Below are 57,671 nucleotides of genomic sequence, written 5' to 3'. Positions count from 1 at the left end.
CTCATACGCAAGTGTTTTATTGAAGGGCGGCTGCAAGGCATGGCGCTGCGGTGCAATAAACGAGACCGGGAATGAGAGCTCAACGGTCCGCGCAACCCACGCACATCGCCGAGAAATGCAGAACGATACGAACGAAATAAATGAAGTCCGAGGGTTCAAATGAAAAAATTCGCACAACGCTTCCTGACCGATAACAAGGGCGTGACGGCTATCGAATATGGCCTCATCGCAGGCCTCGTCGTGCTCGTGATCGCTACCGCGGTGACGAATGTCGGCACCAACGTCTCGAGTGTTTTGCAGCAAGTCGCGGACAAGATAGCACCCGCCGCTCCGGCCGCATCGTAAAAGGCAAACCGTAAGCGTTGCGCGAAGCAGCTGGCGTTTCGACGTCCGCCTGCTTCGTCGGCGTAATAACGCATCGCTGAATCGTTAATGTGGATTGCATTGCAATCCGCATGGCGCAGCTTCGCCTGTCGAGTGCGAAATGAATGTTTCCGTGGGCATTTTGTTATTTATCGCGTGGGCAGCGGTAGTCGCAATTAGCGATTGCCGTTGGCGGCGTATATCCAATTCAGTCATTGTCGCCGGTCTGGCGGCGGCATTTTGCTGCGCGTTTTTTCAATGCGGGCCTTTCGGCATTTCGCTGACTCAGTCAGGAATGGGCGCATTAATCGGTCTTGTTGCATTGCTGCCGTTTTTCGCGCTCGGCGTGATGGGCGCCGCGGATGTCAAAGTCTTCGCCGTCCTCGGCGCATGGTGCGGCATGCACGTGTTGCCCGGTCTATGGATGGCCGCGAGCCTCGCGGCCGGCGTGCACGCATTGTGGCTTCTGATCACCACGCGCACGCGGCTCGCGGGCCTGGCCCGTCAACCCGGCGCCACGTTCGAACTCGCCGGCAAAGCATCCACGCCTTATGCGGCGTGTCTCGCCGTGGCCGCGAGCGGCTGGCTCGTTCTTCACGGCATGGCGGGAAGCGTGCGATGAAAAGCGCCAAGACGCAACGCGCGCGCTCGCCGCATCGGCGCATCGAGGCGCGCCGCGCGCATGCGCAACGCGGCGCCACGGCCGTCGAATTCGCGCTGGTGTTCCCGCTTTTCTTCACGATCCTGTACGCGATCGTCACCTTCAGTCTGATTCTCGTCGCACAGCAGAATCTGACGCTGGCCGCGGAAGAGGGCGCGCGCGCCGCGCTGAACTGGCAGAGCAACACGTCGATGCAAACCGCGTTGACCAATCGCGGCAACGCTGCCTGCGCGGCGGCGAAGCTGGTCGCCGCGACGCTCGTGCAGTCGATGCAATGCACGCCGTCTTCCGCGGCATGCGGGCCGAGCGGCGCGATGCAATGCGTGAATGTCCTGGTGAGCTACGACTATCAGGCCAATCCGCTGGTGCCGAGCTTGCCGTTGCTGGGATTCGCGCTGCCGAACACGCTCACGAGCAGCGCCACGGTCCAACTCAATCCGGAGAACATTCAGTGACGCACGCGCCGGCACCCAGCTCCTTCGACCTCCTGGCCCGTCAACGTGTGATCGAACGCGCGCACGGCACGGCATCGTTTAACCGAAGCAGTCAATCTTCATGCCGAATCTGACCAAAATTCTTGCGGGCGTTCTGATCGCGGTCGCGCTCGTGCTCGGCCTGTTCGCGTGGTCGCTGTCGCGCCGCCCGGCGCCGGTCGCGGTCACGCCCGCCACGCAAGCGAGCTTCCGGGTGGTGGTGGCGACTCACACGTTGGCGGCGGGCAAAGCCATCACCGTCGACGACGTGCGCGTGCAGTCGCTGCCCATCAATCCGAACGGCGCCTTCACGGACCCCGCGCAACTGGCCGGGCGCGTGCCGAACGCGGAGATCGGCGCGCAATCGCCGGTGCTGGAAAGCCAGTTGTCCTCGGGACTCGCCGAGCGCGTCGAACCGGGCGAGCGCGCGCTTGCTGTGCGGGTCGACGAAGGCAACGCGGTCGGCAACCGGTTGCGGCCCGGCAATTTCGTCGACGTATTTTTCACGCTCAAGCGCGACGCCAGCATCGGCAACGGCGGTGAAATCGACCGCACGCAGGCGCGTTTGCTGATGTCAAAAGTGCGTGTGCTCGCGTTCGGCAATGCGACCGTGAGCGGCGACAGCGCAGGCGATCCGAACGGCATGGTCCGTACCGCGGTGCTGGCGGTGCCGGTCGCCGATATCGACCGCTTGACGCTCGCCGAGAGCGCCGGCCGTCTGATCTTCGCGTTGCGCAATCCCAAGGATCCCGAAGTAATCGACCAAAGCGTATTGCCGGTCTATCCGAGCGTGCTGAAGACGGCGGCGCACGCGGGCGCCGCCGAGCCGCTGCGGGACTCGACGCGCGCCGCAGCCGGCGTGGCGCTCGATACGTTGTCGGGCACCGCCAATACGAGTGGCGCGGGCGCCGCCGCGAGGCCGCCGTTGCCGCATATACCGCTGCCGCCGACGCGCGTGGCGGGCAATACCAACAGTACAAAGAGCGGTATCGAAGTGATACGGGGTGGGCGCGCCGAAACGGTCGCCTGGTAAGTGGTTTCAGGGAGCGGACGGCCAGTCGCGTCCAATAACTACATGACAGAACGGATTTTTGTTTTCGGGAAGGCGGCGTGCCTAGGTCTGGCTTTGCTGGCCGTATCGGCGGCGACGGATGCGGCCGGTCCGGCGCAGCGGGCGCAAGCCGCGCCGGCGGCCCAGCCGTCGCAGGCCGCGTTTGCCGCGCCCGCGCAAGGCATCGACCTGACGGTCGGCGCGCAGCGGCAGATCGCTGTCGGCCACACGCTGCAGCGTGTCGCGATCGGCGATCCGTCGGTGGCCGACGTGCTGATCATCAAGGGCGACAAGCGCGGCGGCGTGCTGCTGGTCGGCAAGGCCGCCGGCACCACCAACCTGATGCTATGGGCGCGCGATCGTGACGCGCCGCTGCAATACACCGTCAACGTGACCACGCCGGCGGCCGCCTCGCTGCTCGGCGCCGATACGCCGGCCGTCAAGGTGCTCGGCGGCACCGCGATCGTGTCCGGCACGTCGGCGACCATGGAGGCGCACCAGCGCGCCGTGGTCGCGGCAGAGGGCTCGCTCGGCAAGGACGGTGCGGTATTCGACACGTCGACGGTCGCAAGCCGCGCGGTCGTGCAGGTGGATGTGCGGGTCGTCGAGTTCAGCCGTTCGGTGCTCAAGGAAGTGGGCTTCAACTTCTTCAAGCAGAACAACGGCTTCACGTTCGGCTCGTTCGCGCCCTCGGCGTTGACCTCGGTATCGGCGACGCCGGGGCAGGCGCCGAGCATGACGGGTGTGACGCCGATCTCGTCGGCGTTCAACCTGATCTTCAACTCCGCGACGCACGGCCTGTTCGCCAACCTGAGCCTGCTGGAAAGCAACAACCTCGCGCGCGTGCTGGCCGAGCCGACGCTCGTGGCCTTGTCCGGCCAGAGCGCCAGTTTCCTTGCCGGCGGCGAGGTGCCGATTCCGGTGCCGCAGGCGCTCGGCTCGACGTCGATCGAATTCAAGCCGTATGGCGTGGGGCTCACGCTCACGCCGACCGTGCTGAGCCCGCAGCGCATTGCGCTGAAAGTCGCGCCGGAGGCGAGCCAACTGGACTTTGCCAACGCGGTGACGATCAGCGGCGTGTCGGTGCCCGCGTTCACCACGCGGCGTGCCGATACCACCGTCGAACTCGGCGATGGCGAGAGCTTCGTGATCGGCGGGCTGATCGATCGCGAGACGGCGTCGAATGTGTCGAAGGTGCCGTTGCTCGGCGATCTGCCGGTGATCGGCACGTTCTTCAAGCAATTGAACTATCAGCAGAACGAGAAGGAGCTGGTGATCATCGTGACGCCGCATCTGGTCTCGCCGCTCGCCAGGGGCGCGACCTTGCCGTCGACGCCGGGCGAGCAGTCCGAGCAGCGCAACGGGCCGGTGTGGCGTTCGCTGATCGGCGGCGTGGCGGCGCGCGATGCGTCGCCGGGATTTTCGAAATGAAGCCGGCAGCCGCTCGCGGAGCGCGCCGGATGAACACGGGTGTGATCCGGCGCGCGCGCGAACCGCGTGCGTGCGCCGGCAAGCGGTACGACGTGGGGGCTTTGCCGCCTGTGCGGCACGAGGATGTGCAACATGAACGCGAGAACGCATTCATTGACTGAACGGGCGGTCACCGATTATTTCGTGTTTGCGTCGCTGGCCGACGAGCACGTGCATTGGCTCGCCGATACGCTGGTGGGCGCCGGCGTGGTCGAAGCGGTCACGCTCGATCCGTCGATGCTGATGCAGCGCATCGCGGCGCTCAATCCGTCGCTGGTGTTCGTCGATTTTTCCGGCGGCCGAGCCGCGGCGGCGAGCGCTGCCGCGAACGCGGTGCGCACCGCTTATCCAGGCATGCAGATCGTCGCGCTGGGCTCGCTCGCCGAACCCGAAAGCGCGTTGGCGGCATTGCGCGCCGGCGTGCGCGATTTCATCGATCTGTCGGCGCCGGCCGAAGACGCGTTGCGTATCACACGCCAGGTGCTCGACAACCTCGTCGAGCCGGTCAGCCGCCATGGCCATGTCACCGCGCTGCTTGGCGCGCGCATCGGCATGGGCGTGAGCACGCTGGCGGCGAATCTCGCGGTGCTGCTGCAACGGCGCGACTCCGCGCAGGGCCGGCAAGCCGCCTTGCTCGATCTCGGCCTGCCGGCCGCCGACGGCTCGCTGCTGCTGAACACGCGCAGCGAATTCAATTTTGTCGAAGCCGTGCGCAATCTGCGCCGCTTCGATCAGACCTTCGTGCATACCGCGCTGTCGCATCACACGAGCGGCCTCGCGCTCACCACGCTGCCGCCGAATCTCGCCGACATGCGCGAGGTGTCCTATTCGTCGTCGATCGGCTTGCTGAACCGTCTGCGCGCGTTCTTCGACCAGCAGATCGTCGACCTCGGCGGCTTCACCAACAGCGAGTTCATCGCTCACGTCGTGCAGGCGGCCGACGAAACCTGGCTGCTGTGCGACCAGGGCGTGGCCTCGATCGTGTCGGCCGTCGGCGTGCTCGACGCATTGCGCGAAGAGGGCGTGGATACCGCGAACGTGCGTCTGATCGTCAACAAGTTCGACGCCGAGCTCGGCCTCGCCGCCGCGCAGATCGCGCAGCGTCTGGACATTGCGCTGCTCACCACCTTGCCGGAGCGGCGCATCGCGCTCGGCCAGGCGGCCAATCAGGGACATCTGCTGGTCGATACCGCCGCGCGCGATCCCTATGTGCGCGCGCTCGAGCCGTTGATCGAGCGGCTCGGCGGCGGCGAGCGCGCGGCGGCACAGGTGCGCGGCAAATCGGCACTCGGCGCGCTCAAGCGCTTCATTCCAACCACTCACAAGCGGTCATAGACGATGGCAAAAGAGATCGAATTTGCCGACGACGCGCCTTCGTTCGCGCATAGCCAGCAGTTCCAGGACATCAAGAACGCGGCGCACGAACATCTGCTCACGCGCATCGAAGAACTCGGCTCCGAGTTCGGCCGCTGGTCGCGTAACGCGATCAACCAGTTCGTCGATCTGGAGATGGACAGCTTCGTCAGGCTGCGCCGGATACCGATCAACGAAAGCGAGGTGCGCCTGATCGCCGAGGCGCTGACCAAGGAACTCGCGGGCTTCGGTCCGATCGAGGATCTGCTCGCCGATCCGGCCGTCGAAGACATTCTGATCAACGGCTATAACGACGTGTACGTGTCGCGCCACGGCATTCTCACGCGCATCCAGGTGCGCTTTGCGGATAACGCGCATCTGCTGCGGATCGTGCGGCGCATTCTCGCGCCGATCGGCCGCCGTCTGGATGAATCGAATCCGATGGTCGATGCGCGTTTGCCGAACGGCGGCCGCGTGAACGTGGTGATCGAGCCGCTTTCGATCGACGGTCCGATCGTCTCGATCCGCAAGTTCCGCAAGGATCCGATGCGGCCCGACGATCTGCTCGGCAACGGCACCTACAGCCCGGAAATCGGCGCACTGCTCGAAGCCGCGGTGGCGGCGCGCTGCAACGTGCTGGTGTCGGGCGGCACGAGTTCGGGCAAGACCTCGCTGCTCAACGCGCTGGCCTTTCATATTCCCGAGCCGGAACGGGTCGTGACGATCGAGGACACCGCCGAACTGTCGCTGAACCATCCGCACGTGGTGCGGCTCGAAAGCCGGCCGGGCGGTTTCGACGGCTCGGGCATCGTGACGATTCGCGACCTGCTGCGCAATACGTTGCGGATGCGGCCGGACCGCATCATCGTCGGCGAAGTGCGCGGCGGCGAAGTGCTCGAAATGCTGCAGGCGATGAACACCGGCCACGACGGCTCGATGGGCACCGTGCACGCCAGCTCGCCGCGCGAATGTCTGTACCGGCTCGAAATGCTGGCCGGTTTCGCGGGCTTCCAGGGTACCGAGTCGAGTCTGCGCCGCCAGATCGCCAACGCGATCGACTTCATCGTGCAGATCGGGCGGCTCTCCAACGGGCGCCGGCGGATTCTGTCGGTCACGGAAGTGACGGGCCTGTCGGACAACATCATTGCGACTCAGGAGCTGTATCGCTATGAGCCGATCCTGACGGCCGAAGGCGACGAACTCGACAACTGGGTTTCGCTGGGCATTCATCCGCACTCGCCGAAGCTGGCGCGTTTCCGTCAGGCGCTGGGAGGCGGTGAAGCAGGCAGTGCGTTCGGCAATGCGGGCTTCGGCGGATCGGGCGGCGGCGGTTTCGGTGGCGGTGGCTTCGGCGGCGGCAGTGGCGGCTTTGGCGGCGGCGGGTTCGGCGGAGGCTTCAATGTCTAGCGCGGTTCTGGTCTTCGCGGCGCTCGCGCTGCTGTGCGCGGCGCTTGCCTTGCTGCTCTGGCAGCGCGGCGCGCAACGCAAAGGCCAGGCAAGTGCGGAGCGTTATATCGATAGCCGCATGGCGATGCCGGCCGGCGCAGCCATGGGCGGCATGGGCGGCGGTGCGGCAAGCACGGCGCGCGCCGCCCCCGCGCGCGTCACGGCCCAGCACGCCGTGATCGCGCCGCAGGCGCCGCCGGCCGATGCGGGCTGGCTCGCGCGCTGGCGCTACGGCCAGGCGCGCGTGCGCTTCATGGTGCAACACGCGATGGCGCGTGCCGGCATTGCCAATGCCAAAGCGCCTGCCGCGATCGCCGGCACGATCGTGGTGCTGCTGTGCGGCTGGGCCGCCATGGTGGGCGGCGCGCTCGCGGCCTGCGTCGCGTTGATCGCCTGCGTGATGTTCTTCTATTTTCTGCTGACGATGCGCGTGAACAAACGCCGTCAGCAGATCGTGCGGCAGTTGCCGCTCTTTCTCGACGGCATCGTGCGTCTGATTACGCTCGGCAACAGTGTGCCGGCAGCCTTCCAGGCCGCGCTGCAAACCACCGAGGCGCCGTTGCGCGAATGCCTCGACTACGTGTCGCGGATGTTGCGCACCGGCGTCGAAATCGACCGCGCGCTGTCGCAGGTGGCCGCGATCTATAGCGTGCGCGAACTCGAACTGGTCGGCGCCGTGCTGCGGCTGTCGGTCAAATACGGCGGCCGCGCCGACGTGATGCTCGAGCGGATGGCCTCGTTCATGCGCGATCTCGAACACGCCGAGCGCGAGCTGGTGGCGATGTCGGCGGAAACGCGGCTGTCGTCGTGGGTGCTGGCCATGTTGCCGATCGGCATCGGCGGTTTTCTGATTCTCTCCAATCCTAAGTATTTCGCCTCGATGTGGTTCGATCCGACTGGCCGGCAGCTGGTCTATCTGGCGTTCGTGCTGCAGGTGCTAGGGGCGTACCTGCTGTACCGCCTCGCGAATCTGAGGAATTGACGATGCAGACTCAACAACTCCTCGCACTCGCACTGGCTCTCGCCGCGCTCGGTTTGCTGCTGATCGCCGGCCTGATGCTGGCGCGCGTCGCGGCCGCGCGACGCAGCGAACGCACGCTGCGGCATGCGCTCGACGAGCGCGCGTTGCAAAGCGCGGCGCTCGCGGCCGCGGCGGCGCGTGGCGCGGAGGGCGCGCAGGCTGGCGCGAAGGCAGCCGTGCGCAGCGTGCCGCCCACGGGTTTCAAGGGCCTGCTCGAACGCTTCGCGCATACGGGGATTCGCTGGCTCGACACGCCGTTCGGCCGCCAGGTCGTTGCTGAAGAAGATCGCCGGCTGCTGGAGCAATGCGGCTTCGTGGATACGCGCACGCGCGGCCTGTTTCTGCTTGCGCGGCTCGTGGGCGCGCTGGTGCTGCCGGTGCTCGCCGGTACGCTGGCGAGCGCCCATCTGGACGGGTCCCGCTATGCGGCGCTGGTGATCGTCGCCGTGATGACGGGCTTCATGTTGCCGAAGTTCGTGTTGCGGCGGCGTGCCGGCAAGCGCCGTCGCGCGGTGGCCGACGAATTGCCGCTGCTGGTCGATTTGCTGCGTCTTCTGCAAGGCGTGGGTTTGTCGCTCGATCAGAGCTTGCAGGTGGTGGTCAACGATTTTCGCGGCATGCTGCCAGTGCTCGCCGGCGAACTGGAAATCGCGCAGCGTCAGTTTGCCGCCGGCCGCACGCGTGAGCAGTCGCTGAACCGGCTCGCGTCGAGTTACGACAACGAGGATCTGCGCGCGGTGGTGCGTTTGCTGGTGCAGGTCGACCGGCACGGCGGCGCGGTGCAGGAACCGCTCAAGCAGTTCGGCGACCGGCTGCGCGAGGCGCGCCGCGCGATGCTGCGCGAACGCATCGGCCGGCTCGCCGTGAAGATGACGGGCGTGATGATCGTCACGCTGTTGCCCGCGTTGATGATCGTCACAGCCGGCCCCGGTGTGCTGGCCGTCCAGCATTCGTTGGGCAAAATGAAGCACTAAGGATTTGCCATGACTCACAGTTTCTCATTCGATTCCGTCAAACAGGGCGCCCGCTTTGCGGCGGCGCTGGCCGCGTTGTCGCTGCTCGGCGCGTGTGCGTCCAGAGACGTCACGGGCTATGGCGTCGGGCCGCAGGCGGAACGCGCCGTGATGGCGCAGCAGGCCAATAAGGATCCCGCGCCGGACACGCCCGGCATGTACCTCGGCCTGATCGATCAGATGCAATCGCAAGGGCTGTACTTCGCTTCGCTCGCACATATCGACGCATACGACAAACAGTACGGCGCGAGCCCCGATTCGATTCTTCTGCGCGCCGACGCGCTGCGCATGACCGATCAGCCGGCCGCCGCCGCGAACGCATACGGACAACTGCTGAAGACGCCGCTCGCCACGCGCGGTTATCGCGGCCTCGGTCTGATCGCGGGCGCGGCGGGCGACTTCGCGCGCGCCGCGCAGGAATTGCAGCAGGCCGTCCAGCTCGCGCCGACCGATGCGACGACGCTGTCGGACCTCGGCTATGCACGCTTGCGCGACGGCGATGTAGACGGCGCGCGCGTGCCGCTCATGAAGGCGGCGGAACTCGACCAGGCCAATCCGAAGATCGTCAGCAACGTTGCGCTTTATCTGCTTGCCAATGGCAACCAGGCGCAGGCGCTGGCGATCATGAACCAGCAGAAGCTCGCACCGGACGTGCGCGCCGCGATCCGCAGCGATGCGGCGAAAGTGGCCGCGGCTGGGCGCGCGCAAACACGCGGTGCGCCGGCGCAACAAGACTCGGGCGCGCTCGGCACGGGTGCGCGCACGGTGGCGAGCGCGCAGGGCATCGAGCCCGCGCCGCGTCTGTTGCAGCGTTTCGCGCAATGAGCGCGCAGCGACTTCGTGGTGATGCATCGGGCAATCAGGGAGCAACAATGAGAAACACGACAACGAAGCGGGCCTGGCGGGCGGCGATGCCGTGCCGGTGGCTGGCGACGGCCGTGACGGCCGGGTCGCTGCTGGGCGCTTCCGTCTCGGCGATGGCGCAAACGAGCGACATGACCCCGGCGGATCAGAGCGCGCCGCCGGCAGTGCGAGCCAGTGAAGTGGGTCACGCGACGCGCGCATGGCTCGATCTGCAAAGCAGCAACAAGCAAGCCGCGCCCGCGCTGCCGATGCTCGGCGCCGAAGCCGGGCTGGCCTATCGCCGCTACATGGAATCGTTCAAGAGCAAGATTCCCGATCTGTACGGCTCGGCGCTGAACACGGGCAGTGGCGGCAACGGTGCGATGGCCGTCAACGGCGGGCTCGGCGGAAGCGGCGGCGGATCGAACTGACATGCGTCGATTGTCTTTCGCCATGAGCCGTGCCGCGCGCCGTGCGCATCCCCTGAGGATGCGGCGTGCGGGTGCGCGCCGCCAGCATGGCGCGGTCGCGGTGGTCGCGGTGATCTGGCTGAGCGTGGCGATCGCCGCGCTCGGCGCGCTCGACGTCGGCAATGTGTTTTTCGCGCGCCGCCAATTGCAGCGCACGGCCGATCTGGCGGCGCTGGCGGCGGTCCAGATGATCGGCTCCACGGGCGGCTGCGCGAGCGCCACCACGGCCGCGCAGCAGAACGCGGCGGCCAATGGTTTCACGGCCGGCGGCACGACGACCATCGATACGACATGCGGCCGCTGGGACACCAGCAAGAGCACCTATTTCGGCACGAACGGCAATCCGCTGAATGCGGTGCAGGTGACGACGACGCAGGTTGTGCCGTACTTCTTCGTCGGACCGAGCCGCAACGTTTCGGCGACGGCTACTGCGTTTGCTTCCAACATCGACGCGTTCTCGCTTGGCACCGGCATCGCGTCGATCAATACGCAGCAGTCGGCGTTGCTGAATGCGATTCTTGGCGGTTTACTGAATGCGAGCGTGTCACTGAGCGTGGGCGATGTGCAGAGCCTCGCGAGCGCGCACATCAAACTCGACGATCTACGTGTGGCGCTGGGTGCGGCGACGATGAAGCAGTTGCTCGGCACCTCGGTGAGCGTTCATGACCTGATGATCGCGATGGCCACCGCCTTGACGGCGGGCGGCAACACAGTCAGCGCCGGTATTTTGAATACGTTGGCGTTCGCCGTTCCCGGTGGCCAGAACATCGCGTTGGGCAACGGCGTTTCGTCCGCGCCGGGGCTGCTTGCTCTTGAAGTGGCCAATCCGGAGTCCGCGGCAAGCGCGAGCATCAATGCCCTTGATGCATTGCTGGTGGCCGCGCAGATCGCGCAGAGCCCGCATGTCAATTCGGACGGTTCCACCACGCAACCACCGGCGATCAACGTCGCCGCAGCGTTGCCTGCTGTGGCGGCCCTGTCGCTACAGGTCGTCAATCCGCCGGTGCTCGCAATGGGCGAGGGCGGCACGGACGCCAGTGGCCAGCCGCGCACCGGCGCACAAGCGGCGTCCATCAAGCTCAACATGACACTGCCGCCATTGCTGGCGCAGCCGCTGAACCTCGGCATTGCGACGATCTCGGCGCTCAGTACGCCAATCGTGTTGACCCTCGCGATCGCACCGGCTACTGCGACGTTGAGCTCGGTCGACTGTGAAAGCTCCAAAGCAGCGACCCGCGCCACGATGCAGGTGACGCCGGGTATCGCGTTGCTTTGTCTCGGAGCGGACTCGAACTGCAGCCCGACCACGAAGCCGGCTCGCATGAAGGTGGCTTCTATTTCCATGGCGCTTCTGGGACAGGTCGCTGACGTGCAGTTGGCCGGCATCAAGGCGCAAGCTACGCCCGGACAAACGTCATTGGTTTTCGATGGTTCGTCGGGTAGCTTCGACGTCACCCAAAGCACTAACTCCAACGCCGTCGGCAGCGACCTGTCCTCGTTGACGACTGGACTGCTGGCGAACCTGGGAGCTCCCGGTGCGGTGTCCATCAAGCTGCTGGGTACTGCCGACCTGGGTGCGCTTCTGCAGCCGATTCTTAGCGCAGTAAGCATCGCTTTGTCGGGGTTGCTGCAGCCGGTGTTCGACCTGCTGAACACCCTGATCGTCCCGACACTTTCCCTATTGGGTGTGCAGGTCGGCACCGCCACGGTCCACAACATGTCGCTGACGTGCGGCGTTTCGCAACTGGTCAACTAGCCAATCCAAGATGAGAACCACCACCAAAATCGAGGAACTCGATATCTACGTCTGGGAAGGCAAGGCCGACATCGTCGACCGGGTCGCGCGCTGCATGGCGAGCTTCGATGTCGAAGTGATCCGTGCGGACGATATCGCGATCTCGCCCGAGCGGACCGCGCTGCGGCCGTCGCTCGCGATCATCAGCGTGTCGGTGATCGACAGCGGCGCGCTGATCCTGCGCGACTGGCAGGCCGCGCACGGCATTCCGGTGGTCTGGGTCGGCGCCGCGCCGCGCGAGCACGATCCGGCCACCTATCCGTCCGAGTACTCGCATATTCTGCCGCTCGACTTCACCTGCGCCGAACTGCGCGGCATGGTCATGAAGCTCGTGCTGCAAATGCGCGCGCACAGCGCGAAGACGCACGAGTCCGACGCGATGATCGCCAACTCGGAGTGCATGCAGGCGCTGCTGCACGAAGTCGACACCTTCGCCGATTGCGACACGAGCGTGCTGGTGCACGGCGAAACCGGCGTCGGCAAGGAGCGCATCGCGCAGCTGCTGCACGAAAAACATAGCCGCTATGGGCAAGGCCCTTTTGTCGCGGTGAACTGCGGCGCGATTCCGGACGGCCTGTTCGAGTCGCTCTTCTTCGGTCACTCGAAAGGCTCGTTCACCGGCGCGGTGGTCGCGCACAAAGGCTACTTCGAGCAGGCCGACGGCGGCACGCTGTTTCTCGACGAGATCGGCGATCTGCCGCTCTATCAGCAGGTCAAGCTGCTGCGCGTGCTCGAAGACAGCGCGGTCACGCGCATCGGTTCGGCGACGCCGGTCAAGCTCGACTTCCGGCTGGTGGCGGCGACCAACAAACTGCTGCCGCAACTGGTGAAGGACGGCACGTTTCGCGCCGACCTTTACTACCGGCTCGCCGTGATCGAGTTGAAGATTCCGTCGCTGGAAGAACGGGGCGCGGTCGACAAGATTGCGATCTTCAAGGCGTTCATCGCGCAGATCGTCGGCGCGGAGCGTCTCGCCGCGTTGTCCGATCTGCCGTACTGGCTCGCCGACGCCGTCGCCGACACGTATTTCCCCGGCAATGTGCGCGAGCTGCGCAATCTGGCGGAGCGTATCGGCGTGACTGTGCGGCAGATTGGCGCGTGGGATGCGGCGCGCCTGCAACGGCTTCTCGCACTCGCGCGCACCACTCAGCCGGTGCCGGCGGAGAGCGTCGCCGAGGTGCTGGTGGACCGCAGCAAATGGGACATGGCCGAGCGCAATCGCGTGCTGGCCGCGCTCGACGCAAACGGTTGGCGCCGCCAGGATACGGCGCTCTATCTGGGCATTAGCCGCAAGGTCTTATGGGAGAAAATGCGCAAGTATCAAATTTTCGACGAGGAGCCCGAAACGCGGGAAAGTGAGTAATAATGGGCCGGTTGTACTAAAACAAAAACTGTTCGAGCATAAATTACATGGACCGAAAGTCGAAACTGCGACAGATTGCGCTCGCCGCATTGATCGCGATGGGGGCGGCGCAAGGCGTCAATGCGCAGGCTCTGCAGAACAGCAGCGCGAGCGCTGGCGGCATCGGCGGCGTTGTTTCCCAGCCAGCCACGACGGCCGCATTGCCGGCTACCTCACAGGCAGGACAGGCGCAGACCTCAGCCCTCACGTCGGATGAAGCGAAGCAGTCCGCGGCAGGCAATGTGGCGGAATTGCAGCAGATGATCCGCGGCTCGGATCTGAGCGAATTGCGCACCACGTATAACGGCAGTTACGGCGCGAGCTTGCTGTTTTACGGCAAGGAAATGACGTACTACGTGGCGCTGTTCCAGCAGAAAAATTTCTGGCGCGTCATCAAGACGCAGGACGCGACGCGTGCCGACATGATCTACAAGGATTTCGTGCGTCAGACGCTGCAACTGTCCGACGTCGAGATTCGCCGCACGCAACTCGGAGCGCAAAAAGCATTCACCGAACGGATGATCGCGTTGCAGCAGGACAATGCGAACCGCCTGCAGGCGGACCTGGATGTGGCGCGTCAGCAGCAGAGCATCGTGGCGACCCAGCAGCAGCAAACTCGCGCCGAAGCGACATCGCTGGCTCAACAGAAGGCTTCCGCGCAGGATCAGTTGCGCGCCGCGCAGCGCCAGGTGCGCGATCTGCAGCGTCAATTGGAAAGCGGTTTGCCCTTGCATTGAGCGTGATGGTTTGAAGAGCATCCGGTGGGAAGGGCGGCGCGGTATTGAACGTGTTGTCCGGCTCATCGGAACGATGGCTCGGTGTTCAGCTGTATTCGTGCAATGGGTGTAGTTCGTCAGGTCCACGCGAACGGCGTTGCCGTTTCTCGCACCCGTTCGATTTTCCATTCATACAGCAGCAATAGCGATCCACGTTTATCTCAAGCGTGTTCGCGTGACGTCTCACGCGGCCGGCGAGTGGCTCGCAGCAAATCTTCCAGATTGTCTGGCACCCGCACGAACGACCGCGCTTGACGCACCGCCCGCGAGATAGCGATGGCGATGCGGATGCCATTAGACGCGGCCAGGCTTTGGCTGCCGCTTCGCTTTCCCTATGCTCCTCAAGCCGAGCACGCGGCCAGCTCTAATGCCGCTTCTTTCCCTCCGAAGACTCCTTTTTTTCCGGCGCGTGATGCGGGTCCGCCATGTCGACGGCAATCGGATCGCTGGCGGGGAAGCTTTCCTCGAGCGCCTCGTCGAGACGGTCGTCGGCGGATTCGGCGGGCGTTTGCGTTGCCGCGGGAGGGGATTCGTGTTGCTTCTTGCTGGTCATGACGTGCTCCGTGAGAAGAGAGTCTGCAAATCAGCATAGCGCAAAGCAGGCTTCGGCGAACATCGGCCGAACGGCCTAAGATCGCGCGCCGTAAGTGCCCGCTGCAAAACCGCCAGCCAAACAATGCACGAACCAATGCACGAACCGATGCGGGTTCATCAGCCGAACTTAAAACCATTGCGCATCAACTCGTTTTCCGTGTGTCGACACAGTGCGGCGCGGAAAAGAAAAGCAGGCGCCGGCCGCGTGGGCCGGCAGACCGCAACGCATGCCGCGAACCGGCCGTGTCGCGCTCGGGAGGGGCGCAACCAGAACCCGTGAACAACAAGGCAGCGAATAACATGAACCGGAAAAAAAGCGCGTGCGCGTCGCAGCGCCTCAACGCGTCGCACGTCGTGGAAGCTGAGCTGGAACACCTGGATTGGGCAACGAAGCAACCGGCGCAGCGTTTGCTGGACGCCGTATATTGGCGGCGCCGCGTGCTGGCGGTTAAATGCGGATTCGAATTGACGGAACTGCAGGTGATGCGTCTGGAGAAGATATTGCAGCGGCTCGACCATTCACCGGAGTAGCCGAGCGCTGCCGCGGCCGCTTATTCGCTGCCGCCATTACCGCCGTGATTACCGCCGCCATGGTTGTCGCCGCCGCGGTTACCACCACCGTGATTGCCGCCGTCGCCGCCCGTGCCGAACAGACGCCGGCGCCGCGTAACGACCACCGGGCCGTCCGACGTGCCGCCGCTACGATCCGACGCAGGCCGGTCCGAAGACGGCGCGCCATACGACTCGCGCGGTTCACGCGGTTCGCGCGGCTCACGGTGATCGCGTGGTTCACGCGACCCGTGCGGGCCGCGCGTGGTGTGCTCACCGTGCGAGGGGCGCCCCGCGCGCGGAGCCGGACGCGTGCCGGTGTCGAGCTGGATCGTCGAGATCGCGCGCTTGTAGATGCCTTGCAGGCCGACAGGCGTGCGCAGCATCACCAGATACTGATCGAACGACTCGATGCACCCGGTCAGACGGATGCCGTTGACAAGGTAAATCTCGACGCGCTTTCGTTCTTTGCGCGCAGCGTTCATGAAGTCGTTTTGCGGATGCGATTCTGCGGAAGCCATGGACAATTCAGGTTAGAAAGACGGTTGTTCGCCGCGATTCTACCCTGTGTGGGGGCGGAACGCGTCGGCGGGCGAACTGCGTCCACTATAACGGCTTGTGGGCACATAAGCATCTGATAACTATTGACTGTAACGTTGAGTTACGAATCTGCGGACCAATGCCGCGTTCTTCCGCCACACGCGGCCCTGCGCCGCGCGGGTGGCGGAAAAAGATGGCGCGCGGGTGTGCATCGGGTGGAATAAATCTCCGCCTGAGCGCGTTATATCAGGCATGGCGACGCTGCATCGTGCGCGTGGCCGATCGGCTTGTGCCGGCCGCACCGGGGGTCCGGGCGAGCATCCGCAAGCTTCTTGCATAGGAACAGAGCAGGCGCAGAAGCGCCAACTCTGGCCGACAGGAGACTCACCATGAAAGTATCGCGCATCCTTTCCGCCGTTCTGGTTCTGCTGGCACTCGCGGGCGGTACGCTCGCGACGAGCGCGTGCACGTCCGCGACCGATAGCGGCGCCTCGAGCTCGAGCGGCGGCAGCAGCGGCGGCTACTGAGCGCCGCTCGCCGGGTGAATTTCGAAGCCGAAGTGATTTCGTGGCTCCCGCAGCTGCGCCGCTACGCGCGCGCACTGACGGGCGACCACGCGTGGGCCGACGACCTCGTGCAGGATACGGCGGAGCGCGCGCTCGCCCGTTGGGCGGCGTTCCGGCCGGACAGCAATCTGCGCGCATGGCTCCTGACGATCCTGCGGCATCTCTACATCGATCAGCTGCGCGGCCGCCGCGAGATTGCCGTCGACGACGAGAGCGCGCCGTGGCGCAATCTCGAAGCGCCGCAAGGTGAGGTCGACGGTCTCGTGCTGCGCGATCTGCAGCGCGCGCTGTATTGTCTGCCTGTCGAACAGCGCGAAGTGCTGTTGCTGGTCTGCGTGGAGGAGCTGTCTTACCAGGAAGCGTCGCGCGCGCTCGGCGTGCCGATCGGCACGGTGATGTCGCGGCTCTCCCGCGCGCGCGAACACATGCGCGCGTTGCTGACGGAGGGACCGGCGCATGGGCCGGCGCGTAAAAATCCACCGTTGAAAGTAGTGAGAAACCCGTGATGAACAGCGACGACTACGATTCCAGCTTGCCCGAAGGGCTCGATCTGCGAGCGCTGTCGGCGTATGTCGACGGTGAGTTGCCGGGCGCGGAGCGCGCCGCGATCGAGGCTCAGCTGGCGCAGCATCCGCAGGCCGCCGCGCGCGTGGCCGCGTGGCGCGCGCAGAAGGCGGCGTTGCGCGCGCTGTGCGGCGCGCCGCAGCGCAGCGAGCGCGATGAGCGTCACGAGCGCGACGAGCGTCATGAACGCGAGGCGGCCGATGAGCCGGCCTTCATCGTGCTGCGGCGGCGCACCCCGTGGTGGCAACGCGCGGGCGTCGCGGCCTGCTGGCTGGCCGCCGGCGCCGGGCTCGCGCTTGCCCTCGGGCCGCTCGCGCCGCGTCTGACCGGCGGCGCGTGGGGCGGTCTGGGCGGCAGCCCGCCGAGCTTCGCCGAGCGCGCGGACATCGCGTATGCGGTGTACACGCCGGAGCGGCGTCATCCGGTGGAAGTTGCCGCGAACGAAGAAGAGCATCTGATCAACTGGCTCTCCAAACGGCTGAACCGGCCGCTCTCGGTGCCGTCCTTGCAGGAATACGGTTACTCGCTGGTGGGCGGGCGGCTCCTGCCCGGCGAAGCGGGACCGGCGGCGCAGTTCATGTACGAGAACACCAGCGGCGCCAGGCTCACGCTCTACGTCACCGGCATCTCACGCGACGAAACCGCGTTCCGCCTGTTCCGCGACGGCAACCGGCGCACCTTCTACTGGGTCAACGACGGCATGGGCTACGCGCTGTCCGGGCCAATCGCGGAAGGCAAGCTGCGCACGATCGCCATCGACGTGTGCAGCGCGCTCGGCGGCAAGCCGGAGTCGTGGCAGTAGCGGCATGCGCGAGTCCGCTCCGCGCGACGGCCGGTCGGCAGACGCTGTGCAACACGCGGTAACAGAAACGGCGTGCGCTTGCGCCGCGCGGGCGGAATAGCGTCGCGCGGCGCTGCGTTTACTTGTTGCTGGATCGCGCCGTTACCGCATGCTTACGCCGGTACACGGCAAGGTCTTCAACAAGGCAAACCGACGGTGTTTTCACGGTGCCGGCCCGTTTCTCGCGGGTCGCGATGCCGGCGCGCGTCGGACGGCATAGGGGCAGCAAAATCATGCTCACATTTCATCAATTCGGCGGCGGGCTGTATGGCGGCATAGCCTGTGTGTGCCTGTGCGCCGCGTGCGCGGCGCCGGTCGAGGCGCAATCGAATGCGTCCGTGTGCCGGTTCGTGGCGGGGCAGGCGGAAATCGACGGCGTCATGCAGCAGATCACCGGCCGCGCGTGCCAGCAACCGGACGGCACGTGGCAGATCGTCGAGGACGATGCCGCCGCTCAGACCTTGGCGGATGGCCCCGTCTACTACTACGATCCATGGTATTGGGGGCCGCCGGTGGTGTTCGGTGTCGGCGTGTCGTTCGTGTTCGTCGACCGCTTTCATCATTTTCATCACATGGATCATGTGCGCTATGTGCATGGCGTGCATGGATCGTTCGGCATGGGCGGGCGCGGCGGTTGGCACGGTGCGGCGCCCATGCACACATGGGGCGGCATGTCGCATGGCGGTGGAATGCGGCGGTGACTTGCTGTCAGAGACTCGGGCCGCTGACTCGTCGCGAATGACCTGTGCGGGTGGCTTGTGCAGGTGACTCGCTGCCAAAGACTCGAGCTGCTGACTTGTGCAGATGGCATGTGCCGCTGATTCGCCGCCGCCGACTCGTACCCCCAACTCACTGCCGCGGCTCCGCGCGGCGGCCAAGGAGACGTCTTGACTCGCAGCTTGCCGCCAAAAGTATCCGCCACGCAATTCGACCGCGCGCTCGCCGGTTGGCGTTCGATTGTCGGCGAGCCGCAGGTGGTGACCTCGGCGGACGGCCTCGCCGCGTATCTCGATCCGTTCGCGCCCGGCGAGCGCGAAGCGTTTTCGGCGAGTGCCGCGGTCTTGCCCGGCTCCGTCGATGAAATCCGCGCGGTGCTGCGCATCGCCAATCAGTTTCGCATTCCGCTGTGGACCGTTTCGACCGGCCGCAACTTCGCGTACGGCGGCGCCGCGCCGCGTCTCTCGGGCTCCGTTGTGCTCGATCTGCACAGGATGAACCGCATCATCGAAGTGAACGAAGCCATGGCGTACGCGCTGGTCGAGCCGGGCGTCAGCTACTTCGATCTGTACGCGCACCTGCGCGACAAGGGCTACAAGCTGTGGGTCGATCCGCCCGCGGCCGGTTGGGGCAGCGTGGTCGGCAATACGCTCGAACGCGGCTTCGGCTATACCGCGTACGGCGATCACGCGGCGTCGCAGTGCGGCATGGAAGTGGTGCTCGCCAACGGCGATGTGTTGCGCACCGGAATGGGCGGCATTGAAATCGGCACCGCGTGGCAGTTGTACCAGCCGGGCTACGGACCCTCGTTCGACGCGATGTTCATGCAGTCGAACTACGGCATCGTCACGAAGCTCGGCGTCTGGCTGATGCCCGCGCCACCCGCGTATCTGCTCGGCGAAATCCAGTTTCAACACGAAGCGGACCTCGAAGCGATCGTGGAGATTTTGCGGCCGCTGCGGCTCGATGAAACGATCCGCAATCACGCCGTGATCGAGGGCGGTTTGCGCCGCGCGGCCGGCTTGTCGGCGCGCTCGCAGTGGTACGACGGACCGGGCGCGATGCCCGGCAGCGCGGTGGACGCGATGCTCGACAAGCTGAAAGTGGGCCGCTGGAATCTGCATTACGCGCTTTACGGCACGCCTGAATCGATCGACGCGCGCCAAGCGATCGTGCAGCGCGCGTTTGCGAGCGTACCGCAGGCGCGCTTTCTGGCGGCGCGCTACGCGGGCGAGGCGCAGCCCACGGCGGGTGGCGACCGCAACCTCGCCGGCATTCCGGCGATGAGCGCGTTTCGCATGCTCGACTGGCGCGGCGGCGCGGGCGCGCACGTGGATTTCGCGCCGGTGTGTCCCGCGACCGGACGCGACGCGTTGCGCCAATACACGATGGTCAAGGCGCGCGCCGCGGAATACGGTTTCGATTACTACGGCGGCTTTACGGCGAGCGTACGCCATCTGCACCACATTTTTGCGGCGATCTTCGACCGCGGCGACGCGAACCAGGTCGAGCAGGCCGGCGCGCTTTTGCGTTCGCTGATGAGCGACGCGCGCGCGGCGGGCTACGGCGAATACCGCGCGCATCTCGCGTACATGGATTTTGCCGCGGCCCAATACAGCTTCAACGACGGGGCGTTGCTGCGGTTTTCGGAAACGATCAAGGACGCACTCGACCCGAACGGCATTCTCGCGCCGGGCAAGCAGGGCATCTGGCCGGCGGCGTGGCGCGACAGGCGCGGCTATACGTGAGGGCGGGGTCGATGACGCGAGACAGCGACACGGCGAGACGGCGAGACAGCGACACGGCGACACGGCGACACGGCGACACGGCGACACGGCGACACGGCGACACGGCGAGACAGCACCACAGCACCACAGCACCACCGCACCACAGCACCACAGCGACATGACCACAGCGACATGACCACAGGAGCCATGAATGGACCGGCGCACCTTCATGATGACCAGCGCATACCTCTCGACCGCGGCAGGCAGCGCGTGGCCGTGGCTCGCGCATGCTGCTGCGCGCAGCAATACGGTGGCGGTGGCCGACTCCACGTTGGCCTACGGCGCCGCGTTCGCCGGCTACGCCTCACACCGGCAGTTGCCCGTCTTCGAAACCGGCGGCGATATCGGCGCGCTCTGGTACACGAAACTCGCGCCGCTGCTCTGCGCAACGCCAACACGCACGCTCGCACGCACACCGACGCCCACGCTCCAGTCAACCTCGCTGATCGGCCTCACACGCGCCTCCGACTACTTCGTGCTGAGCCAACTCGCTAAAAGCGCGGGACAGGTGATCGAACACAGTCACGAGCCAGGCGCGGACCCGGACGCGCAACGTGCTCACGTCGCCTTTGCATTCACGTTCGCGCCGCCCGCGTGGCGCATGGGCTAGAACTTGTACGCCTTGTTCTTCGGATCGAAGGTCGAGTCGTCGAATGTTTTCGGCGTGATGGTTTCGAACACGATCTTCTCGAAGATCTTGCCGTCGTTGCCATAAGACTCGACGGTGCGGAAATACGGATGCCGCAGATCGAGGCCGAGCGTTTCCTTCTTCGCGTAGAACTGCGGCTGGCCGGTCGGCGTTTCGAAGGTGAAGGCCACCACGCGCACGCCGTCGATCGTTTTGACTTCCACCTGGGTCGAACGCGGCAAGCCGGCCTCGATGTATTTCTTGCCCTCGCTGAGGTACTGGTTCGCGATGTACTCCGTGCCGAGATCGCGCACCTGGTGGTTCGATTGCGCGCGGGCGAGCGCGCCGGTCAGCGAAGTCCACACCGGCATCACGTTCATGATGCCGCCCAGATGCCCGTACATCTCATCGGTACGTTTGGATTCGTCGTAGATGATTTCCTGGCCGGCGCGCGCGCCGTCGGGCAGCCACTTCGCGTAGATGCGCAGCGGGTCGTGCGCGATGCGTACCAGCATGTGATCGGGCTTGTCGGGCCATTGGCCGTGAATGCGTTCCGAACGCGCCATGGTGAACTCGTACGACGGATAGCCGTTCGGCCCTTCCTTGATATAGCGCGGCAACGCGAGTGGATCGAGCGACTGGAACAGCGCGACCAGTTGTGCGTCATCGAGTTTTTCCATCGCGCCGCTTTGTTGCGCGGCGCGCAGCCACTTGACCTGTTGATCCAGCGTGAGCTTGCCGACCTGCGAGGAGGGCGTGGACGGCGCCTTGACGGCGCTGGCGCTATCGAGCGCGGGCGGCGTGTCGTCGTTTTGCGCGAACGCCACGGGCGTGGTCAAGGCAGCCGCTCCCGCGATCAACAGCGTGCCCAGGAGCTTGCGCATCGGACCGTTTCGCAACGGCGTGGCAAATGGCTCATGACCCGGCTCATAACACGGGTCACTAAGAGACTCGAAGTCATTGCTGGCAAAACCCAATGACCCCGTGCGCAAACCACCTTGATGCGGCGGCAAACCGGAAAGGCGCATGAAGCCAGAGGTGCGGCGTGAACGTGCGGACAGGCGGTGCTTCATGAGTCTCTCCGAAAGGTGACGCGAAGCGCCTTCCCTGTCAGGCAGGCTTTTGCTTCGCGAGTTCCTCGTCGCGCAGGGCGCGGCGCAGAATCTTGCCGACATTGGTTTGCGGCAGCTCGTCGCGGAACTCGACGAGCTTCGGCACCTTGTAGCCGGTCAGGTTCTTGCGGCAGTGCGCGATCACCTGTTCGGCCGTCAGCGAAGGATTGCGCTTGACGATAAACACCTTCACCCGTTCGCCTTGCGCCGCATCGGGTACGCCGATTGCGGCGACTTCGCGCACGTCCGGATGCGCCGCGATCACGTCTTCGACTTCGTTCGGATAGACGTTGAAGCCCGACACCAGAATCATGTCCTTCTTCCGGTCGATCAGCCGGATAAAGCCGCGCGAATCCATCACGCCGATGTCGCCGGTGGCGAGCCAGCCGTCCTCGTCGATTACCTTGGCGGTTTCGTCCGGACGATTCCAGTAGCCTTTCATCACCTGCGGTCCTTTCACGCACAATTCGCCCGCTTCGCCGATGTTCGCCCAATTGCCGTCGTCCTTCCTGAAACGCACTTGCGTGGACGGCGCGGGCAAACCGATCGAGCCTTCGAAGTCGCGCATGTTGGAGAGGTCGACCGGATTCATCGACACGATCGGCGAACATTCCGTGAGCCCATAGCCTTCGATGATCGGCTTGCCGGTCACCGCCTTGAAGCGCTCGGCCACCGACTTCTGCGTGGCCATGCCGCCCGCCATCGCGAGCTTGAGATCGGAGAAGTCGCGCTTGCAGAATTCCTCGTTGTCGAGGAACGCGTTATAGAGCGTGTTCACGGCGGTCATGCCGGTGAATTTCTCGTGACGGATGATCATCATCACGCGTTTCATGTCGCGCGGATTGGCGATCAGAATGTTGCGCCCGCCCAGTCCCATGAAGATCAGCGCGTTCACCGTCAGCGAATAGATGTGATAGAGCGGCAGCGGCGTGAGCACCGTCTCGACCTCGCCGGTCAACTGGCCTTCGGACCACGCCTTGGCCTGCAGCAAGTTCGCAATGATGTTCTTGTGCGTGAGCATCGCGCCCTTGGCGACGCCGGTCGTGCCGCCCGTGTATTGCAGGAACGCGATGTCGTCGTGCGTGGGGCGCACGGGCGTCAACGGCCGCGAGTAGCCGGCGGAAAGCGCATCGAGCAGCGGCACCGCCCTGGGCAGGTTGTAGGCGGGCACCATCTTCTTCACGTGCCGCAGCATGAAATTGAGCAGACGTCCCTTCAGATTCAGGCCGTCGGCGAGCAGATCGCCGAGTCCCGTCACGATGACGTTCTGCACCTTGGTGCCGGGCAGCGCGTCTTCGACCGTCTTCGCGAAGTTCTCGAACACGATGATGGTTTGCGCGCCGCTGTCCTTCAACTGATGCGCGAGTTCGCGCACCGTATAGAGCGGATTCACGTTGACCACCACGCCGCCGGCTTTCAATACGCCGAACAGCGAGACCGGATACTGGAACGTATTCGGCAACATGATCGCCACGCGTTCGCCCGGCTTCACGCCGATGCTTTGCAGATAGGCGGCGAACGCGGTGGCCTTGCGGCCGAGTTCACCGTAGGTCAGATTCGCGCCCACGCTCACATACGCGACACGCTCGCGGAACTGCGCGATGCATTCGTCGAAGAATTGCACGACCGACTCGTATTTCGACACGTCGATTTCACGCGGCACGTCCGCCGGATAGGACGCGTACCAGATGCCGTCGGTGTTGGGCGCGTGGTGCGGCGCGTGAGCCTGCGTGGGAGCCTGCATGAGAGCAGGCGCCGTGTTCGCCGTGTTCTGCGCGGCGGATTCGTCGCCAGGCGCGAGCGTGGGTTGAGTGGGCTGGGTCATGGTCGTCTCCTGAAGCTGTGGCTTCATCTCTTTGTGTGCCGGCCCTATGGCCGGTCATCGAAGCAATCCACGCGAGTGTGGCAGCGTGTGAAGCAAAAACATGCGGCGAAGCAAACACTGAAACGCATCTCAGGCTTAGCGTTCCAGAATCGCGACCACCCCTTGACCACCTGCAGCGCAGATCGAAATCAGCCCGCGCGCGGTGCCGGCCGGTTTGTCGAGTTGCGCGAGCATTTTCGCGAGGCCCGCGACGATGCGCCCACCCGTTGCCGCGAACGGATGGCCTGTAGCCAGCGAACTGCCGTTCACGTTCAATTTTTTCCGGTCGATCGCGCCGAGCGGTCCGGCGAGACCGAGTTGCGTGCGGCAATACTCGTCATCCTGCCATGCCGCGAGCGTGCACAACACCTGGGCGGCGAACGCTTCGTGGATTTCGTACAGATCGAAGTCCTGCAACGTAAGTCCGGCGCGCGCCAGCATGCGCGGCACGGCGTAGGCGGGCGCCATCAGCAGGCCTTCTTTCTTGTCGAAGTAGTCGACGGCGGCAGTCTCGGACCAGCTCAGGTACGCGAGCACCGGCAGTCCGTGACGCGCGGCCCATTCTTCGCTCGCGAGCAGCACGGCGGAAGCGCCGTCGGTGAGCGGCGTCGAGTTGCCGGCGGTCAGCGTGCCGGCGTCGCGATCGAATACGGGTTTCAGGCTCGCGAGTTTTTCGAGCGTGAGGTCGGAGCGCAGATTGTTGTCGCGCGCGAGACCCCGGTACGGCGTCATCAGATCGTTGACGAAGCCGCGCGCGTACGCCTCCGTGAGCTTGCGGTGGCTGTCGTAGGCGAGCACGTCCTGCGCTTCGCGCGAGATGTTCCAGCGCTTGGCCATCAGCTCGCAATGCTCGCCCATCGAAAGGCCCGTGCGCGGTTCGCCATTGCGCGGCAGAAGCGGCTTGAAAAACATGCCTGGCCGCAGCTTGCTCAGCGCGCCGACGCGTTGCCCGGTGCTCTTGCCGCGATTGGCTTCGAGCAGGATCTTGCGCATCCGCTCGTTGACGCCGATCGGCGCATCGGAGGTCGTATCGACGCCGCCCGCGATGCCCACCTCGATCTGCCCCAAGGCGATCTTGTTGGCGACCAGAATGGCGGCTTCCAGTCCGGTGCCGCAGGCCTGCTGCACGTCGTAAGCGGGCGTTTCCTTCGCGAGCGTGGTGGACAGCACGGATTCGCGCGTCAGATTGAAGTCGCGCGAATGCTTGATGACGGCGCCCGCGGCGACTTCGCCCAGGCGTTCGCCGTGCAGGTTATAGCGGTCGATCAGCCCTTGCAGCGTAAAGGTCAGCATGTCCTGATTCGACGCGGTCGCGTAGGCGGTGTTCGAGCGGGCAAACGGAATCCGGTTGCCCCCGACGATGGCGACTCGGCGTACGGCTGGCAGCGGGTTGGACATGCTCGGCTCCTTCGGGGCGTCCCTGGGTATGGAATGGTGCGAAATGGTGCTCATGCTGCGATTAGTGTGACGGTTGATCGTGAGAGCTCTGATTCAACAACAACGATTTCAGCCGCCGTCGATTCCACGATTCGACGCAGCACGCACGACGCGCACGCCTCATTGCAACCTCCATTGCATGCGGCCGCGCAAATGCGGTTTCTGCCCGGCGATATCGCGCACTTCGATGTCGCGTTCGATCAGCGAAGGCGACGCGCTCCATAGCGACGCTTCGCCGGGCAACAGCATCGGCAGTTTGAATTCGGCGCTGAGGGTGGCTTCCGCAAGCGGCTTCGGCGGCTGCAACGCGGAGGCGGCGCGCGCCAGCGTCCACATGCCATGCGCGATCGCGCGCGGAAAACCGAAGGCTTTCGCGGACAGCGCGCTCAGATGGATCGGGTTGTAGTCGCCGGACACGCCCGCGTAGTCGCGGCCCAGTTGCGATGCGAGTTGCCAGCGCGCGATGCGTTGCAGCGCTTCAGGTCCGAGTTCGAGCGGATCGAGCACGCTGCCGTTCGCCGGCACGCCGCGCTTCAGATAGACGCTGTCGCCGTCCCAGACCGCTTCGCCGCGCCGGTACATGCGCGTATGCAGCACGAACGCCTGGCCTTTGTCGTGGCGCAGCAACGCGCCGAATTCCACCTCGACGCGCAGCATCTCCTTGTAGGCGAGCGGCCGGCGCAGGCGCACATGGTTGGCCAGATGCACGAGTCCGAGCGCTGGCCACGGAAACGCCGGGTCGGTCAGCATCAGCAGATGCAAGGGAAAGGCGAGCAGATGCGGATACGTAAGCGGCACGCCGTGCTCGGGTATGAAGCCGCACACACGCGCGTAACGCCAGATCGGCCCCGGGTCGAGAGCGACGGCGGGACGCACCAGCCGCAACGGCGGCAGTTGCAGTAGTTGCGTTTTGCGCCCGCGTTTGACGAGCCCGGACAGCGCGCGCGTATAAAGCCTGGCGGGCGCGGGCAGGGTTTCGATCACGACGGTCTTGGGCCGCACCGCGTCCGGCCGCGCCGGGTTCGACAGAGGACTGCCGCCGAACGGATCACCGGGCTCAGCCATGGTCACGCTCCAATCAGGCTTTGTCCGCACACGCGCACGACCTGGCCGCTCACGCCGGCCGATCCCGGATGCGCGAGCCACGCGATGGTCTGCGCCACGTCGACCGGCTGGCCTCCCTGGCTCATCGAATTCATGCGGCGGCCGGCTTCGCGGATGGTCAGCGGAATCTTCGCGGTCATCTGCGTTTCGATGAAGCCCGGTGCGACCGCGTTGATCGTGATGCCGCGCGCTCGCAGATGCGGCGCCATGCTTTGCACGCGGCCGATCACGCCGGCCTTCGACGCGGCGTAATTGGTCTGGCCGAGATTGCCGGCAATGCCGCTGATCGACGACACGCCGATGATCCTCCCGCCGTCGCGCAGAATGCCGGCGCCGAGCAGGGCGTCGTCGATCCGCTCCTGCGCGGACAGATTGATGTCGATCACGCTTTGCCACGCGGACTCGGTCATCTTCGCGATGGTTTTGTCCTTCGTGATGCCGGCGTTGTGCACGACGATATCCACGCCCTGTTCGTCGAGCGCGGCCGCGATTTGCGCGGGCGCTTCGGGGGCGGCGATATCGAAGGCGAGGGCGGTGCCGTTCAACTGGCGCATGGTCGCGTCGAGCGCGTCGCGGGCCGTTGGGATGTCGATGCCGATCACGTGCGCGCCTTCGGCGGCGAGTACGCTCGCAATCGAGGCGCCGATGCCGCGCGCCGCGCCCGTCACGACGGCGCGGCGGCCCGCGAGCGGTTGCTGCCAGTCGAAGGTGGGTGCCGTCTCGCCGTCCGTGCCCGCGCCCGCGGCGACGCGGACGACCTGGCCCGACACATAGGCCGAGCGTGGCGACAGAAAGAACCGCAATGTCGCTTCCACGCGGTTCTCCGCGCCTTGCTCCACATACACGAGATTCGCGGTGATGCCGCGCCGCGCTTCCTTGCCGAGCGAACGCGTGAAGCCTTCGAGCGCGCGTTGCGCGGTCCATTGACGCGGCTTCGTGCAGGTCTCCGGCGGCCGTCCCAGCACGATGATGCGCCCGCACTTGCCGAGCGAGCGCAGCGTGTCGTGGAAGAAGCCGTGCAAGGGTTCGAGCTGGGTACTGTCCTCGATGCCGCTCGCGTCGAACAGCAGCGCCGCGAGTTTGCCTTGCGAGCCGGAGTCGGCCGGTTCGAAGCGGCCCGTCATGAGGCCGTGGCGGTGGGCGAGCGGCACCCACAAGCCGGCGCTTTCATGCGCGACGCTCGTCACGCCGATGCTCGCCACGAGGTTCGCGAGCGCGTCGAGCAGATGCGGTTCGCGGCCCGCGCCGAGCGCCACCAGTCCGCCGAACTCGGGCTGATCCGCGCGATAGCGGCGCAGCACTTCGGGCTTCGGCAGGCCGACCGAGCGTGCGAGCCGCGCGCCGAACGGCGAGTTGACGAAGTTCAGATAAGAGTCGTTCATATTATTAGTCGCTCCGCTGGCCACGCCCGAGGGAAATCCCCGTGGGGGACGTCCCGCAAAGAATCTCCCTGAGGGACGTCGAACGTGTGTCAGTGTGCACCGAGTTCGGCGCCCGCGGCGCGCCTTCCCCGGATGTTTTTTTAAGCCGGCGCCGAACTCAGGCGGCGAGTTCCAGCGCCTTTTCCAGCGCCTCCTTGCGTTTTTGCAGGTTGGCGAGCATGTCGAAGTCGGCGGGGAAGTCGTCCACCTTCACGACTTGCGCGCCGTAACGCGCGTAGTCGTCGAGCACGCGGCGGTCGTCGGCGTCGAGCAGGCCTTTTTTCTGTGCCGCATCGGTCCATGCGGCCAGTTGCGGCAGGCTCTGCGGCATCGGTTCGAGCAGCCCTTGCTTGACGGCGTCGCGCAGCTTCTGCTCGATCTGCGTGAAGCGCGGGTTCAGCTCGAACACCAGTTCGCCGTAGCCGAGCGCGTCGACATCCGGATGCGGCACGTATGAATCGGACACCAGACGATTGCGGGCAGCGCCTGGCGATTGCATCAGTTCGGCAATCTCGCTGCCGAGGCGGTCGGACGGCTCGCGGTGCGGCAGCCCGAACGGAAACGCGAGCACGCGCACGAGGCCGGCGGCGAGGCGGTTCGGATAGTTGGCGAGCACGCCGTCGAGCGCGTGTTGCGCCTTGTACAGCGAGTCCTCGACGCCCCAGCGGACCAGCGGCAGGTCTTCTTCCTGACGGCCTTCGTCTTCGAAACGCTTGAGCGTGGCGGAGATCAGGTAGAGCTGCGACAGCACGTCGCCCAGACGCGCGGAGATGCGCTCACGGCGTTTCAGATCGCCGCCGAGCACGAACATCGAGACATCGGCGAGCAACGCGAACGCGGTGGAGAGGCGGGTGGCCGCGCGGTAGTAAGCATGCAGCGGCGCATGCGCCGTGCGCGGTTTGGTGATGAACGCGCCGCCCGTCACGCCGTAGACAAAACTGCGCACCACGTTGGAGAGCGTGAAGCTGACGTGGCCGAAGAACGCCTCGTCGAAATCGCGCAGTGCCTTGGCGCGATCGGTCTCGCGCGTGGCGGCCATTTCCTTCAGCACATAAGGATGACAACGAATCGCCCCCTGGCCGAAGATGATCAGGCAACGCGTGAGAATGTTGGCGCCTTCGACGGTGATCGCGATCGGCACCTGCTGATAGGCGCGCGCGAGAAAGTTCGACGGCCCCATGCAGATGCCCTTGCCGGCGGCGATATCCATGCCGTCGTTGATGACCATGCGGGCGCGCTCGGTGATGTGATACTTGGCGATCGCGGAGATCACCGAAGGCTTTTCGCCGAGGTCCACCGCATGCGCCGACAAACGGCGCGCGGCGTCCATCACGTACAGGTTGCCGCCCATGCGGCCGAGCGCTTCCTGCACGCCTTCGAACTTGCCGACGGCGGTGCGGAACTGGCGGCGAACCGCCGCGTAGGCGCCGGTGCCGCGCACGGCGATCTTCGCCATCCCCACGTTCGACGAAGGCAGCGAAATCGCCCGGCCCGCCGCGAGACATTCCATCAGCATGCGCCAGCCGTTGCCGACCTGGGAGCGTCCGCCGATCACCCAGTCGAGCGGAATGAACACGTCCTTGCCCGAGTTCGGGCCGTTCTGGAACACCGCGTTCAACGGCCAGTGACGGCGGCCGATGCTCACGCCCGGATGGTCGGTCGGAATCAGCGCGCAAGTGATGCCGGGTTCATCGTCGTTGCCGAGCAGATGCTCGGGATCGAGCGCGCGAAACGCGAGGCCGAGCACGGTCGCGATCGGGCCGAGCGTGATGTAGCGCTTGTCCCACGTGACGCGAAAGCCCAGCGTCTCGCGGCCTTCGAACATGCCCTTGCACACGATGCCGACATCGGGAATCGCCGCCGCGTCGGAACCCGCATACGGGCTCGTCAATGCGAAGCAGGGGATCTCCTCGCCGCGTGCGAGGCGCGGCAGGTAGTGGTTTTTCTGCTCGTCGGTGCCGTAGTGCATCAGCAGTTCGGCGGGGCCGAGCGAGTTCGGCACCATCACCGAAACGGCGGCGGCCGAGCAGCGCGTGGCGAGCTTCATGATGACCTGCGAATGCGCGTAGGCGGAGAACTGTTTGCCGCCGTACTGCTTCGGAATGATCATGCCGAGAAAGCCGCGCTCCTTGATGTACTGCCAGGTTTGCGGCGAGAGGTCCTGCCAGACCATGGTGGTGTCCCAATCGTTCGCGAGGTCGCACAGCTTCTCGCATTCGACGTCGAGGAACGACTGCTCTTCCGCCGTCAGCGTGGCGGGGCCGTAGCCGAGCAGCTTGTCCCAGTGCGGGCGTCCCGAGAACAGTTCGGCGTCCCACCAGACCGTGCCGGCTTCGATCGCGTCGCGCTCGGTCGGCGACATCTCCGGCAGGATCTTGCGGAAGATGTCGAGCACGGGCCTGGCGAGCCACGTGCGGCGCAGCGGTTTAAGCGCAAGCACGAGGGCGGGGAGGACGAAGAGGATGGCGAGCAGCGTGGTGGCCACCGGACCCGCCGCTCCGCTGACATGCGCGGCCGCCACCCAGACGATCATGAAGGCAAGCCACCCTGTTGCGCGCGCCTGAAGGTAGACGAGCGCGAAGGCGGCAATCACTAACACCAGGATAAACCACGGCATGACGTTTCCCCCTCTTTCGATGGTGCGTGCGGACGCATCCACGCAGCGCGGATGGTTCGCGTTCTATTGATTTTCTGCCTCACGCTCGCGCTGCCTCGTCGCGCGTACTGCGTCTGCATTTGCGTGTCGTGTGTGCAGTTCGACAGCGCGGCGTCGCTTACGTGCGGAACTTAGACGTGCTGCTCAGGTATGCGGCGTTTATCGTGTTCGGCTGCCTTCTCTCTGAGTGTTGACTGAGTACTTGTTGCCTGTTTTGCGCTGACTGTCGGCGTAGAGCTTGCCGGTGGACTGCTGGTTCGACATTGCGGCGTGCTTACTATTCTGATTCGCCCGCGTGACGCGGTAGCGATTCGCTTGACTGCTCGCGCAGGTGCCGCATGCGGGCAACGGCTCACGACGGCCCGTTGCCCGCTGTGCCCGCTCGCTAAGCCGCGCCGTAAAATGCGTGCTGCCGCGAACCTGCTTCCATGTTGCCGCCACGATGTTCACCTTCCGATACGGTCGGCGATGGCGACTCCGATCCGCCCTCAGTGCGTGCCGCGCTCGCCGCTTCGGCATCGCCGACGCCGGCGCACTCCGAGCCGCCTTCGCTAGCGTCGCCGAGTACCGCGGCGAACGCGGCCAGTTGCGTGCCGTCAGGCAACGGCGCCTTGAGCGCGGCCACCATCAGCGAAGCGAGGCGGGCGATGAGTTGCAGGTCGTTCATCGACTTGCCCTGCGAGAACTCGGAAAGCAGGCTGTCCGTGTCGGTGCCGGCCAGCACGCCCGACAGCGCGCCGATCGCGAAGTGCAGACGCCAGCCCAATTCCTCGCGAGGCAGATGCGGCAGCGCGCGCTGAAACGCATCGAAAAAACGCACTGCCACTGAAGCGTAATGCCCGTTGAGAAAGTCACGAATGAACGAAGACGGATCGGTATAAGCGCGGCCGAGCAAACGCAGAAACGCCTTGCCGCCTACGCGGGGATCGCGCGACAGGCGCAGCGCCGGAATGAACATCGCGCCGAGCACATGCTCGCAGGTCAGACGCTCGCCGAGCAGGGTATCGAAGCGGTCGAGCAGCTTGAGCCGCTCCTGGTTGAGATGGTCGAGGCGGCGCGACAGCATCGAGTGGATCAGCGACTCCTTGCTGCCGAAGTGATAGTTCACTGCCGCGAGATTGACTTCGGCGCGCGAAGTAATCTGGCGCAACGACATGGCCTCATAACCGCAGTCGATGAAGAGCGTTTCGGCGGCGTCGAGGATGCGGGATTTCGTATCGCCGGCTTGCCGGCCTGTTGTGCGAACTGCCATGTTGCGTCTCCCAGTTGCCGGGCATCCGGCCCGCAAACAAGCGATTCAAATGTTTATTTGAAACGGCCGTTTTTTTCAGGATAAGAAGAAACGATGCGTGCGATCAAGGGGTCACAGTCGACTAACTCCTCTAGAAGACCTGACGAAGGTCCGTCTTTCCATTGAGCGCGGCACGTCAATTCGCGCGGAAATAAAAAAGGCCGTTCCGATAAAAATCGGAACGGCCTCGTATTGCTTGCTACTCTGTTTGGCCCTGCGTTTGTTGGCTGACGCGCGCTTTGCGTCGCGGCGGTTCGAGCCGCCCTTGCCGTCTATTGTGCCCGATAACGCGCCGGCAAAATAGCTGTTTGGTTCGAACGATTAAAGCTGCGCCGCGACCTGTTTCGCCGACTGCGTCATGTCGATGCCGCGGCGCTCGCGGCTGAACGGGATCAGCGCGGCGATCACCACTGCCACGATGCCGATCACGATCGCCATGATGAGCGCGTAGTTGTTGCCGTGCGCTTCGGCGGCGCTCGCCTGCAACGGACCGTTCACCGACGCGATCAGATTGCCGAGTTGATACACGAGGCCGGGGAAGGTCGCGCGAATTTCATCGGGCGAGATTTCGTTCAGGTGTACTGGAATCACCCCCCACGCGCCCTGCACGGAGATTTGCATCAGGAAGGCGCCCACCGCGAGCAGCACCGGCGTGGTCGAGAAGGCCCACAGCGGCAGCACCGGCAACGCGATCAACGCAGCGATGAAGATCGCGCGCTTGCGGCCGATCTTCTCCGACAACGCGCCGAAGAACAGCCCGCCGCAAATCGCGCCGATGTTCAACGTGATTGTGATCCACGACACCGTATGCGCGTCGAACTGATGCTGCACGCGCAGGAAGGTCGGATACAGGTCCTGCGAACCATGCGAGAAGAAGTTGAAAGCGGTCATCAGAATAATCGCGTACAGCGACAGCTTGACGTTCTGCCTGAGCGTGGCGACGAGACCCGGACGCGCTTTCTTTTCGAGCGTCTTGAAGGCGGGCGACTCAGGCACATGCGCGCGCACGTACAACACGAGCAAAGCCGGCAACACGCCGACGAAGAACATGCCGCGCCAGCCGATGTACTGATAGAACACGCCGAACACGACCGAAGCGAGCAGATAGCCGCTCGGATAGCCGGCTTGCAGCAGACCCGAAACGATGCCGCGCGACTTCGGCGGCACGGTTTCCATGGTCAGTGCGCCGCCGACGCCCCATTCGCCGCCCATCGCGATGCCGAACAGCGCGCGCAGCACGAGCAGGGTGGCGAGATTCGGTGAAAAGCCGGACAGCAGTTCGAGCAACGAGAAACACGCGATATTGACCATCAGCGTGGGACGGCGGCCGTACTTGTCGGCGAGCCAGCCGAAAATCAATGCGCCGAGCGGACGCATCACCAGGGTCAACATAATGCCGAAGGCGACTTCGGGGATTTTTGTATTGAACTCCGCCGCAATATCTTTCAATACGAACACCATTAGAAAGAAATCGAATGCGTCGAGTGTCCAGCCCAGATAGGCAGCGATCGTGACGTTTCTCTGTTCCCGTGTCCAACTCATTGATTGTTCTCCTGGTTCTCCATTCACCCGTGTTCAACGACGGGTGGCTCCGCAGCCCCGTACGCCCCGTGGCATGGGCTTCGAGCGAGTGTACGCCGACTGTTAAACGCTTGCATGGATGAAGGCGCGTTTATCCGTATTAATCCCTAACGCGGATTTCACGCGTAATCGCGACGTGCGCCTTGTGTCGGGTAAATGTAATTATTGTATTAGCGCTGTGGGCAATTAAGTTTGTCATTTGTAATCTATTTTTGGTGTGAATTCGTGCTAATCCGGTCATTTCGACTTGAGGTCATTTGCTTATCGGTAGAGGTGACGCTCGCGGAATTCCGATTGGCGGCGGTGCCGGCCGGCGGGTATAACAGCGGCTCGCGGCGTTTCGCGCCGTGCATACAAGGGAACTCAATAATGACAATTCCGCATTTATGCCTGCTCATCGTCGCGCTGTTGCCGTTTCCATGGACCATGTTGGCCAAAGTCAGCGGGCGCTACGACAATCGCACGCCACGCGCCTATCTTGCCGGTCTCGACGGCTGGCGCGCGAGGGCTCATGCGGCGCATCAGAACGCGTGGGAGGCGCTGGCCATGTTCACGGCGGCGATCGTCGTCGCGGGACAGGCGGGAGGATCGAGCACTTGGATCAACTGGCTGGCGATCACGTTCGTTGTTGCACGCGTGCTGCACGGCGTGTTGTATGTCGCGAACCTGGCCTCGCTGCGTTCGCTCGTGTGGTTCGTCGGCGTGGCGTGCGTGGTGTCGATGTTCGTCGTTTCCATTCGCTAATCATGTGCGATGGGATCGCGCAAGTCGCGCGGTGCGAGCAGCCGTTGCTGAATTGAATCGAAGGAGGAGTCGCCGATGAGCTTGCCGCACTTAACGACCGCGCGTTTGCTGTTGCGTCCGCGCAGCTTCGACGATCTCGAAGCATGCCTCGCCATGGATCGTGACGTCGAGGTCACGCGGCATATTCCGGGTCCATGGCAGGACCCGGTCGCGCATCGACGGTTTGTCGAAGGGCGCATGCGCTGCGCGTATCCCGATGGGCTGGGCTACTGGTCGATCTTCGAACGCGCTGCGCCGGAGCGTTTTCTCGGCTGGGTGCTGCTGATTCCAGAAGACGCCGCCGGCCCCGAGGTCGAAATCGGCTGGCGCCTCGTGCGGTCCGCGTGGGGCAGAGGCATTGCCGGAGAGGCCGCGCGGGCGATCATCGAGCACGCGTTCGCGACGGTCGGACTGCCCGCTGTGGTGGCGGGCATCGCGGTGGAAAACGCCGCGTCGCGACGGCTTGCCGCGAAGCTGGGCATGCGCTGCCCGCAAGATGCGCCGGTCGACGCGGACGGGTATATGCGCTATCGGATCGAACGAGTCGGCGCGGGTTGAAACGCGAGCTTTGCCGACTCACGCAAGGCTCGTCACCTTAATATATGCGGTGTACGCATCAGTCAAGCTGAAAAATCAATTTGATTCATGTTGCGTCGCGGAATAAGATGGCCGCCATCCCACTCAGTTAGCCGTTGTCGACGCGCCATGTCAGTCAAATCAATCACTTCCGAGCCTGTACGCCGCGAGCACAGTCCTTTTGCCATGGTCGCCGCGGTCACGCTGCTTACGGGCCTCGGCGCCGGCCTCGGCGGCATGCTGCTCGCGCTGTTGCTGCACGGCATCCAGCATCTTGCATACGGCTACAGCGTGACGCATGTGATCAGCGCGGAGAGTTTTCTGCAAGGCGTCAGCGCTGCCGCGCCCGAACGCCGCCTGCTGGTGCTGACCGTTTGCGGCCTGGTCGCCGGGTTCGGCTGGTGGGCGCTGTATCGGTTCGGCCGGCCGCTCGTGAGCATTCGCCAGGCCGTCAAGTCCGACGATCCGCAAATGCCCGTCATGAGCACGACGATTCATGCGGTGCTGCAGATCGTCACCGTGGCGCTCGGCTCGCCGCTCGGCCGCGAAGTCGCGCCGCGCGAAATCGGCTCGGCGTTGGCCGGCTGGCTCTCGCGCCGGGCGGGCCTGTCGGTCGCGCAGAGCCGGATCATGGTGGCGTGCGGCGCGGGCGCCGGTTTGGCCGCTGTCTACAACGTGCCGCTCGGCGGCGCGGTGTTCGTGCTCGAAGTGTTGCTGGGCACGTTCGGCTGGCCCGCTTTGGTGCCGGCGATCGTGACCTCGTCGGTGGCCGCGCTGGTTGCGCGACTGGGATTGGGCAACGAGCATCAGTATCTGGTTGCGTCGATGACGCTGAGCCCCGCGCTCGTGGTCTGGTCCGTGGTGTGCGGTCCGATTTTCGGCGTGGCGGCGTGGAGCTTCGCGGAACTGATGAAACGCTCGCGCGCGCCCGCGCCGAAGAACTGGCGCCTGCCGGTGTTGTCGCTGCTGAACTTCGCGACGATCGGCGTGCTTGCGATGCATTTCCCGCAGTTGCTCGGCAATGGCAAGGGACCTGCGGGGCTAGCGTTCGACGGCGGCCTGACCATCAGTCTCGCCGCGATGCTGCTGGTGCTGAAAGTGGTGATCACCGCGAGCAGTTTGCGCGCGGGCGCCGAAGGCGGGCTGCTCACGCCGGGACTCGCGAATGGCGCGTTGCTGTCGATCGTGCTCGGCGGATTGTGGAGCCTCGCGTGGCCGGGGGCGTCGCTGGGCGCATTCGCCGTGGTCGGCGCAACGGCGTTTCTCGCCGCCTCCATGCAGATGCCGATCACGGCCGTGGTGCTCATGTTCGAATTCACCCGCGTGAGCCAGGACTTTCTGATTCCCGTGTTGTTTGCCGTGGGCGGCGCGCTGCTGGGCTTCCGTGCGTGCGCAAAGTGGGCGCCTGCGCTGCAGTCGAGCTTCGGGTTTGGCTGGAACGGGGCGAGCAAGGCGCGATAAGGCGTGGTCGCCTGAACGGTGACGCGGACACTGAAAAACGAAAGGATGACGAAAGAAAATCCGGCGTGCGCCTTGAAGTGAAATACGCTTATAAGAACGACAGCAGGAGCGTTACGTTCTCGATGCTCGCGGCACCGCGCGCTTCCTGGCGCCGAGTCCGACGGCCGGCGAATCGCGAATGCACAGTTTCAGCAGAATAATGTGCACCTTCTGATATGCTTTTTTCCGTGCTCCGGCGCGTGAATTCGGCGTCGGTACCGACGGCAGGCGGTATCCACTCAAGAGGGTTGCGATCATCATGACCAGTCAGTCGAATTCCCGGGGCGTGATCGGCGTCATCACGTTGCTCTTCACCGTGCTCACCGCGCTTTATTTGTTGATCGGTGGCGCATGGCTTCTTTCGGTGGGCGGCTCCGCCTACTATCTCATCACCGGCATCGTGCTGTTGGGCGTGGCCTGGCTTCTGTGGCGGCGCAGTCCCGCCGCGCTCGTGCTCTATGCGCTGGTGCTGATCGGCACGGCGATCTGGGCTTTGATGGAGTCCGGTCCCGACTTCTGGGCGCTCGCGCCGCGCTCCGGTGTGCTCGTCATCTTCGGCGTGTGGCTGCTGCTGCTCGTGAGTTGGCGGCTCGTCGGCGAGCGCAAGCTGGGTGTGGTGTCACTCGCCGTCGCGCTCGTGGCATGGGCGGGCGTGCTGGTGTATGCGAGCTTCAACGATCCGCAGCAGGTCAACGGCACACTGAGCGCTTCCGCGCCCGCGAGCGGCGCGAGCGCCGGCAGCGGGATCGACCCCGCCGATTGGCCCGCCTATGGACGCAACCAGGAAGGCACTCGCTACTCGCCACTACAGCAGATCACGCCTGAGAATGTGAAGAATCTCCAGGTGGCCTGGACCTTCCGCACGGGCGACATGAAAGGGCCCAACGATCCTGTCGAAATCACCAACGAAGTCACGCCGATCAAGATCGGCGATCTGCTTTACCTGTGCTCGCCGCACCAGATTCTGTTCGCGCTCGACGCGAAGACGGGCACGCTCAAATGGAAGTTCGATCCGAGACTGAAGTCCGATCCGTCGTTCCAGCACGTGACTTGCCGTGGCGTGTCGTATGTCGATCTGTCGGCCAGTGCGACGGCGGCCGCACCCGCAGCGGCGCTGGCGAGCGATGCGAGTGCAGCCGCCGCGTCGCCGACGAGCGATGCGACCGCAGCCGCTGCCGCGGCAACGAGCGATGCCGCCACAACCGCAGCGGCGCCCGCAAGCGACGCTGCAACTGCTGCCGCGCCCGCGAGCGATACAGCCACCGCAACCGCAACCGCAACCGCCGCAACCGCCGCCGCCGCGCCAGCGAGCGACACCACAGCCGCCTGTACACGCCGCATCTACCTCCCGGTCAACGACGGCCACCTCTACGCCCTCGACGCGCTGACAGGCCAGCGTTGCGAGGGCTTCGCCAACCACGGCGACCTCGATCTCCAACACGCCCAGCCGGTCACGACAGCGGGCATGTACGAACCCACCTCGCCATCGATCATCACCAGCAAGGTGATCATCGTGGCGGGCTCGGTCGAGGACAACTTCTCGAACCGTGAGCCGTCGGGTGTCATCCGCGGCTTCGACGTGCGCACGGGCGAATTGCTCTGGGCGTTCGACCCGGGCGCGAAGGACCCGAATCACATTCCGGGCGCGGGCGAGCACTACACGTGGAACTCGCCCAACTCGTGGGCGCCCGCCGCCTACGACGCGAAACTCGACATCGTCTATCTGCCGATGGGTGTCACGACGCCGGATATCTGGGGCGGCGACCGCACGCCGGAGCAGGAGCGTTACGCGAGCGGCCTGCTCGCGCTCAACGCCTCGACCGGCAAGCTCGCCTGGTTTTACCAGACCGCGCACCACGACCTGTGGGACATGGACCAGCCGTCGCAACCCACGCTCGCCGACATCACCGGCAAGGATGGCCAGAGCGTGCCGGTCGTCTACGCGCCGGCCAAGACCGGCAATCTGTTCGTGCTCGACCGCCGCACGGGTGTGCCCGTCGTGCCGGCGCCCGAAACGCCCGTGCCGCAAGGCGCCGCTCCCGGCGACCATGTGGCGCCGACGCAGCCGTTCTCGCAGCTCACGTACCGCCCGTCGAAGATGCTGACCGACGCCGACATGTGGGGCGCGACGATGTACGACCAGCTCGTGTGCCGTGTGATGTTCCACAAGCTGCGGTATGAAGGCACGTTCACGCCGCCGTCGCTGCAGGGCACGCTCGTGTTCCCGGGCAACCTCGGCATGTTCGAGTGGGGCGGCATCGCCGTCGACACCGACCGCCAGATCGCCGTCGCGAACCCGATCGCGCTGCCATTCGTCTCGCGTCTGATTCCGCGCGGCCCCGGCAATCCGTTGGAGCCGGTGCCCGGCGCCAAGGGCAGCGGCACGGAGTCTGGCATTCAGCCGCAATACGGCGTGCCGTACGGCGTGGTGATCAACGCGTTCCTCTCGCCGTTCGGCTTGCCGTGCAAGCAGCCGGCATGGGGCTACATCTCCGCGATCGATCTCAAGACCAATGAGATCGTGTGGAAGAAGCGCATCGGCACGGTGCGCGACAGTTCGCCGATTCCACTGCCGTTCAGGATGGGCATGCCGATGCTGGGCGGTCCGATCGTCACCGCGGGCGGCGTCGCGTTTATCGGCGCGACGGCGGACAACTACATCCGCGGGTTCGACGTGAACAACGGCAAGCAGGTCTGGGAGTCCCGCCTGCCGGCAGGCGGACAAGCCACGCCGATGAGTTATTCGATCAACGGCCGTCAGTACGTCGTGATCGCGGCGGGCGGGCATGGCTCGTTCGGCACGAAGCTCGGCGACTATGTGATTGCCTACGCGTTGCCGCAGCAGTAGGCGGCACGCGCTGCCGCGGTTGTTCCAATTCGGCGGGCCGATGGTTCCAGCCTCATGCAGCGGCATGCCGCGCGTGCCGTTTCTCTTGCGATCAGCTTTCTTGTGTCGTGCCGGCGGCTGTCCAATAAATGGGACGTCGGTTCAGGCAATAGCCGGAAAGGCGGGAAGCGCGGACAATAATTTCTAAATAGAATTCGCAGCATTACAGCAAGCTTCCAGCGTGGAACGGAGCAAGCGCTTTGCACTAGCTCCGGTCGACCGCATTCTGCATGGGACCGGAGCCAGTGCCAAAGCACTCACTCCGATCGACAGTGGAGTCCGCCGTGGATCTCACCGGATATGAGTTGGAGCCGCTGCACGACGACGGCGACTTCTCCCTCTATCGCGCCCGCAGACCCCGCCATGCCGTCTCGGTGCTCGCGCTGGTCGCCACGCGCCCGGCCTCGCAGAGCCTGACCCGGCTCGAGCACGAATACGGATTAGCCCCGCTGCTCGATTCCAGCTGGGCAGCTCAGCCGCTCGCGCTGTACCGCCGCAGGGAGCCGCCCATGCTCGTTCTCGACGACGACGGCGGCGAGCCGCTCTATCGCTCACTGGGCCGTCCGCTGGAGCTCACGCGCTGGTTGCGCATCGCCGTCAATCTGGCGCGGGTAATCGGCCACGTTCACCGCTGCGGGCTCGTTCACAAAGACATCAAGCCGGCGAATGTGCTCGTCGACGGAAGCGGCAACGTGCGGCTCACCGGCTTCGGCATCGCCTCGCAACTACCGCATGAACATCAGCCGCCCGCGCCGCCGGAGATCGTGGCCGGGACCTTCGCGTACATGGCGCCCGAGCAGACGGGCCGCATGAACCGCTCGATCGACACGCGCAGCGATCTCTACTCGCTTGGCGTCACCCTGTACGAGATGCTCACCGGCGCGCTGCCGTTCACCGCATCGGACGCGATGGAATGGATTCATTGCCACATTGCGCGCAGGCCGACGCCGCCAGGCGAGCGCGTCGACGGTCTGCCGAAGCCGGTCGAGGGGATCGTGCTGAAGCTCCTCGCCAAGGCGGCCGAGGACCGTTACCAGACCGCGGCAGGTGTCGAAGCCGACTTGCGGTCGTGCCTCGCGGCATGGGAGGCGCACCATCGCATCGAAGCGTTCCCGCTAGGTGCGCACGACGCGTCCGACCGCTTGCTGGTGCCCGAAAAACTATACGGACGCGAGGCGCAGATCGAAGCGCTCGTGAGCGCGTTCGATCGTGTCGTGGGCAGCGGGGCGGTCGAACTGGTGCTGATCTCGGGTTATCCGGGTATCGGCAAGTCGTCGGTCGTCAACGAGTTGCACCGGGTGCTGGTGCCGCCGCGCGGCCTGTTCGCGTCCGGCAAGTTCGACCAGTACAAGCGCGGCATTCCTTATGTGCCATTTGCTCAAGCGTTCCAGACGCTCGTGCGCAACCTGCTGAGCCAGAGCGACGCGGAGGTCGAGCCGTGGCGGCACGCGCTGATGGAGGCGCTTGGGCCCAACGCACAGTTGATGGTGAATCTGATTCCCGAGCTCGCGCTGATCATCGGCGAGCAGCCGCCCGCGCCCTTACTGCCGCCGCAGGATGCGCAAAACCGCTTCCAGATCGTATTTCGTCGTTTTCTCGGCGTGTTCGCGCGACCCGAGCATCCGCTCGCGCTGTTTATCGACGACCTGCAATGGGTCGATACGGCGACGCTCGACCTGCTCGCGCATCTGGTCACGCATCCGGACGTGAAGCACGTTCTGCTGGTCGGCGCGTATCGGGACAACGAGGTGGATGCGTCGCATCCGTTTGCACGCACGTTGGAGTCGATCAGCCACGCCGAAGGCAAGGTGCAGCGGATAGAACTCGCGCCGCTCACAGCGGAGAACGTCACGCAACTCGTCGCTGATTCGCTTCACTGCGACAGCGGGAGCGCCGGCACGCTCGCGCAACTGGTGCACGAGAAAACCGGCGGCAATCCATTCTTCGCGATCCAGTTTCTGACCGCACTCGCCGATGAAGACCTGCTCACCTTCGATCAGCGCGCCGCGGCGTGGTGCTGGGATTTGCGGCGCATCCGTTCGAAGGGTTTTACCGAGAACGTCGCCGATCTGATGGCGGCGAAGCTGAGCCGCCTGCCTGCGCAGACGCGCGATGCATTGGGGCAACTGGCGTGCCTCGGCAACATCGCCGAAGTGATCGCACTGACGTGGGTTCAGGGCGGATCCGAAGAGACGATGCACGCGAACCTTTGGGAAGCCGTCAGAACGGGGCTCGTCTTTCGCGTGGCCAACGCTTATGAATTCGCACACGACCGCGTGCAGGAGGCCGCTTATGCGCTGATTCCCGCCGACGAGCGCGCCGCCGCGCATCTGCGGATCGGTCGGGCGCTGGTGTCGCGGACCCCGCCGGACGCGCTGGAAGATGCCATCTTCGATATCGTCAATCATCTCAACCGCGGCGCAGCGCTGATCGCGACGGAGCCGGAGCGCGAGCAGGCCGTTGCGTTGAATCTCGTCGCTGGGCGGCGCGCGATGAATTCGACGGCCTATGCGGCCGCGCGCAGCTATCTGTCCCAGGGCGCGGCGCTGCTGTCGCCCGATGCATGGACGGAGCGCTACGACAGCACCTTCGATCTCTATCTCGCGTTTTCGGAGTGCGAATATCTGGTCGGCGATTTTGCGAAGGCCGACGCGCTGGTCGACATGATGCTCGCGAGGGCGCGCTCCAATCTCGATCGTGCGAAGGTTTTCAGTCTGCGCATCGAGTTGTATCAGCTCGCCGGAAGATATGACGAGAGCTTCGCGGTCGCGCTGGCTGCGCTGCGCGATTTCGACATCCTCTTTCCTGAGACCGATCAGGACATCCAGGCGGCCCTCGACCACGCATTGCGGGACGTTCACGTCAATCAGGCCCGGCGTTGCGTCGACGAACTCGTCGACGCGCCGGTGGCGACGGATCCCGCGATCGGTGCAATCGTCAATCTTCTGCTTCAGGCGATGAACTGCGCGTTCGCCGCGCGGCCCGCGTTCTATCCGCTCATCACCCTCAAGGCGGTGAACCTCTCCTTGCAGCACGGCAATACGGAGAACTCCAGTTTTGCTTACGGCAATTACGCGTTGATGCTGGTGTCCCTGATCGGCGATATCTCCACCGCCGTGCAATTTTCAGAGATGTCGCTCAAGCTCAACGAGAAGTTCGGCAATCGGCGCCTGAATGGCAAGCTGCTGCACCTGTACGGCGCGCACGTCAATTTCTGGCGCTGCCACATTGCAAACAATCTGCCGGTGCTCGAACGGGCCACCGCTGCGTGCCTGGAAGCGGGCGACCTGGTTTTTGCAGGCAACGTCGCCTTCAACGCGGTTTGGCAGACGATCGAGAAAGGCGCTGCACTCGAAGACGTGCAGACGCTCGCCGAGAAATACGCGGCGCTCGCGCGCGAGAGTCACAACGACGCGGTGTACGAGTTGATCCGCGTCGAGCGGCAATTCGTCATCAGTCTTCGTGGCAAGACGACCGAACCGTTGAACCTGAACGACGAGACATTCGACGAAGCGGCCTGCTTCGAGGCCATCGTCAAATCGAATTTCGGCTGCGCGATCGGCGTTTATCGCATCATCAAGGTCGTGCTTGCGTTCCTCGATGGCCGCTATTCAGAAGCGTTGGAGGCGGCTGACCGGGTGGACGCGGTCCTCAGTTCTGTCATGGCACTGGCGATCGAACCGACCTATCACTTCTTTCATGCGCTCATCTTGACGGCGCTTTATCCGCAGGTGTCCGGGGAACAGCAGCAAGCCTGCAAGCACATTCTCGCAGCGAAACTCAGAAAGCTCGAAATGTGGGCCGAGCACTGCCCGGAGAACTATCAGAATCGCTATGCGCTTGTCTGTGCGGAACTCGCGCGTCTGGAGGGCCGCGATCTCGACGCCATGCGCCTCTATGAACAGGCTGTCCACTCCGCTCACGAGAATGGCTTTCCACACCACGAAGGCATCGCCAACGAACTCGCCGGTCGCTTCTATTTAAGTCGCAGTCTCAGAACGAGCGCCGATGCGTATCTGCACAACGCGCGTCATTGCTTCGCCTTGTGGGGCGCGGACGGCAAAGTCGCGCAACTCGACGCGGAGTTTCCCCGCCTTGCCAATCAGGACGGAAGCAATGCGACGTCGACGCTCAGCTTCGATTGGCGGCAGTTCGACGCCGCGACGCTGCTCAAGGCGTCGCAAGCCCTTTCCAGCGAGATCGAACTGGATGGCCTGATCGAGCGCCTGATGACGATAGCGCTGCAAATCTCAGGCGCCGATCGCGGCCTCTTAGTTGTGCCGCAGCAGCCGGACGGATACCGGATCGAAGCAGAAGCGCGCATCAATGGACATGGGATTGCGTTGAACCGGGAGCCGCTTGCCCATCTCGCCGTTCCTGCCGGCATTTTGCGTTATGTGATCCATACGCAAAAGAGCGTCATCATCGACGATGCATTGACACCCAATATGTTCTCGCAAGACGGCTACGTGGCAAGTGGCGCGACGCGCTCCCTGTTCTGCCTGCCGCTGGTCAGACAGGGCACGCTCAGCGGCCTTTTGTATCTCGAGAACACGGCTACGTCGCATGTTTTTACGGCGCGCCGTTCCTCGCTGCTCGACTTGCTGGCGTCACAGGCGGCCATTTCGCTTGAGAACACCCGTCTTTATGCCGATCTTCAGGAGCGCGAGGCAAAGGTTCGGCGGCTGGTGGACTCCAACATCATCGGGATCCACATCTGGGACTTCGAAGGCAACGTGGTCGAAGCGAACGACGCTTTTCTGCGCATCGTGGGTTACAGCAGAGACGATCTCGTCTCAGCGCGTATTCGCTGGCCCGATCTGACTCCGCCCGAGTGGCGTGAACTCGACGAACGGGTGAGGGTGGAATTGACGACCATGGGAAGCGCCAAACCGTTCGAGAAAGAGTACATCCGTAAGGATGGCAGCCGCGTGCCTGTGCTGGTTGGCGCGGCGGCGTTCGGCGACCGCGAGGGGCAGGGCGTCGCTTTCATACTCGAGCTGACCGACCAGAAGCGGGCGCAACAGGACGTGCGCGACAGCGAACGGCGATATGTCGGACTCCAGATGGAGTTGGCGCACTCCAATCGCGTGGCGACGATGGGCCAGCTGTCGGCGTCGATTGCCCACGAAGTGAAGCAACCCATTACCGCAACGGTCGCCTATGCCAGCGCGGCCTTGCGCTGGCTGGCGGCGCGCCCGCCCAATCTGGACGAAGTGCGCGAGGCGCTCAACCGCATCGTCGCGGATGGTGGCCGCGCTAATAACATCGTCGACCGCACCCGCGCTTTCTTTAAAAAGGAGCCACAGCGAAAAGACGGCCTCGACATCAACGAAACGATTATCGAATTGATCGCGTTCATGCGAAGCGAAGCCAGCAAGCACGGTGTCGAGTTGATCGCGAAGCTGGCTGATGGATTGCCGCAGATCCATGGCGATCGGGTGCAACTGCAGCAAGTCATGCTGAATCTGATGATCAACGCTCTTGAAGCGATGAGCGCCAAGGAAGTGCGAGAGCGAACGCTTTTGATCCGGTCCGGCAGGTCCGGTATCGACGAACTCTGCATTAGCGTGGAGGATTCCGGACCGGGTCTCGACGCCGAACATCTGGAAGGCGTATTCGAGGCATTTTTTACGACCAAACCCAACGGACTGGGGATGGGGCTGCCGATCTGCCGCTCGATTGTGGAAAGTCACGGCGGACAGCTATGGGTGACGTCGAACTCTGCGGGGGGCGCCACGTTCCAGTTCACGTTGCCTGCGCAAGGCGACGTAGCGCATATGTAGCGCATACGTCGCGCATCCGGCGGCTGGTTCAGACAGTCGCGACGCGCACGCCGACGCACAGATGGATTTTCTGCCAGCTCACTTTCGCAATATCTCGCCGATCCGCGCGAGTAGCCGCGCATCATCCACTGGCTTTGAGAAGAAACCAGCGGCTCCACCAGTTTCCGCTCGTTCAAGAAGCTCTTGCGTCGCGTAGGCGGTAATGAAAATTACAGGAACCGGCCGCTTCCATAGGTTGATCGATTCCAGCAGCGCGAAACCGTCCATACCCGGCATGTGAATATCCGCGACAACAAGCTTCAATGCCGAGCGGCGCGTATCACCTAAGAGATGGTTGGCGGACTCATAAACAATCACCTTCCAGTTTGCCGAACGAAGCAAACTGGACGTCGCCATCCGGACGAATTCGTCGTCGTCCACCACCCCAATAACCGCAGGAGAGCGCTTTGTTCTCATCTCGAGTCCGCAGGGCATCGAAAGGATTCGGAAAGGCTGAATCCTTTAGGCAAATTACAGGCCCGGGGAACAAGCGACAATAAGACCTTAGAATGATTTTAGTGACAGTTCGTATTAGCCGGGGATCGATCCCGGCCGGGAAAGGCGGATAGCGCGCAGCGACTCCAAAAATTGCAATCCGACGCCTCAGTGCAGAGGCAGCACCTGCTGTAACTTCCTGACGACATCAGGCACCGAGCGCGCCTGCAGCTTGTGCATCGCTTGCGCGCGATGGATCTTAACCGTCACTTCGCTCAGACACAGGAGGTCGGCGATCTGCTTGTTCAACAGTCCGTCGGCGACCAGCCTGATGACTTCCCGCTCGCGCGCCGTGAGCGAATCGTAGGTTTGACGGATACCCGCCACGATCCTCTCCTGGCGTTTCAATTCGCCATCTCTTTTGAGTGCCGCGGCGATCGTATCGATCAGATCCTGATCCTTGAACGGCTTGGTCATGAAATCGAAAGCGCCCGCCTTCATTGCCTTGACGGACATCTCGATGTCACCATGCCCGGTCAGAAATATGACCGGGAAGCGAACACTTTCCTTGAAGGGATCCTGCTGCAACGTCAGGCCGCTCGTGCCTCGCAGACGAACATCGAGAATGAGACAGCTCGGCACGTCCGGCATGTCCGTGGCGAGAAACTCGTCGGCCGATTCGAAAGCGCGCACGTGAATTCCAACCGACATGAGCAGAGAGGTCAGGGCGCCTCGAATGGACTCGTCGTCGTCGACCACATAAACAAGCGAGTCCGGCAATGATTCACTTCCCGTCCCAACGTTGTCATGTTTCATCGCTCGATCTTTGAAAAGTTCGTTACGCTAAGCTGACGCCGACACTTTTCGTATAGTAAGCAATGCTCGCGCTTATCGCTACCTGTTGCGCATGGTCTTCCTTCGTTTCATTGTTTCGTTACGCGGTAGCCCGAGCGAAGATCAGGCAAGAAAGTTTATTCTCCTGATGAATGGAGTGATCCGTATGACGGAAGCATCCGTTCGCTTTCGCGGATTGAATCACTGCAGGCAGACACGACTCAAATCTACTGTCCGCCGATAAACGTTTTTGTTGAGCCACGGAACGAAGGTGTATTCGTCGTAGGCGTGAGTGCCGACAAAAATCCAGTTGTGCAATACGCGAAACATAACCACCTCCTCAAATAAGCGCGTCGACGCGCAAGCGCATTTCTTTCGAATACGCTATTGCCCGCGAGACTGCTTTTCCCGCGACGACGCGACGGCGAATGCGATTACGCACGCGGCCTTACTGAAGCATTCGATCGAAGAAAAGATTGCTATCGGGAAAGAATGGATGAATTCCATCGGAAGTGCGGGTGCGATGGCCAACACGCTCGCACCGCAGAGAAAGGCAAAAATTCCGCGAGCGAAGCGTGCTTTGGCAACCGCAGCGAGACCCGTGCCGACCACAACGAGCTTCGACACGAGCAGGGCAAGCAATCCGGCGCGGATGTCGGTCCCGCCTAACTCTAGTGGCGCTTCAATCAGAGACCACCCGCAGACGACGAGCACAAGTGTTTTGAGTACCCGCTCGGAGAGCGCATTCACTGTCGTGGCTTCGGTGTGCATCTCGCGCGGTGCAGATGGGAGCGCATCGCCATGCAGGCTGATCACCGGATTTGCTGCTTCCCTTGCATTCACGACTCGCCCTCCAGGTGATGGCGCGCGAGACGGCCGCACTCGCCATGAGATCAAGGTACATGGCCGAGCCGCTGAAAACCATTGTACGAACGGGTGGCGGTGCCACTGAAAAAGCGTGTGGAACTCATACGGCCGTATATGCAATGGGAGAGAAATCCGGGCTCCGTCATATCGATACGGGCAGACCGCTCGCGCCACACCTGCACGCAGCTATCGATGAACAGGAAGACCTTGGTTACACGGTGTAAAGAGTGAATTGAGGCTAGCGTGGTTCGTGGCATCGCGATTCGGTTCTATGATCCTTCCACCCGACGCCGCCCGGTGGCGTATCCCATGTCCTTCACGATCGGCACAACGGGCCGGTGCAACAGTGGAAATCTAACGGAATTAGCGATGAAACTCATATTTGTAGGCGATCCAATGTGCTCCTGGTGTTACGGTTTCCACAAGGAGATGACAACCCTCGTAGAGGCGATGCCCAACGTTGAAGTACAGGTAGTGCTCGGTGGCCTGGCCGCGGGTTCCACACAGCTTCTGGACGACGCGGGCAAGCAGTTTAGACTGACGCACTGGGCGCGCGTCGAGCAACTGAGCGGCGCGCAATTCAATCGTGACGCGTTGCTTGCGAGGAAGAATTTTGTCTATGACACTGAACCGGTCTGCCGCGCGGTGGTGACGGCACGTCTGCTCAAGCCGGCGGCTAATCTGCTGGCGGTCTTCGGCGCGTTCCAGCGAGCATTCTATGTCGATGGACTTGATACTACGGACGGCAAGGTTCTCGCGGGCATCGGCGTGTCGGCCTTGAAGGCGCACGGGTTCGACGTCGACGCCGAGGCGTTTCTCGCCGTCTGGTCCTCGGACGAAGCGATACAGGCCGCTCGCACGGATTTCGCGCTGACCCGCCGGTTGGGTGTGTCGGGCTTCCCATCGTTGTTTGTCGAGCAGAACGGAAAGATCGGGCAGCTCAGTTCGGGCTACGCTACGGCGGCCGGCGTTCAACAGACGCTCATGCGCCTCGCTGCATAAGCGAAGCCACTGGGCACAGATCTAGGCACGTCGCGCAAGAATGCAGTTATTCCGATCGACGGGCGCGGACTTGCGGTGCAGGTTTATGTAGGGAAGGAATCGGGCCGGCGCCAGAAGTGTTGCCGAGGAAAAAGCCCTTTTCCTGAGCGCATATTTTATCCACACCTCAATGGCCATATCATGGCTTCGAAGCAAATTCGCAGACGCATCGATAGGTGACAAAGGGCTTGGATGTTTGAACCATCGGCCGTCTGTTCGGGGCGCTTAACGTGTTGTTATCGGTGTGGCGTCCGGTTCAGCGAGAGTGAAACGTCAGGTTTCGATTCATGAGGAGCGCGGCCATGCTCGTTAGCCGAGTCGACCCGTGGGGTCAGACGATACGACTGTTGTCATCGGGATTTCGATGCCCCGAGGCGGACGCTGACACAAGACCTGTGCCAAAACGCGGGACATCCTATCGTTTCGAAGCGATGCTGGGTACTGGTCACATACCTCATCTGAAAGTAAGTCTGATTGAGCGGACCACCGCCCTCACCGTGACCATCGCGTGGCGGGACCCGACCAGCTGCTTCTACGGCGCTCAAGTCTGGCGGGTCGCGAACGCCAAGGTGTCAGGGACATGCGTGTTGAGCGGGCAACGGATCAGGCGCGGGGACCGCATATTTCATCCGCAGCGCTCGAAGCCCGCGCCGGTCAATGCGCGCGCGATGATCCTCGAATCGGCCCTCAACGCGATCGAACCATTGCAGTCCAGCCCGATCTAGACGTTTCCCCATTCGCTAGCGTATTTCCTTCCTGTATTCGCGCCCCTGCTAAAAGCCGCAGCGTCTCGCCATTACATGATGCGCCGCAATAGCCGCGTGCTGAGACCACACGAGAGTTGCCGAAAGAGCATACAGGCCGGATAGGCGCGCGCATCCAAACGTATTAGTCGAGCACGCGAGCGCACGATGCGTTACACCATATCGAACGATGGTGCCACGCAGCGTTCGCGCTTACCCTTCATTCGTTTCCCGGCTGTTTGAATTGTCTCGCCAGCGACGATTCGCGGCGCCTGAATACTCTGCTCTACATCTCTACATTGACCAGTGAGGTGCGAGATGGACCAGCTTTACATGTTGCGTGCGTTCGTTGCTGCCGCACGGTATCAAAGCTTCAGCAAGGCTGCCGAATCGCTGAACGTGACCACGGGCTCGGTATCGAAAGCGATCGCCAAGCTCGAAGGGTGCATCCAGACGAGGGTCCTGCTCAGGACGACAAGGTCTGTTTCCTTGACTGAAGCAGCGCAACCCTATTATCAGAGTTGCTGCCGTTTGCTCGAAGAACTCGACGAAGCGAATCGCCGCATTACGCGCTCGCGTGAAGTCGACAGTGGAAAGTTGCGGCTGATCGTGCATCCGATGCTGATGAGTGAAACCTTCTCGCGGCTCGTGCGGGGGTATCACGCCATTGCCCCCAATGTGAATCTGATCGTCTCCGTTCAGGAGGGCGCCGCCAACCTGTACGACGGCCGCTTCGACATGGCGATTCTGCCACCGCATCTTGTCGAGCAGTCCGCCGTGATTCGCCGCACGTTGTCGAAGTCACAGCGTATCTTCGTTGCAGCGCCTGCTTATCTTGAACAGTACGGTGTTCCTCTAACCGCCGCCGAGTTGAACCATCACTTTCTTCTGCTGGACACGGATTCGCGGAAAAAAGGCGTGGACGTCGTCGATCTGCTAGAAGGCGAAACACGAGTGAGCGTGTCGCCCATGTCGTCGATGGACGGCAACGAAATTCTGCTCAGGGCAGCAGCAGTCATGGGGACCGGTATTGCCGCATTGCCGGAGACGATGGTGCGTGAGGATATCGAAGCCGGGCGACTTACGCCTATCTTGCCGCTGTGCACGACATTCGACAGCAAGGTCGAAATCTGTCTCTTCTACTCGCACCGGGAACTGCTTCCTGCGAGGCTCAGAACATTCGTCGATTATTGCATCCAGTTTTTTAGATCGTCGGCTCGATACGACGTCAAGGATGCGGCGACTGTTTTGCCGTTGAACGACTATCGGGAAGAGTACAGCTGGCGGCCGGCTGAGGCTCGATATGCGCGGCCTTCACGGTTCGAATCGGTGGGCAGGTGACCCAGGCATCGACGGAGTGAGTGTTTACTCGGCGTTGACCGAACTGGCGCGTGGGATCGCGCCAATGAGCGTTGTTTGAGGCGCGACGATTGGCAGGATGCCCCCCTCGATCCTGGTCGACAAACCGGCCGCCGGCTAAAGGATAGCGACGGCCTTTCGATCGTGTGCGACGGCGACTGCCGTCGCACGGTCGTGCTCAGTGACCAGCACTCTGACCGCCATCGACGTGCAGGATTTCGCCAGTGACGAACGGGGCGGAATCCAGATACAGGATCGCATTCACGACATCGCTCATTTCGCCCATATGACCCATCGGATGCAGCGCGCCGAGCGCCGCGTGCGTTTGCTCCGGGTGCATTGGCGACTTGATGATGCCCGGCGCGACCGCGTTGGCGCGAATGCCGCGTTTGGCGTATTCGATCGCGAGGGAGCGGGTTGCCGCGTTCAGGCCGCCCTTGGTAAGCGCGGCGAGCACCGCAGGCACACCGTCGATCGCGTAGTCGGCCAGCGTGGTACTGATGCTCACAACATGGCCGCTGGAATGCTTCTCCATTTCAGCAATGGCGAGCTGCGTGATGTAGAAAAAGCCGTTCAGGTTCACTCCCGTGATCGATGCATAGTCTTCGGCGGTATAGAGAGTAAAGGGTTTGGCGACGAAGATACCGGCGTTGTTGACCAGCGTGTCGATCCGGCCAAAGCGAGCCACGGCTTCGCTGATCACGCGGCGGGCGGTGTCGGGGTCGGCAATGTCGCCGGCCACGGTCAGGACGTTGGGATCCTCGGAGGGCTTGATGCTGCGTGCGGTGGCTGCCACGCAATAGTCGAGCTTGCGGAACGCCTTGACGACTTCTGCGCCGATGCCTTGCGAGGCGCCGGTAACGACAACGACCTTTTGTGACGTACTCATGGAGAACCTCCGAATCGATTGAATGGACGCTGTTGTTGATCGGGTCCACGGCTCCGATAAGAGGCTAATTTAGGCGCTTTGGCACCGGGTTCGAATACCCTTCGGCGACAAACAGACTTGCGTGCGTGGAACAAGTCAGGTGCGACGCACGCGGCAGGTTCTTCGGCGATGTCGCGCGGAAGAACATGTCGCTACAAAGAATGCATTGACGCTCCTGTACTCGTGAGAATTGTTCACTATTGATTTTCCTCCTTGAAGCTTTTTGAAAGGGGAGCTTTACTGGAGACTTCTCGCGTGTTCATCCTGCCTCCAGGTAAGCCATCAGATACAACAATCCGGTCGGGCCGAAATAGGAGTCGGGCATTCCAGATCAGATTGACGAGTCGCGGGATAGAACGTACCAGTCACTCTTGAATCACCGAAACACGAGGAGCTTGACATGAGCAATGCACAAACACCCAACGAAGCCAGAACGGCTGCAGGTACAGCGCAGACCGTCGACATGAAGCTAGAGATAGTTGTCATCCCGGTTTCCGACGTCGATCGCGCCAAGCAGTTCTACGCCAGGTTAGGTTGGCGGCTCGACGTCGATATCGCGAAAGATGATTCGTTTCGGGTTGTCCATTTCACGCCTCCGGGATCGCAATGCTCGATCCTTTTCGGCAAGGGCGTCACGACGCAAGAGCCGGGATCGGTGCAGGGACTTCATCTCATCGTGTCCGATATAACCAGGGCGCACGCTGAGCTTGCCGAGCGCGGCATCGACGTGAGCGAAGTTTTTCATGATGCCCGCGGCCTTTTCCATCGTGCGGGTAAGGAGGGACACGTGAGCGGCCCACAACCGGCGCGCAACAGCTATGGTTCGTTCGCTTCGTTCAGCGATCCTGACGGCAACGGCTGGGTCTTCCAGGAGGTGACCACCCGACTGCCCGGAAGAGTGGACGCGCACGCCACGACATTCACTTCGGCAGTGGAACTCGCAGGGGCGCTGCGACGCGCCGCGGCCGCGCACGGCGAATATGAAAAACTCTCAGGACAGCATGACGAAAACTGGCCGGACTGGTATGCCAGCCATATCGTTGCAGAGCAAGCCGGCACGCAGCCGCCGAAATGAACCCCGCGGCTGATCGCCTGGCCAGCTATGAGCGGTTGGACTTACTTGTCCGGTTGATTGACCTGGCCGGTGTACCGGTCGAGATGAATTTCCACGTCAGGCATTTTCTGCAGTCCGAGTTCCATCAGCCTTTTGATGTCCCGCTGTGCCGCTGGGCGTTGTACGGAGGTAATGAAGGCGTCCCACTGTGGCCCGACTTCGCTATCGGAAGGGAGAGTGGCAACGTTGACGAAGTGCTTGATCTCCCCGATGGTTTGCTTGTCGAAGGATGCAATGCGGCGAGCGAGGGTATCGACAAACCCGTCCAGTTCGGCATCCGGAAAAGAGCGGTTGACATAACCGTAGCGTTCGGCAAGCTCGCCGTTGATGTCGTTGCCGCTCAGCAGAATTTCCAGTGCGCGGCCTCGTCCCATCAGACGGGGAAGGCGGGACATCGGTCCGCCTCCGGGAACGAATCCGGCGCCCACTTCGAATTGGGAGAGCACGGCTTTTTCACGGCTGGCGAAGCGCATGTCGGACGCAAGGGACAACTCGCTGCCAACACCCGTAGCCCGGCCCCGGATCGACACGATCGACACCACGGAGGAGCGGCTCAGGCGAGTGAGCATATCGGGTAGCGGCGCCATGCCTGTCGGGCCGGGCGGCATGCGCGTCGTCACTTCGAGGGGCGGTACGAAGTCGTAGTGAGTGAGGAAAAAACCGGGTACTGCGCTATCGAACACCACGACCTTCAGTTCGGGATCGTTTTCTATCTGGGTGATCACGCTGTTCAACTGCGGTATGGATTCCGGACCAAAAATATTGAAGGGCGGATGGTCGATGGTGACGCGCCAGTATGCCGGCGTCACGTGCTCGATCCTGAACTCCTGCTTCGCGCCGGCTTCCGGTTGCGCACTTTGAGCCACCGGCAGTTGGGTCAGTTTCATGTTGGATTCCTTTTTGATGATGAGGAAATTCGCGGAAGAAAGAATGCACGTGACATCCGGTACTCAGGACTTAGTGTAGGCATCCGTTCGGCAGATACCAATGAGCATGACTGCACCGGTCAATCAAGAATTGGCGAATATATTGAGCGATGCGAAGTAATATGGAATTGTTCAATCCATACGGCGATGGCCGGAAAAGTCGAACGCACGGATTTGTTCGCGACCGACACAACTGTTGTTCTAAGCCGGCCGTTTACCCGGAGGGCTTGCTTCCACACAATCGCTACAACTACTGCGAACTGCGGTTTGCGGTCGGTCGAAGCGATAACGATGTGAGGCTTGCGAACTGGATGCCTCTACAGGCGGCTCAATTGGACAATCGCGAAGGCGCTTGCCCGGAATATTGCGGTACTGCCGCACTCGTCGCTCCGCCTCATTGGACTCTTTGCCAAACAGGAGCTTGTATGGCTGACAATATTCTTCCCCAGACCCCATCGCGCCGCCGGTTTATCGGCGTGGCAGCGGCGGCCGCTGTTGCGGGCTCGTTGAGTCGGCTCGCTTTCGCGGAGACGAATCAAACTATCACGGAAGTCACCAAGTCGAGTGGCGGCGACAAGACCGCTATTCGTCCACTTCATGTGCACGCACCGGAATCGCAACTCATCGAATTGAAGAGGCGTGTCAAGGCGACCCGGTGGCCTGACCGCGAGACGGTGACCGATGCGTCACAAGGCGTGCAGCTCGCGACGATGCAGAAGCTCGCTCGTTATTGGGCGAACGGCTATGACTGGCGCAAAGTCGAAGCGAGGCTGAACGCGTTACCGCAATTCGTCACCGAGATCGATGGGGTGGACATTCATTTCATCCACGTTCGTTCGAAAGATGCCAATGCGTTGCCGGTCATCGTTACGCACGGGTGGCCCGGTTCGATCATCGAGCAGTTGAAGATCATCGGCCCGCTGACCGATCCGGCCGCCCATGGCGGGACGGCGTCGGACGCATTCGACGTGGTGATTCCATCGCTCCCGGGATACGGGTTCTCAGGCAAACCGACGGTGACCGGCTGGGATCCTGTTCGCATCGCACGCGCCTGGGTCGTACTGATGAAGCGGCTCGGCTACACGCGATATGTGGCGCAAGGCGGTGATTGGGGGAATGCCGTCACGGAGCAGATGGCTCTGCTGGCACCGCCGGAACTGCTCGGCATTCACACCAACATGCCGGCAACCGTGCCGGACGACATTGCACAGGCGCTGAAGCTCGGAGAGCCGGCGCCAGCAGGCCTCTCGCCCGATGAGAAGCACGCGTTCGATCAGCTCGACTATTTCTACAAGCACGGCCTTGGCTACGCATTGGAAATGGCGAACCGCCCGCAGACGTTATACGGCATTGAGGATTCACCTGTCGGCCTCGCCGCGTGGATGCTCGACCACGACTCAGCCAGCCAGGCGCTTATCGCACGCGTGTTCGACGGTCAGTCCGAGGGGCTTGCGCGAGACGACGTTCTCGACAACGTGACGCTCTATTGGCTCACGAGCACGGCGATTTCGTCGGGCCGGTTGTATTGGGAGAACAAGCTCAACTTCTTTGCTCCGAAGCACGTCGCCATCCCGGTTGCCGTCAGCGTCTTTCCAGATGAAATCTACGCTGCCCCGCAGAGCTGGACAGTGAAGGCGTATCCGAAGCTGATTCACTACAATCGCCTCCCCAAAGGCGGACATTTTGCGGCCTGGGAACAGCCGCAAGTTTTCTCGGAAGAAGTTCGCGTGAGCTTCCGGTCGCTGCGGTGAACGCAAAGATATAGGGCGGGCGTAAAGGCGCCTGTTCGCTGACCTTCTGTGCGAGGGAGGTCAGCGACAGGAACATGGGCCTCATACACGCATCTCGTCGCACGCGGCAGAACACGGGTTCAACGAGAACTGTCCTGCCTGGCATACGTTGACTCCCATCCACCACCGAGCACCTTGCAGAGCGTGATGAGGTTCGCGTCAGCGTCGGCCTTGCTCTGTTCGAGTTTGCTCTGCGCATCGAGCAGCTGTTTCTGCACGTTCAGCACATCGAGGAAATCCACCGCGCCCGCCTTGTACCGTTGCTGAGCAATCGACAGCGCGCGCTGGTTCAGACTCACGACAGTTTTCAACCGATCGCGCCGCCGCTGTTCAGCGTCGTAGACGACCAGCGCGTCGTCCACTTCACGCCATGCCTGAAGCACGGTGTGCTGGTAGACAATCGCCGCTTCCTGCTGCTGCGCCTCGCGCAGATGAAGCGTGCCTTTGAGGCGTCCGCCTTCGAATATCGGCAGCGTGATCGACGGTCCCACGACGAACTGGCCGGACGCCCAGTCGGCGAGATTCGACAGTTGCAGGCTCTGGAACCCGGCGCTGCCGTTCAGCGAGATGCGCGGATAGAAGTCGGCCTTGGCCATGCCAATCGTCGCGGTGGCCGCATGCAGCTGGGCCTCGGCTTTCCGGATGTCGGGCCGCCGCTGCACCAGTTCCGACGGAACACCGATCGGCACCTGATCGGGCAGCGCCGGCACATCGTGCGGCTCGGCAAGCATCTGCTGCAACGCGCCCGGTTCTTTCGCCAGCAGCACGCCGATCGCATTGATCGTGGTCGTGTTGCGCGATTCGAGCGTCGGGATCAGGCTTTCGATCGACTCCGCCTGCGCCATCGCGTTGGCCACGTCCAGGTCCGTCGTAACGCCTTCATGCACCCGGTTTTGCGTGAGCTTCGTGGCGTCGTGAGCGATGTCGAGATTCTGCTTCGCGATCTGCAGCAGGGCCTGCGTGTCGCGCAACTGGATGTAGTCGCGCGCGAGTTCAGCGCGGGCGGACAGCAGGATCGCGTTGCGGTCCTCGTACGACGCATCGGAGAGCGCCGACGCGGCCTCGACACCGCGTCGCACGCGACCCCAGAAGTCGAGTTCCCATGACGCGTCGAAGCCGAACTGGTACAGATCGTAAGCGGGCGAGCCTTTGGCGCCCGGCAACGGCGCGACACCGAGCGGCGCGCTGCCCGAGGCCGACTGCGTCTGACTTCCCGTCGGCGTGACGCCAAGCAGCGAGAGGATGCCGTTCGGACTGCCGCGCTCGCGGTCGTAGGAGGCGGCGCCGTTGAGCGTCGGATATTCTTCGGCGCCGGCAATGCGCTGTTGCGCCCGGCTTTGCCGCAGACGCGCCGACGCGGCCGCCACATCGAGATTCGCATCGGTCATCTGCTGTTCCAGCGAGTCCAGTATCGGATCGTTGAACAGCGTCCACCATTGCGGTGTGAATCCGGATTCGACGGCCTTGCTTGCGGCCTGCGCGGTCTGGGTGCGGTTGAACACGTCGGGCGTGGCCGTCTGCGGAGGTTCGAAGTTCGGACCCACCAGGCAGCCCGTGAGCATTGAGCACAGCAGCAGCGCGAGCGCCGGTGTGCGCAGGGAGAGGTTGCGCGCGTTCATTTCGCGTCCGCTCCCGCGACCCGCATGTCGGCGCGCTTCCCGACGGCGACCTCCGTTTCGACCGACAACCCGACGCTCAATGCAGCCGCCGCCTCCTGTCCATGATCGATAGTGATCCTGACCGGCACGCGCTGGACGATCTTGGTGAAGTTGCCCGTTGCGTTGTCGGGTGCGATAGGCGCGAAGCTCACGCCTGTGGCAGGCGCAAGACTATCGACATGGCCGCGGATCACCACGCCCGGAAAACTGTCGACCTTGATACGCACCGTGTCGCCGGGGCGCATCCGGGCAAGCTGGTTCTCCTGGAAGTTGGCGACGATATAGGCGTCCGACAGCGGGACGATCGCGAGCAGCGGCGCACCGGTCGTCACGAATGCGCCTACGCGTGCCGAACGCCGTCCGACCTTGCCGTCGATGGGCGCGTGGATCTCCGTATACGACAGGTTGAGTTTCGCCTGCTCAAAGGCCGCTTCGGCATGCGCCAGCGCGCCGCCTGCCTTGTCGCGCTGCGTCTTCAGAACATCGAGGTTCTGCACGGTCGCCACCAGCGCGGCGCGGTTGCGCGCCTGCTGCGCGAGTTCCTCGGCCAGCGCGCTCGCAGCGTGCTGCTGCTCCTGTGTGGTTCCCGCACCGGTCTCCGAAAGATTGCGGTAGCGCGCAGCGTTCGCACGCGCAAACTCGAGCGTCGCATCATCGGCGCGCAACGTCGCACGCGCCTGATCGACGAGTGCGGGCTGCCGCGCGATCTCGGCCTCGTAGTTTGCAACCGATGCTCTGGCTGCCGCCACGTCCGCTTCGGCACTCATCAACGCGGCACGAAAGTCGCGGTCATCGATACGAACCAGTAGCTGTCCCGCCTTGACCTGCTGGTTGTCTTCGACGAGCACTCCGGACACCTGACCCGCGACACGCGGCGCGACCAGCGTGAAATCGGCCGTCACATAGGCATCGTTCGTGGTCTCGCTGGTCGAGCCGGCAAACAGCCAGATACAGGCCAGTACAGCGACGCCGAGTATCACCGCATACGCAGCAAGACGGATCGTTCTGGGAGAAAG

At 63.5% G+C, this 57,671-nt stretch carries 48 protein-coding genes; 31 read left to right on the top strand and 17 right to left on the bottom strand.

Annotated elements, in window-relative coordinates; genetic code table 11:
• The first annotated feature begins 159 nt into the window (after window positions 1-159).
• From ACFSNN_RS19725 to ACFSNN_RS19660, 14 genes are all read left to right on the top strand, one after another.
• The gene (locus tag ACFSNN_RS19725) at window positions 160-345 is read left to right on the top strand and encodes a Flp family type IVb pilin (protein ID WP_134456375.1); all 186 of its coding nucleotides are present in this window, start codon (window positions 160-162) and stop codon (window positions 343-345) included.
• 139 nt (window positions 346-484) lie between these two features.
• Window positions 485-985, top strand: coding sequence for an A24 family peptidase (locus ACFSNN_RS19720; protein ID WP_134456374.1), 501 nt, complete (start codon window positions 485-487; stop codon window positions 983-985).
• Window positions 982-1,479, top strand: coding sequence for a TadE/TadG family type IV pilus assembly protein (locus ACFSNN_RS19715; protein WP_134456373.1), 498 nt, complete (start codon window positions 982-984; stop codon window positions 1,477-1,479). Before ACFSNN_RS19720 ends, ACFSNN_RS19715 begins: the two co-directional genes overlap by 4 nt.
• Before the next feature lie 100 nt (window positions 1,480-1,579).
• A complete protein-coding gene (cpaB, locus tag ACFSNN_RS19710) occupies window positions 1,580-2,530 on the top strand; it encodes a Flp pilus assembly protein CpaB (protein ID WP_134456372.1) in 951 nt (316 codons plus the stop codon).
• A 42-nt stretch (window positions 2,531-2,572) separates the two neighbouring features.
• The gene (locus ACFSNN_RS19705; protein WP_134456371.1) at window positions 2,573-3,979 is read left to right on the top strand and encodes a type II and III secretion system protein family protein; all 1,407 of its coding nucleotides are present in this window, start codon (window positions 2,573-2,575) and stop codon (window positions 3,977-3,979) included.
• A gap of 132 nt (window positions 3,980-4,111) precedes the next feature.
• Window positions 4,112-5,353, top strand: coding sequence for a fimbrial protein (locus tag ACFSNN_RS19700; protein WP_134456370.1), 1,242 nt, complete (start codon window positions 4,112-4,114; stop codon window positions 5,351-5,353).
• Between the two features lie 3 nt (window positions 5,354-5,356).
• Window positions 5,357-6,778, top strand: a complete 1,422-nt coding sequence (locus tag ACFSNN_RS19695) for a CpaF family protein (protein ID WP_134456369.1) — start codon at window positions 5,357-5,359, stop codon at window positions 6,776-6,778.
• Window positions 6,771-7,799 (top strand): type II secretion system F family protein, encoded by a 1,029-nt coding sequence (locus tag ACFSNN_RS19690; protein ID WP_134456368.1) that lies wholly within the window; start codon window positions 6,771-6,773, stop codon window positions 7,797-7,799. The genes ACFSNN_RS19695 and ACFSNN_RS19690 overlap by 8 nt, the downstream gene beginning before the upstream one ends.
• Window positions 7,800-7,801: 2 nt before the next feature.
• Entirely contained in the window at window positions 7,802-8,812 is a 1,011-nt protein-coding gene (locus ACFSNN_RS19685) for a type II secretion system F family protein (RefSeq protein WP_134456367.1), read from the top strand.
• Between the two features lie 9 nt (window positions 8,813-8,821).
• Window positions 8,822-9,676: a tetratricopeptide repeat protein gene (locus ACFSNN_RS19680; protein WP_134456366.1), complete on the top strand. Its 855-nt coding sequence runs from the start codon at window positions 8,822-8,824 to the stop codon at window positions 9,674-9,676.
• A 47-nt stretch (window positions 9,677-9,723) separates the two neighbouring features.
• A complete protein-coding gene (locus tag ACFSNN_RS19675; protein WP_134456365.1) occupies window positions 9,724-10,125 on the top strand; it encodes a DUF3613 domain-containing protein in 402 nt (133 codons plus the stop codon).
• A gap of 1 nt (window position 10,126) precedes the next feature.
• Window positions 10,127-11,920: a TadG family pilus assembly protein gene (locus tag ACFSNN_RS19670; RefSeq protein ID WP_134456364.1), complete on the top strand. Its 1,794-nt coding sequence runs from the start codon at window positions 10,127-10,129 to the stop codon at window positions 11,918-11,920.
• Window positions 11,921-11,930: 10 nt separating this feature from the next.
• Window positions 11,931-13,322 carry a sigma 54-interacting transcriptional regulator gene (locus ACFSNN_RS19665; protein WP_012432681.1) on the top strand — a complete coding sequence of 464 codons (1,392 nt, stop codon included), beginning with the start codon at window positions 11,931-11,933 and terminating at the stop codon, window positions 13,320-13,322.
• Between the two features lie 47 nt (window positions 13,323-13,369).
• Window positions 13,370-14,098 carry a DUF2968 domain-containing protein gene (locus ACFSNN_RS19660; RefSeq protein WP_134456363.1) on the top strand — a complete coding sequence of 243 codons (729 nt, stop codon included), beginning with the start codon at window positions 13,370-13,372 and terminating at the stop codon, window positions 14,096-14,098.
• Between the two features lie 403 nt (window positions 14,099-14,501).
• On the opposite strand, the gene ACFSNN_RS19655 is transcribed toward ACFSNN_RS19660, so the two are convergent.
• Entirely contained in the window at window positions 14,502-14,690 is a 189-nt protein-coding gene (locus ACFSNN_RS19655; RefSeq protein WP_134456362.1) for a hypothetical protein, read from the bottom strand.
• A 341-nt stretch (window positions 14,691-15,031) separates the two neighbouring features.
• Between ACFSNN_RS19655 and ACFSNN_RS19650 the strand changes: the two genes are divergently transcribed.
• Window positions 15,032-15,262, top strand: a complete 231-nt coding sequence (locus ACFSNN_RS19650) for a hypothetical protein (protein WP_041758872.1) — start codon at window positions 15,032-15,034, stop codon at window positions 15,260-15,262.
• A 20-nt stretch (window positions 15,263-15,282) separates the two neighbouring features.
• Here the strand turns inward: ACFSNN_RS19650 and hfq are convergent, their stop codons facing one another.
• Window positions 15,283-15,801: an RNA chaperone Hfq gene (gene hfq, locus ACFSNN_RS19645; protein ID WP_012432685.1), complete on the bottom strand. Its 519-nt coding sequence runs from the start codon at window positions 15,799-15,801 to the stop codon at window positions 15,283-15,285.
• Between the two features lie 408 nt (window positions 15,802-16,209).
• On the opposite strand from hfq, the gene ACFSNN_RS19640 reads away from it, so the two are divergent.
• The 6 genes from ACFSNN_RS19640 to ACFSNN_RS19615 all read left to right on the top strand — a co-directional run bounded on the left by ACFSNN_RS19640 (window position 16,210) and on the right by ACFSNN_RS19615 (window position 20,905).
• Entirely contained in the window at window positions 16,210-16,347 is a 138-nt protein-coding gene (locus ACFSNN_RS19640; RefSeq protein ID WP_166799229.1) for a hypothetical protein, read from the top strand.
• 14 nt (window positions 16,348-16,361) lie between these two features.
• Complete coding sequence (locus tag ACFSNN_RS19635) at window positions 16,362-16,892, top strand: sigma-70 family RNA polymerase sigma factor (protein WP_012432686.1); 531 nt, start codon at window positions 16,362-16,364, stop codon at window positions 16,890-16,892.
• Entirely contained in the window at window positions 16,892-17,752 is an 861-nt protein-coding gene (locus tag ACFSNN_RS19630) for an anti-sigma factor family protein (RefSeq protein WP_134456361.1), read from the top strand. Before ACFSNN_RS19635 ends, ACFSNN_RS19630 begins: the two co-directional genes overlap by 1 nt.
• Before the next feature lie 272 nt (window positions 17,753-18,024).
• Window positions 18,025-18,492: a hypothetical protein gene (locus ACFSNN_RS19625; RefSeq protein ID WP_134456360.1), complete on the top strand. Its 468-nt coding sequence runs from the start codon at window positions 18,025-18,027 to the stop codon at window positions 18,490-18,492.
• A 186-nt stretch (window positions 18,493-18,678) separates the two neighbouring features.
• Window positions 18,679-20,256 carry an FAD-binding oxidoreductase gene (locus ACFSNN_RS19620; protein ID WP_134456359.1) on the top strand — a complete coding sequence of 526 codons (1,578 nt, stop codon included), beginning with the start codon at window positions 18,679-18,681 and terminating at the stop codon, window positions 20,254-20,256.
• A 190-nt stretch (window positions 20,257-20,446) separates the two neighbouring features.
• The gene (locus ACFSNN_RS19615) at window positions 20,447-20,905 is read left to right on the top strand and encodes a hypothetical protein (RefSeq protein WP_134456358.1); all 459 of its coding nucleotides are present in this window, start codon (window positions 20,447-20,449) and stop codon (window positions 20,903-20,905) included.
• Here the strand turns inward: ACFSNN_RS19615 and ACFSNN_RS19610 are convergent.
• From ACFSNN_RS19610 to ACFSNN_RS19575, 8 genes are all read right to left on the bottom strand, one after another.
• Complete coding sequence (locus ACFSNN_RS19610) at window positions 20,902-21,807, bottom strand: DUF1571 domain-containing protein (RefSeq protein ID WP_377689875.1); 906 nt, start codon at window positions 21,805-21,807, stop codon at window positions 20,902-20,904. The two genes, ACFSNN_RS19615 and ACFSNN_RS19610, sit on opposite strands and share 4 nt — an antisense overlap.
• A 226-nt stretch (window positions 21,808-22,033) precedes the next feature.
• Window positions 22,034-23,860, bottom strand: coding sequence for an AMP-binding protein (locus ACFSNN_RS19605; protein WP_134456357.1), 1,827 nt, complete (start codon window positions 23,858-23,860; stop codon window positions 22,034-22,036).
• Between the two features lie 135 nt (window positions 23,861-23,995).
• Complete coding sequence (locus ACFSNN_RS19600; protein WP_134456356.1) at window positions 23,996-25,297, bottom strand: acetyl-CoA C-acetyltransferase; 1,302 nt, start codon at window positions 25,295-25,297, stop codon at window positions 23,996-23,998.
• 159 nt (window positions 25,298-25,456) lie between these two features.
• Complete coding sequence (locus ACFSNN_RS19595) at window positions 25,457-26,401, bottom strand: MaoC/PaaZ C-terminal domain-containing protein (RefSeq protein WP_134456355.1); 945 nt, start codon at window positions 26,399-26,401, stop codon at window positions 25,457-25,459.
• A 2-nt stretch (window positions 26,402-26,403) separates the two neighbouring features.
• Complete coding sequence (locus tag ACFSNN_RS19590) at window positions 26,404-27,822, bottom strand: 3-oxoacyl-ACP reductase (protein ID WP_134456354.1); 1,419 nt, start codon at window positions 27,820-27,822, stop codon at window positions 26,404-26,406.
• A 157-nt stretch (window positions 27,823-27,979) separates the two neighbouring features.
• Window positions 27,980-30,478, bottom strand: a complete 2,499-nt coding sequence (locus tag ACFSNN_RS19585; RefSeq protein ID WP_134456353.1) for an acyl-CoA dehydrogenase — start codon at window positions 30,476-30,478, stop codon at window positions 27,980-27,982.
• Window positions 30,479-30,902: 424 nt separating this feature from the next.
• Window positions 30,903-31,769 carry a TetR/AcrR family transcriptional regulator gene (locus ACFSNN_RS19580; protein WP_134456352.1) on the bottom strand — a complete coding sequence of 289 codons (867 nt, stop codon included), beginning with the start codon at window positions 31,767-31,769 and terminating at the stop codon, window positions 30,903-30,905.
• Between the two features lie 360 nt (window positions 31,770-32,129).
• The gene (locus tag ACFSNN_RS19575) at window positions 32,130-33,350 is read right to left on the bottom strand and encodes an MFS transporter (protein ID WP_106313939.1); all 1,221 of its coding nucleotides are present in this window, start codon (window positions 33,348-33,350) and stop codon (window positions 32,130-32,132) included.
• A gap of 408 nt (window positions 33,351-33,758) precedes the next feature.
• Between ACFSNN_RS19575 and ACFSNN_RS19570 the strand changes: the two genes are divergently transcribed.
• From ACFSNN_RS19570 to ACFSNN_RS19550, 5 genes are all read left to right on the top strand, one after another.
• The gene (locus tag ACFSNN_RS19570) at window positions 33,759-34,133 is read left to right on the top strand and encodes an MAPEG family protein (protein ID WP_134456351.1); all 375 of its coding nucleotides are present in this window, start codon (window positions 33,759-33,761) and stop codon (window positions 34,131-34,133) included.
• A gap of 75 nt (window positions 34,134-34,208) precedes the next feature.
• Window positions 34,209-34,730, top strand: a complete 522-nt coding sequence (locus tag ACFSNN_RS19565; RefSeq protein WP_134456350.1) for a GNAT family N-acetyltransferase — start codon at window positions 34,209-34,211, stop codon at window positions 34,728-34,730.
• A 147-nt stretch (window positions 34,731-34,877) separates the two neighbouring features.
• Window positions 34,878-36,209 (top strand): chloride channel protein, encoded by a 1,332-nt coding sequence (locus ACFSNN_RS19560; protein WP_134456349.1) that lies wholly within the window; start codon window positions 34,878-34,880, stop codon window positions 36,207-36,209.
• 298 nt (window positions 36,210-36,507) lie between these two features.
• The gene (locus ACFSNN_RS19555) at window positions 36,508-39,096 is read left to right on the top strand and encodes a glucose/quinate/shikimate family membrane-bound PQQ-dependent dehydrogenase (protein ID WP_134456348.1); all 2,589 of its coding nucleotides are present in this window, start codon (window positions 36,508-36,510) and stop codon (window positions 39,094-39,096) included.
• Window positions 39,097-39,419: 323 nt separating this feature from the next.
• A complete protein-coding gene (locus ACFSNN_RS19550; RefSeq protein ID WP_134456347.1) occupies window positions 39,420-44,921 on the top strand; it encodes a trifunctional serine/threonine-protein kinase/ATP-binding protein/sensor histidine kinase in 5,502 nt (1,833 codons plus the stop codon).
• 78 nt (window positions 44,922-44,999) lie between these two features.
• Here the strand turns inward: ACFSNN_RS19550 and ACFSNN_RS19545 are convergent, their stop codons facing one another.
• The 3 genes from ACFSNN_RS19545 to ACFSNN_RS19535 form a co-directional block, all read right to left on the bottom strand.
• Window positions 45,000-45,377 (bottom strand): response regulator transcription factor, encoded by a 378-nt coding sequence (locus tag ACFSNN_RS19545; RefSeq protein ID WP_166799228.1) that lies wholly within the window; start codon window positions 45,375-45,377, stop codon window positions 45,000-45,002.
• A gap of 186 nt (window positions 45,378-45,563) precedes the next feature.
• Window positions 45,564-46,211, bottom strand: coding sequence for a response regulator transcription factor (locus ACFSNN_RS19540; protein WP_134456345.1), 648 nt, complete (start codon window positions 46,209-46,211; stop codon window positions 45,564-45,566).
• Between the two features lie 402 nt (window positions 46,212-46,613).
• Window positions 46,614-47,072 carry a hypothetical protein gene (locus ACFSNN_RS19535; protein ID WP_134456344.1) on the bottom strand — a complete coding sequence of 153 codons (459 nt, stop codon included), beginning with the start codon at window positions 47,070-47,072 and terminating at the stop codon, window positions 46,614-46,616.
• A 333-nt stretch (window positions 47,073-47,405) separates the two neighbouring features.
• Here ACFSNN_RS19535 and ACFSNN_RS19530 point away from each other — a divergent pair, with 333 nt between their 5' ends.
• From ACFSNN_RS19530 to ACFSNN_RS19520, 3 genes are all read left to right on the top strand, one after another.
• Window positions 47,406-48,098 carry a DsbA family protein gene (locus ACFSNN_RS19530; RefSeq protein WP_377690363.1) on the top strand — a complete coding sequence of 231 codons (693 nt, stop codon included), beginning with the start codon at window positions 47,406-47,408 and terminating at the stop codon, window positions 48,096-48,098.
• Between the two features lie 326 nt (window positions 48,099-48,424).
• Complete coding sequence (locus ACFSNN_RS19525) at window positions 48,425-48,862, top strand: DUF3331 domain-containing protein (RefSeq protein ID WP_134456343.1); 438 nt, start codon at window positions 48,425-48,427, stop codon at window positions 48,860-48,862.
• 336 nt (window positions 48,863-49,198) lie between these two features.
• Window positions 49,199-50,221, top strand: a complete 1,023-nt coding sequence (locus ACFSNN_RS19520; protein ID WP_134456342.1) for a LysR family transcriptional regulator — start codon at window positions 49,199-49,201, stop codon at window positions 50,219-50,221.
• A 196-nt stretch (window positions 50,222-50,417) separates the two neighbouring features.
• Here ACFSNN_RS19520 and ACFSNN_RS19515 read toward each other — a convergent pair whose 3' ends face one another.
• Window positions 50,418-51,128, bottom strand: a complete 711-nt coding sequence (locus ACFSNN_RS19515; RefSeq protein ID WP_134456341.1) for an SDR family NAD(P)-dependent oxidoreductase — start codon at window positions 51,126-51,128, stop codon at window positions 50,418-50,420.
• A 439-nt stretch (window positions 51,129-51,567) separates the two neighbouring features.
• On the opposite strand from ACFSNN_RS19515, the gene ACFSNN_RS19510 reads away from it, so the two are divergent.
• The gene (locus ACFSNN_RS19510) at window positions 51,568-52,242 is read left to right on the top strand and encodes a VOC family protein (protein ID WP_134456340.1); all 675 of its coding nucleotides are present in this window, start codon (window positions 51,568-51,570) and stop codon (window positions 52,240-52,242) included.
• Window positions 52,243-52,283: 41 nt separating this feature from the next.
• On the opposite strand, the gene ACFSNN_RS19505 is transcribed toward ACFSNN_RS19510, so the two are convergent.
• Window positions 52,284-53,168, bottom strand: a complete 885-nt coding sequence (locus ACFSNN_RS19505; protein ID WP_134456339.1) for an enoyl-CoA hydratase/isomerase family protein — start codon at window positions 53,166-53,168, stop codon at window positions 52,284-52,286.
• A 464-nt stretch (window positions 53,169-53,632) separates the two neighbouring features.
• Here ACFSNN_RS19505 and ACFSNN_RS19500 point away from each other — a divergent pair, with 464 nt between their 5' ends.
• Window positions 53,633-54,958 carry an epoxide hydrolase family protein gene (locus ACFSNN_RS19500; RefSeq protein ID WP_134458892.1) on the top strand — a complete coding sequence of 442 codons (1,326 nt, stop codon included), beginning with the start codon at window positions 53,633-53,635 and terminating at the stop codon, window positions 54,956-54,958.
• 119 nt (window positions 54,959-55,077) lie between these two features.
• Here ACFSNN_RS19500 and ACFSNN_RS19495 read toward each other — a convergent pair whose 3' ends face one another.
• Together ACFSNN_RS19495 and ACFSNN_RS19490 are read right to left on the bottom strand one after the other, a co-directional pair.
• A complete protein-coding gene (locus ACFSNN_RS19495) occupies window positions 55,078-56,616 on the bottom strand; it encodes an efflux transporter outer membrane subunit (protein WP_134456338.1) in 1,539 nt (512 codons plus the stop codon).
• Window positions 56,613-57,671, bottom strand: a 1,059-nt coding sequence (locus ACFSNN_RS19490) for an HlyD family secretion protein (protein WP_377779186.1), incomplete at its 5' end; no start/stop codon positions are given. The genes ACFSNN_RS19495 and ACFSNN_RS19490, both read right to left, overlap by 4 nt.

The organism is Paraburkholderia dipogonis, from assembly GCF_042680985.1.
Lineage (GTDB): Bacteria > Pseudomonadota > Gammaproteobacteria > Burkholderiales > Burkholderiaceae > Paraburkholderia > Paraburkholderia phytofirmans.
This window is presented reverse-complemented; position numbering and strand designations above follow the sequence as displayed.

Bases quoted from the DNA above. Each gene is read 5' to 3' on its own strand.
- ACFSNN_RS19495 (WP_134456338.1), bottom strand. From the start codon at position 56,616: ATGAACGCGCGCAACCTCTCCCTGCGCACACCGGCGCTCGCGCTGCTG.
- ACFSNN_RS19575 (WP_106313939.1), bottom strand. From the start codon at position 33,350: ATGAGTTGGACACGGGAACAGAGAAACGTCACGATCGCTGCCTATCTG.
- ACFSNN_RS19715 (WP_134456373.1), top strand. From the start codon at position 982: ATGAAAAGCGCCAAGACGCAACGCGCGCGCTCGCCGCATCGGCGCATC.
- ACFSNN_RS19510 (WP_134456340.1), top strand. From the start codon at position 51,568: ATGAGCAATGCACAAACACCCAACGAAGCCAGAACGGCTGCAGGTACA.
- ACFSNN_RS19640 (WP_166799229.1), top strand. From the start codon at position 16,210: ATGAAAGTATCGCGCATCCTTTCCGCCGTTCTGGTTCTGCTGGCACTC.
- cpaB (WP_134456372.1), top strand. From the start codon at position 1,580: ATGCCGAATCTGACCAAAATTCTTGCGGGCGTTCTGATCGCGGTCGCG.
- ACFSNN_RS19630 (WP_134456361.1), top strand. From the start codon at position 16,892: ATGAACAGCGACGACTACGATTCCAGCTTGCCCGAAGGGCTCGATCTG.
- ACFSNN_RS19505 (WP_134456339.1), bottom strand. From the start codon at position 53,168: ATGAAACTGACCCAACTGCCGGTGGCTCAAAGTGCGCAACCGGAAGCC.
- ACFSNN_RS19595 (WP_134456355.1), bottom strand. From the start codon at position 26,401: ATGGCTGAGCCCGGTGATCCGTTCGGCGGCAGTCCTCTGTCGAACCCG.
- ACFSNN_RS19605 (WP_134456357.1), bottom strand. From the start codon at position 23,860: ATGACCCAGCCCACTCAACCCACGCTCGCGCCTGGCGACGAATCCGCC.
- ACFSNN_RS19650 (WP_041758872.1), top strand. From the start codon at position 15,032: ATGAACCGGAAAAAAAGCGCGTGCGCGTCGCAGCGCCTCAACGCGTCG.
- ACFSNN_RS19660 (WP_134456363.1), top strand. From the start codon at position 13,370: ATGGACCGAAAGTCGAAACTGCGACAGATTGCGCTCGCCGCATTGATC.
- ACFSNN_RS19680 (WP_134456366.1), top strand. From the start codon at position 8,822: ATGACTCACAGTTTCTCATTCGATTCCGTCAAACAGGGCGCCCGCTTT.
- ACFSNN_RS19530 (WP_377690363.1), top strand. From the start codon at position 47,406: ATGTCCTTCACGATCGGCACAACGGGCCGGTGCAACAGTGGAAATCTA.
- ACFSNN_RS19695 (WP_134456369.1), top strand. From the start codon at position 5,357: ATGGCAAAAGAGATCGAATTTGCCGACGACGCGCCTTCGTTCGCGCAT.
- ACFSNN_RS19655 (WP_134456362.1), bottom strand. From the start codon at position 14,690: ATGACCAGCAAGAAGCAACACGAATCCCCTCCCGCGGCAACGCAAACG.
- hfq (WP_012432685.1), bottom strand. From the start codon at position 15,801: ATGGCTTCCGCAGAATCGCATCCGCAAAACGACTTCATGAACGCTGCG.
- ACFSNN_RS19555 (WP_134456348.1), top strand. From the start codon at position 36,508: ATGACCAGTCAGTCGAATTCCCGGGGCGTGATCGGCGTCATCACGTTG.
- ACFSNN_RS19600 (WP_134456356.1), bottom strand. From the start codon at position 25,297: ATGTCCAACCCGCTGCCAGCCGTACGCCGAGTCGCCATCGTCGGGGGC.
- ACFSNN_RS19705 (WP_134456371.1), top strand. From the start codon at position 2,573: ATGACAGAACGGATTTTTGTTTTCGGGAAGGCGGCGTGCCTAGGTCTG.
- ACFSNN_RS19540 (WP_134456345.1), bottom strand. From the start codon at position 46,211: ATGAAACATGACAACGTTGGGACGGGAAGTGAATCATTGCCGGACTCG.
- ACFSNN_RS19615 (WP_134456358.1), top strand. From the start codon at position 20,447: ATGGACCGGCGCACCTTCATGATGACCAGCGCATACCTCTCGACCGCG.
- ACFSNN_RS19670 (WP_134456364.1), top strand. From the start codon at position 10,127: ATGCGTCGATTGTCTTTCGCCATGAGCCGTGCCGCGCGCCGTGCGCAT.
- ACFSNN_RS19675 (WP_134456365.1), top strand. From the start codon at position 9,724: ATGAGAAACACGACAACGAAGCGGGCCTGGCGGGCGGCGATGCCGTGC.
- ACFSNN_RS19520 (WP_134456342.1), top strand. From the start codon at position 49,199: ATGGACCAGCTTTACATGTTGCGTGCGTTCGTTGCTGCCGCACGGTAT.
- ACFSNN_RS19580 (WP_134456352.1), bottom strand. From the start codon at position 31,769: ATGGCAGTTCGCACAACAGGCCGGCAAGCCGGCGATACGAAATCCCGC.
- ACFSNN_RS19665 (WP_012432681.1), top strand. From the start codon at position 11,931: ATGAGAACCACCACCAAAATCGAGGAACTCGATATCTACGTCTGGGAA.
- ACFSNN_RS19610 (WP_377689875.1), bottom strand. From the start codon at position 21,807: ATGCGCAAGCTCCTGGGCACGCTGTTGATCGCGGGAGCGGCTGCCTTG.
- ACFSNN_RS19545 (WP_166799228.1), bottom strand. From the start codon at position 45,377: ATGAGAACAAAGCGCTCTCCTGCGGTTATTGGGGTGGTGGACGACGAC.
- ACFSNN_RS19515 (WP_134456341.1), bottom strand. From the start codon at position 51,128: ATGAGTACGTCACAAAAGGTCGTTGTCGTTACCGGCGCCTCGCAAGGC.
- ACFSNN_RS19690 (WP_134456368.1), top strand. From the start codon at position 6,771: ATGTCTAGCGCGGTTCTGGTCTTCGCGGCGCTCGCGCTGCTGTGCGCG.
- ACFSNN_RS19570 (WP_134456351.1), top strand. From the start codon at position 33,759: ATGACAATTCCGCATTTATGCCTGCTCATCGTCGCGCTGTTGCCGTTT.
- ACFSNN_RS19725 (WP_134456375.1), top strand. From the start codon at position 160: ATGAAAAAATTCGCACAACGCTTCCTGACCGATAACAAGGGCGTGACG.
- ACFSNN_RS19525 (WP_134456343.1), top strand. From the start codon at position 48,425: ATGAGGAGCGCGGCCATGCTCGTTAGCCGAGTCGACCCGTGGGGTCAG.
- ACFSNN_RS19685 (WP_134456367.1), top strand. From the start codon at position 7,802: ATGCAGACTCAACAACTCCTCGCACTCGCACTGGCTCTCGCCGCGCTC.
- ACFSNN_RS19585 (WP_134456353.1), bottom strand. From the start codon at position 30,478: ATGCCGTGGTTTATCCTGGTGTTAGTGATTGCCGCCTTCGCGCTCGTC.
- ACFSNN_RS19700 (WP_134456370.1), top strand. From the start codon at position 4,112: ATGAACGCGAGAACGCATTCATTGACTGAACGGGCGGTCACCGATTAT.
- ACFSNN_RS19500 (WP_134458892.1), top strand. From the start codon at position 53,633: ATGGCTGACAATATTCTTCCCCAGACCCCATCGCGCCGCCGGTTTATC.
- ACFSNN_RS19720 (WP_134456374.1), top strand. From the start codon at position 485: ATGAATGTTTCCGTGGGCATTTTGTTATTTATCGCGTGGGCAGCGGTA.
- ACFSNN_RS19565 (WP_134456350.1), top strand. From the start codon at position 34,209: ATGAGCTTGCCGCACTTAACGACCGCGCGTTTGCTGTTGCGTCCGCGC.
- ACFSNN_RS19625 (WP_134456360.1), top strand. From the start codon at position 18,025: ATGCTCACATTTCATCAATTCGGCGGCGGGCTGTATGGCGGCATAGCC.
- ACFSNN_RS19560 (WP_134456349.1), top strand. From the start codon at position 34,878: ATGTCAGTCAAATCAATCACTTCCGAGCCTGTACGCCGCGAGCACAGT.
- ACFSNN_RS19590 (WP_134456354.1), bottom strand. From the start codon at position 27,822: ATGAACGACTCTTATCTGAACTTCGTCAACTCGCCGTTCGGCGCGCGG.